The following is a 57,671-nucleotide window of genomic DNA, read 5'->3' as shown; positions in this document are numbered from 1 at the left end:
CGTCGTAACCTGTGTGCTGAAGGTAGTGCTCGGTCTGCTGCTCGGAGCGTTCCTCACGTCCGGGATCATGTTTAAAAGCTATCTTAGATCCGTCATTTTCTTTCCGACCCTCCTTAGTACGATCGCAGTGGGGATCGCCTTCTCCATGATGATGCATCCTTCGCAGGGGATGATCAACACGAGCCTCGCCGCACTCGGCATTGCCGGTCCGGACTGGCTGGGCAACACGAAAATAGCTCTATTGTCGGTTGCTTTCGTCGACGTATGGAAAGGTGTCGGCATTGCGACGGTGATCTACATTGCCGGAATTACGGCCATTCCTCAAGAGTATTATGAAGCGCTTAAGATCGACGGCGGCAGCTCCAGGGATGCCTTCTGGCATATAACGGTGCCTTTAAGCCGGCCGGCCATGAACTCGGTTATCATCCTGGCATTCATCGGCGGGTTGCGTTCCTTCGACCTCATTTGGGCGATGACTAAGGGGGGACCGGGGTTCACAACCGACCTGATTGCTTCGATCATATACAAGCAGTACCAGGCCGGCTTCTACGGTCTCGCGACGGCGGGCAACGTTATTTTGTTCATTTGTGTATCACTGCTCGCTTTTCCGCTGTATAAGTTCCTGACAAGAAGCGAGGTGCACTTATGAGCAAGGGCATGATTGAAGGCTTGAGCAGCGGCATAAGAAAAGAGATAAGCCAAGATTGGAGCGAAGGGATTAGCAAACGGGCGAGACAGTTTGTCATCGGAGCTGTTTCCCTCGTGCTCAGCACTTTGATTTTTTGGGTGCCGTTTTATTTTGTCATTATCAATTCCTTCAAGAATCAAGCGGAATCCGCGGAAATGAGCATGGCCTGGCCGAGCTCCTTTCATATCATCGCCAATTACAAAGCCGTACTCACGGCTTCGGAAAACATGCTGATCCGCGCTTTCTACAACAGCACGCTTCTTACCGTATTGTCGATCGCCATACTCGTTGTCGTCAGCGCGATGTCCGGTTTCGTCCTGCAGCGCAGGGAAGGCGGCAAAGCGTCCTCGACGATCAATTTCCTTATCCTTGCGGGGCTGATGATCCCGCCTGCCATTGTACCGACCATTTGGGTGCTCGATTCAATCGGATTGTTCAAAACAATGACGGGCATTACGCTCGTTGAAGTTGCGCTCCACTTTCCCTTTGCGGCCATCCTTTACAAAGCGTTCGTGGCTACGCTGCCGCGCGAAATCGACGAGAGCGCAATGATTGACGGCTGCGGGGGTACGCGATTGTTTTTCAATATTATTTTCCCGCTGCTGAGGCCCGTTACTTCGACCATCGTAGTCTTGACGTCGATCGCCGTGTTCAACGATTTCGTCAATCCGCTCTATTTCTTTCCAGGCGCGGACAATGCGACGGTTCAGCTTACCTTATACAATTTTATGAGCCGGTTTACGACGTCCTGGAATCTGCTCTTTGCCGATATTGTGCTGATTTCGATTCCGCCGCTGATCCTGTTTATTTTTTTTAACAAAAAAATCGTAGCGGGCATGACGGCCGGGGCGGTTAAGGGATAGACGAATTGCTGCCAGGGGTCGAATTGGTCCCGATCGAAACGGTTATTGTCCCTATCAACCATGAAACCGGCCGGCATGTTGATTATGATGAAATCAGGAAACGTTTCCTATAACGGTATGATCAACATGCAGGCGGAGGGGATCGATGAATAAACCGATTGGTGTAGGGATTCTGGGATTTGCTCATGGACATGTCAATGCTTACTGCGAGGAATGGAAAAAAACGGATCACGGCGTTAAAGTGCTTGCCGGCTGGGATCATGATGCCCAAAGGCTGGAAGCTGCGAGCAGCGCGTTCGGACTGGACGTGTGTGCGAGCACCGAAGAACTGTTGGCCCGTGACGACATTCAGGCTGTTGTGGTGGCGTCGGAGACATCCATGCACGCCGATCTGGTGGAACAGGCGGCCGCTCAAGGGAAAGCGGTAGTGCTGCAAAAGCCGATGGCGCTCACCTTAGCTGAAGCAGATCGGATCGTGGAAGCCGTACATAAGCACGGGATTCCATTCACGATTGCCTGGCAAATGAGGGTCGATCCGCAAAATATTCAAATGAAAGAGTGGCTGGAGAGCGGTGAGCTCGGGCAGGTCTTCATGGTCCGGCGCAGGCATGGGCTTCCAATGGGACTGAATGCCGAGTTTGCCGAGTCGTGGCATGTCAATCCGGTTCACAACCGTGACATCTGGGCGGACGATTCGTCGCATCCGGTCGATTTTCTCCACTTTCTGCTCGGCGTTCCGGAGACGGTAACCGCAGAAATAGAATCGCTTTATAACCCTAAAATCCCAATGAATAATGGAATTGTAATTTACAGGTACACGGGAGGCCCGGTCGCCGAAGTGAACTGCTCCTTTACATGCACGGCGGCGGAGAACACGATGGAGATTATATGCGAACGCGGAACGATCGTTCAAAACTACGGGGATGTGCCCAGCTGTAATGTGCCGCGCCCGGACGGTTCGGCAGGGCTTAAGCGGTTTGACGCTCAGGCGGGCTTCTGGACGGCAAGCGATATCGAAAGCCCAGCGAATCAAGGATTTCGAATTCGCGGGTTGGCAAAACCGCTGGCCGAATTTATGAAGGGCGAACGGGGCCCAATCGCGACGGCGGAGGAAGGGCGAACTTCACTGCGCATGGTTTTGGCCAGCTACGTATCGACACGCGAAGGAAGGCGAGTCCGGCTGGACGATCCTGCCATCGCAGAAGTGTGAGCACAAATCAAACTTAATGGGACGAAAGGTAGGTGAAGTTTCCGGTCTGAACCTACAAGCATGGCCGGGAACGCGCAAATGGCGGTAAAAATCGGAATTGTCGGCATGAACGGGATCGGGAATAACCATGCGGCCTGCTATAAGGAAGATGAGCTCGCCGATGTGGTGGCGGTATGCGACGTCATCAAGGAGCGTGCGGATGCCGCCGCGGAAAAGCACCGCGTGAAAGCGTATTACAGCCTCAAGGATATGATCGAGAGCGAGCCGGACCTGCAGGTCGTCGACGTGACGACAGGGGGGATCGACAACGGAAGCTGGCACTTTGAACCGGCAATGGAGGCATTGAGCTACGGCAAGCACGTGCTGGTGGAAAAACCGCTGTGCAACGATGTCCGGGAGGGCAGAGAGCTCGTAGCTTTCGCTGAGAAACAGAAGGTTTATCTGGGGTGCAACCTGAATCACTATTTTACGCCGCCGGCGGAGAAGGCGAAGCAGTATATGGAAAGCGGCGACATCGGCGAGCTGGTGTATTGTCTTGCGAAGATGGGCTTTAACGGAGGCGAACTGAATTATGGGCTTGCCGGTTCCCCGAAGATCAAGGGACATCCGTATTTTCACATGAGAGCGTTCCTGACCCATCCGTTCAGCGTCATGCGTCATTTCTGCGGAGATATTACGCACATCCAGACCTTCTCCGACCGTCCCGGCTTTCGCCGGAGCGCAGGGGATGTGATGGTATCGATCAACAGCATTCATGTGAAATTCGCCAATGGAGGCGTCGGTTACCTGCTCAGTCAAAGAGGAGATGCGGTATATGGCCTCGGCGGCTGGTGGAGCCTTGAGGTGGCAGGCTCCCGCGGCACGTTCTGCATCGAAAACTGCGTGGAGAAAGTCTCGTTCTGGAAGGCGGAAAAAGGGATTCCGGCGATCAGTGTCCAGCCGGAGCCGGAAGTCACCGATTTCGGAACGAACGATTTTAGCCGGACCTTCAACAACAGGCTTCATGCCTTCCTGGAGGATGTCTCCAATAAGGTATCTCAGGATCAACTGCGCGCAAGCGGCAGGGATGCGCTTGCCGTATTGGAATACGTGCATGCGGTCCAGGAATCGTACGAACGCGGCGGAGAAGTTGTCAGACCGCATCCGCTGCCGCCGCTGCACGGGGATCCGCTGTTCATGAAATGACCGCTGCCTATGTACGGAATATCAAAGTTCCTGGGAGGTTAACCATACATGATAAAGTTAGGTATAAACTCTGTGCTTTTTAAACAATTCGATTTTGCCGCCGCTGCGAAGCAAATCGCGCTGTGCGGATACGACGGCGTTGAAATCGCCGCCATAGAGGGAATGTGCGAGCATTTGGATTTAAGCCGCTGGAAGGAGCAAAAGAACGAGCTGCAAGCCATCGTACAGGAGAATGGACTTGCGTTTCTATCGACGGAAGTCGCTTCCTTGAAGGAGGAACGATTGCTTCCGGCGTTCGAGGCCGCCGCGGAGATCGGAATCCCGATCGTCAATGTCGGACCCGGCGGCAAGCTGGGCGTCGAGGAAGACCTGCGGGCGTCTATTGAGGCATTGGCCCGAATGACGGAGAGGGCTGCTTCGTATGGGGTCACCTTGTGCGTGAAAGCGCATGTGGGCAACGCCATCTATAATATCCCCACGACGCTTACAGCCATGCAGGAAATAACGTCACAAGCATTCGGGATCGACATGGATCCCAGCCATATCCACAGGGCCGGCGAAAATGCGGAGGAAGCGCTCCCGGCCGTACTCAGCCGGGTGAAACACATTCATATCCGCGATTGCAAAGGCAGGGAGCAGGGCCCCGGACCGATTGAACTGCAGGCATGCGGCAGAGGCGATATCGATCTGTTCGGCTATTGCAAAGCGATGGTCGACGGCGGATACGACGGTCCTGTCGTGGTGGAAGTCATCGGCGCTGGACCCGGTCACTCGCTTGCGCAAGTGTCGATCGTGGCCGCCGAATCCTATGGATACTTGAACGCTTGTCTGAAAAAATTGAACGCTCGTTAGGAGGGCAAAGAATATGGCAAACAAAAAGAAGAATGTCATCATTTTTGGAATTGACAGCTTGCGCCGCGATCATATGAGCTCCTATGGATATTCCCGTTTGACCACGCCCCATTTGGATAAGGTTGCAGGCGAAGGCGTCTTGTTCGAGAATCATTTCAGTCCCAGTATTCCGACGACGCCGGCCTATGCGTCGATGCTGACCGGGATGGATGCATTCGGTACCGATGTGGTGGCGCTCAGGCATCAAGGACCGCTTGGCGGTCATCTGCAAACGATGGCGGAGGTGCTGGGCGAGAACGGCTACAATACAACTTGTATCGGATTTACGGGGAATCCTTCCTCACGCGGGTTTCAGACCTATCTGGACTTTGAATCCTGGCTCCCTGATGAAAACGGACGTACGCCGAAGGCGCAGAATTTGAACGAGGTGGCCGTGCCGGAGCTGGAACGTCTTGCAGCCGAGGATAAACCTTTCTTTCTTTTTTTGAGACATATGGATCCGCACTCGCCGTATTTGCCGCCGGAGCCGTACGAACGGATCTTTTACGGAGATGACGAGAAAGATCCGGCAAATGCCTCTATGGAACCGGTCTATGCATTTAAACCTTTTGCGGATTTTCTGAAATCATGGATCCCAGCGGGCGTCACGGATCACGAATACGTGACGGCGCAGTACGACGGCGCGATCGCCTATATGGATGCCTGCATCCAGAGCCTGTTCGCCAAGGTGAACGCGCTAGGACTGGAAGAAGATACGCTGGTCGTTATTACGTCCGACCACGGCGAGACGCTGTACGAACACGAATGCTATTTTGATCATCACGGTTTGTACGACTGTACACTGGTTGTTCCGCTCATCATTAAGTTTCCGGGCAGTGTGCCCGCCGGAAAACGGGTGTCCGACGTTTCGCTTATTTCGGATATCATGCCGACGGTGCTTGAGCTGCTCGAGATCGAAAGCGAAGCGGCATTTGACGGACGAAGCCTGACGCGAATGATCGCCGGTGAAGAAACAAACCGGGTAAACGAGTTTTACATTACCGAATGCACCTGGATGCGCAAACATGGATGGCGAACGCCGGAATGGAAGCTGATTTGCGCACTCGAGCCGGATTTTCACTTCAAGCCGGAAGTGGAGCTGTATAACCTGATCCAGGACCCGGAAGAAAACGTCAATGTGGCGGATAAAGAGCCGAAAGTTGTCGCTTTGCTCAGAAAGCGGATGGAAGACCATATCACCAAACGCGAGCAGCAAGTCAATCGTGAAAATCCGATCTATACCAACCTGAACTGGCATGGGAAAGACAAGACGTTCACGTCTTCCCAAGAGGCGTATGATTCGCTGCACATCGGTTCGATCGTGAACGCGCGCTCCCTTCAGGCTAAAGATAAGGAAAAGGAAAAAGAAGAGGTAAAGGTGACAGAATGAACACTCCCGCCACTTACCTACACTGACGCTTCGGATGAAGCGGGGGTTTCTGGTGTATCAACCTAAAAGCAAAGATCTTTTTTGCGAATTCAGGAAGATCCGATTCACCTCACCACTTTGTAGAAGTGGGAGTCCTCTCGCCTAAATTTGATAGAGGAATGCAGGGTGGCGGGAAGAAAGGAAGGGTCCTAAAATGATCAAAGTCGCGGTTGTCGGCGTTAACAATATCGGAAAAATTCATTGCCGCGCTTACCGGCAGCATCCGGATACGGAGCTTGCGGCCGTGTGCGATCTGATGGCCGAGCGGGCCGAAGCGGCAGGGCGCGAGCATGGTGTGCCGTTCTATACCGATCTTCGGGAACTGCTGGACACGGTGCCGGTCGATGTCATCGTCGTGGCGACGGCGGGCGTGGAGAAAGGCAGCCACCACTACGAACCGTCCATGACCGCGATCGAAGCGGGCAAGGACGTGCTCGTGGAGAAGCCGATTTCGAACCGGATTGAAGAAGCCCGCCGCATGATCGGTTTTGCGAGGGAGAAAGGTGTCCGACTTGCCTGCAATTTGAATCACCGTTTTACGCCGGCGGCTTACAAGGCAAAGGAATTTGTGGAGCAGGGGAAACTCGGCTCCCTTTTATTCCTCAATATGCGGCTGACGATTCAAAACCCGAAGGAGGATACCGAATGGCTGCACATGCGGGCCCTTCATCCCCATTCGATTGATGTCATGCGATATTTCGCGGGGGATGTGAAGCGGGTGCAGTCTTTCATGACGAAGGCGCCGGGCCGGGGGTCGTGGTCGACCGTATCCGTCAATATGGAGTTCGCTTCCGGAGCTGTCGGACATTTGACGGGCAGTTACGATATGTCGATGCGTCACCCGATCGAGTATTGCGAGGTGGCCGGTCATGAAGGGCGGCTCGTCATCGATAACGTATACGAGAGTATGACCTATTACCCCCACCATTCCAATGAGCTCACGGTTCTCCGAAATCCGATGTTCGGCGGGATGCAGGGCTTCGATGACACGTTTGCGCAGCGGATCAACCGTTTCATCGCACAAATCAAGGCGGGTGCGGCACCGGAGGAGATCGAGGCATCGGGTGCCGACGCGCTCGCCGCGCAGGAAGTCATCGAAGCCGCCATCCGTTCACATCAGTCCGGCGGGACTCCTGTGGAAGTGCCGGCCGCCTTATAACGAAGGAGGTTACCGAACATGGACACACAACACGGATCGGTACTATGGTTTATAGGTTTATCCGGCGCCGGAAAAACGACGACCGCACGATTTGTCGCATCGAAACTGCGGGAGCAGGGACGCCGCGTCGAGCTGCTGGATGGCGACGAGCTTCGTGAAACGATTTGCAAAGGACTTGGTTTCAGCAAGGAGGAGCGGTTCGAGAATATGAAACGAATCGCCTACGTATCCAAGCTGCTGGCACGGAACGGTGTGGATGTGCTGGTATCGGCCATAACGCCTTATCATGAAATGAGGGAAATCGCCCGCAGCGAAATCCCGGGTTTTGTTGAGATCTATGTGAAATGTTCGCTGGGTGAATGCGAGCGGCGTGACGTCAAGGGACTATACGCCAAGGCGCGGCGGGGCGAATTGAAGCATTTTACAGGCGTATCCGATCCGTTCGAGGAGCCGGTACATCCCGATATTACGATTTGTACGTCATCATTTTCGGTACAGGATAATTGCGAGGCCATTCTGTCCTGGCTGGACAACAACAAGGCATTATTAATGAAGGCGGTTCCTTAGGAGGATACGAAACAACATGAAAATCATTCTGATTTCACTGGACACGCTTCGCGCCTCCCGGCTAAGCGGATACGGCTATAAAAAACCGACGAGTCCGCATTTGGACCGTATAGCCGGACAAGGCGTATTGTTCGAACGGGCATACGCGGCGGATATTCCTACCGAAGTGGCCCACACCGGGATATTTTCCGGAAAAATCGGCCTCACGACAGGCATCGTATCGCATGGTTCGGAGCTGACGCATTTGCCGAAATCAACCGCATGGCTGCCGACCATGCTGCGCTCCGCGGGGTTCACAACTTCGGCGGTGGACAATTTGTACCAGTTAAAAGAATGGTTTGCCAGAGGTTACCGTTATTATATGAACAGTGTCGGCGGCAACCGCTGGATTGACGGACGTACCGTCAACGACTTGGCGATGCCCTGGATCGAGCAGCATAAAGACGAGTCGTTCTTTCTGTTCCTGCATTATTGGGATGCCCACACGCCCTATCTGCCGCCGCAATCTTACATCCCTGATTTCTACGAAACCGACCGGGACCCTTATGACCCGGCGAACAAAAGCATGGAGCGGGCATACAATCACCCGGCCTATCCTTTCTTTAAGCATCATCATTATGATCTGGTAGGACCGGTTACCGACAGCGGTTATTTCGATTCTCTCTATGATGCGGAAATCCGCTATTTGGACGACAGGCTGCAGGACCTGGACGATCATTTGAAGAAGCTCGGGATTCAGGACGATACGCTCCTCATTCTGTTCGGCGACCATGGTGAAAGTCTTACCGAGCACGACATTTATTGGGATCACTGCGGATTGTACGAACCTACCGTTCATGTTCCCCTGATTATGCGATGGCCCGGACGGATCCCGGCGGGGCGCCGGGTTTCCGGACTTGTTCAGCAGGTCGACCTGCTGCCGACGATTTTGGAAGCCGTCCGAAACGAGTCTCCGTCCGGAATCGACCGGTCGAGGCTTGGCGATCCTGACGGACTTGACGGAAAAAGCCTGTGGCCGGCCATTCAAGGCGAGACGGATGGAACGCACGGGACAGTATACCTTAGTGAATGCGCATGGCAGGCGGCGAGAGGGATACGAACCGCGGACTACAAATTTATCCGCACCTACGATTCGGGACCGTTCAATCGTCCGCCAAGGGAGTTGTACGATTTGGCTGCCGATCCTGCCGAAACGGTCAACCTGGCTGATTTGCAGCCGGAATTGGTCGACCGGTTTGAGCGCCAGTTGGACGGATGGGTTGAACGCAAGCTGAACGGACGGGAAGATCCGATGAACCGCCAGCTTAAGGAGGCCGGTCTGCCGTTCCGGAGGCGAATCGAGCAAATTCTGGCTTCCGCAGGCATGACTTGGGAGGATTGGTGCCGGGAGCCGCAGCGCGAACGTTTCGACATGGCTGTGCAAACGCTAAACACGTACCGGCAGCATTGATTCCATGAATGAAAGGGTGTCGCACATGTACGAGGCAAGAGGAGAAAATCATTGGTTTATTCCGGATGGGTACATACCGGAAATAAGCTCGGGGACACTGGTCAGCCATGAGTCGGTATGCGTTCTGAACTGTTCTTCCGAAGAAGCGTCTGTGCGGTTGACGATTTATTTCGAGGACCGCGATCCGATGGAGGATATTCTGGTGGTCGTTCCGCCAAGGCGAACGAATCATATTCGAACGAGCTCCCTGCTTAAGAATGGTGAGCCAATTCCTGTTGGTGTTCCCTATGCGATCGAAGTGACAAGCGATATTCCGGTCGTCGTGCAGTACAGCAGGCTTGATGCGGCCCAGGCGGAGAACGCGCTGATGTCGGTGATGGCATATCCGATAAGATGATCGATAATGTAAATTCACATTAGAAAAAGGCTGCCTGTCTGGCAGCCTTTTGAGGCAAATCGGGTAATCCTCTACACCTTTCATGGATGTCAAATCTCTGATAAGGATTCGATTCATACGGTCTCGGATGCTGGTGTGGCCGTTTTCGTATAAACAACGGGGAAATGATCGCCGCTGAGAATCTCTCCGGGTTTCACGGTCACGTAATCATGCATCGGATGGTTAGTAGAAGGTTCGTAACGGGTATGGCCCGGCATATAATGAACCGCGATCGCCCTCCGTTTTAATTCCGAACGGTTATGGGGACTGCCGTGCCAGGTAAGACAGTGATGATAACCTACTTGTCCCTTCTTGATCTCGAATGGAACGGCATTCACTACGGCATCTTCAGGCAGTAACTCCGGCTCTCTATGATAGGGCATAAAATCTTTTGTACTGGCCAGGTATTTCTGGTGGTTCCCCCACTTGTGGCTGCCTGGAACCATCCACATGCATCCGTTCTCGATGACCGCATCGTCTAGCGCCACCCAGGCACTGACCAGATCTGCGGGCTGAATGATCGGCCACAGCGGGTGGTCCTGATGCCATCCGGTCGGTCCTCCGGAAACCGGCGGTTTGTACTGTACCTGATCATGCCAAATGCGGACGGTATCCGTTTTGCTCATTTGTGCGATTTCTTCGCATATTCGTTGATTCGCAGCATGATTGAAGAAGGCGTCGCTTGCCATCCAGATGTTAACGATCTGGACGACCCTCTCGTTTACGGTCATTTTCATATTATCGTACAGCGAACCTTCCAGCATGTTGTGACTGAGGACCGGCTTCTTGACCGATTTTCCCTCCATAACGTTGTCAAGCTCCAGGCGAAGCGTCTCTACTTCCTCGTCACTGAGGATGACATCGCCTTTAATAAAACCGTTTCTTTCGAACTCTTCCAATTGGGCTTCAGATAACATCGGTTGCACCTCTCCATCGAACGAATATATTTTTGGTTACGCTTTAAATATAGCAAAGGAACGTTATGGCGTATTTAGAAAAACAACAGTGAGATTTACACTTATTCCATATTTTTGCGAAGTGTAGGAGGAGATACATTCATGCACATGGGGACTTTTTTCGATCTTACCCCTACTGTTAATTTTGCAAGCCGCTCGTACTCCGAGCCGGGTGACCGATGGGGACCGCGCATAATTCCGGACTCGCAATTTTTCTGTGTCATATCGGGGGAAGCACTGCTGCAGCTGGGCCCGGATCGCTACCCTATCCTGCCCGGGGAATGTGTCTTTTACGGATCAAAAACCGCTCACGTCCTCTCGGTGATCCGCCCGACTGAATTTTTCAGTTTACATTTTTCATGGCATGAATCCTCCCCGGAACCGGTTCACCCCGCTTATCTGATCCGGGACGCATCCCCGGATCAGATATGGGAGAAAGCCGAATCTTGTCAGCTGACAGTTTCCGGCTACGGGGATGTTACAATTCCGCATCATTTTTCCATTGCCGGGGTGGAATCATTAATGATGAGAATCGTGAAGGAATATCAAAACGAGTATGTCGGCTACCCGTTTGTATTGAGGGCTCTGCTGATGGAGCTGATTACGGTTGTTGTCAGGCATCTGGGGAATCGGACATCCGGGGAGCTCATCAGCAAGATCGAGCCTGCGCTGGCCGTCATGCGAGAGCAATCGGCAAAATCATGGTCCGTGGCGGAACTGGCTAAGCTATGCGGATACCATCCAAATTATTTTACGTGGCTTTTCTTTCGCGAAGTCGGCAAAAATCCCAAGCAATATCTGATTGACGAGCGAATCAAACAAGCGAAGCAGGCGCTGCTGAAAGGGGATTCGATCGAGTCGATCGCCGAAAGCCTGGGATATGCGAGCATTCATTATTTTAGCAACAACTTCAAAAAAGAAACCGGACTTACACCGAGCGAATTCAGGCAGCTTCCGACAACATTTTCTCCACCATGATCAAAATCTAGAATAAATGCAAATCTATCTACTGTTTTTGTAAATACGCCATGACATTCCTTTTGTATGATGAAAGCGTAACCCTTGTTCGTTCCGATCGAGAGGTGTAGCCGTTTACAGACTTTCACTTCGGTTTGTAAACGCTTACGATACTGGCGGGGCGGGAACCACCAAAAGCTTATGATTCGAGGAGGATGTCTATGAAAAGGAAAATGAAAAAAGGGTTGTCATTGCTTTTCGTCCTGATGCTTGCTTTAACCACGGTTTTAAGCGGATGCCTCAGCGGCGGAGGAGCGGAAATGTCCTCCAATCCCGAGAACGAGGCTGCGAACACGGTGGAAACCGGACCTGCTGCGGCCGATGAAGAACCGGCAGAAGAGGCAGGCGCAGGCGGTACCGGGGACACTGCCGGAGCACCGGCGGTAATTACAGATTTCAAACAGTCTCCCATATTAGATTCCAAGTCGCTTCCGCCGGTCAAAGAAAGGCTGCCGGAAGACTATAAAATCACGAATGAAATACCGGCTTCCCAACTCAAATACGAAATCGGCAAATACGGCGGCACGCTTCGGACCGTAACGTCCGCTGTGGATTGGGATGCGGATGTGTTCGTCATGAACAATGAGCCGCTGCTGAACACCCCTGGTATTTTGGGCGAAGAAATTACTGGGAACGTACTGAAGGACTACGAAATGAGCGAGGACGAGAAGACGTTCACTTTCTTCATGCGCAAAGGCTTGAAGTGGTCGGACGGCAAGCCGGTAACGACGGAAGATGTCCGGTTTACCGTTGAAGACATTTTGTTCAACAAGGAGCTTACTCCGATTTTCCCTGCTTGGCTGAACTCGGGTGGAAACGCTTCCGGAACGCCTATGAAATTTGAACTCGTTGATGAGTATACCTTTAAGATCTCTTATGATCAGCCATATGGCGGATTGCTGATCCGTCTTGCGATCCAAGGCTGGAGGGGTTACTCCGAACTGCTTCGACCGTCGCATTATCTGAAGCAGTTCCACAAGAAATATACCGACTTGGCTGCCTTGGAAGCGGAAATCAAAAAGTCAGGCTTCCAGAAAGGCGAGTGGATAAACCTCTTCAATGATAAAGATATTACGAACTGGGAACTGACCAACTCGAAAGCCGTCGGATTCCCCGTACTGTATCCTTGGATGTTCGTGAAGAAAACGAAAACGAACGCTACGTTCGAACGGAACCCTTATTACTTCAAAGTGGATCCGGCAGGCAATCAGCTTCCTTATATCGACACGATTCAAAGCACGCTCGTGCAGGACATCGAAATGGTCACGCTCAAAACCATTGCCGGTGAAGTCGATTTTTCGCGTGAATCAGCTGCTCTGGTAAAGATGCCTCTGTACAAGGAAAACGAGAAGAACGGATACTCGGCGCTGCTGTCGAACATGCACGTAACGCCAAGCGACATATTCCTCAATTTTTCGCATAAAGACACGAATTGGCAAAAGGTTGTGCAGGACGTTCGTTTCCGCAAAGCTCTGAACATGGCGATTAACCGTGATGAAATTATTGACACCATTTACTTCGGATTTGCGGAGCCTTCCAAATTTGAAGACCCGACTTATAACATTGAAGAAGCCAATAAGTTGTTGGATGAGATGGGAATGAAGAAAGGACCGGACGGTTTTCGCCAAGGCCCGGACGGCAAGAAGTTTACGATTCCTTTTGAAATCGGAGCTCAGGCGCCCGATATCGTACCGCTGACGGAATTGATCGTAGAGATGTGGAAGCAGCTCGGGCTTGATGTTCAGATGAAAACGATCGATCAGACGCTTTGGGGTAAACGCCGCGAAGCTAACGAATTGAAGGCCACGATGATTTGGACCCACACCCCGCTTTGGTATATGGGCGATTGGGGTCAGTCCATATGGGCCCCCGCATGGGAGATGTATCATACGTCGGGAGGCAAAAAAGGCGTAAAGCCGTCGGATGAAGCAAAAGAATTCTACCGTACGATTGATAAAGCGTCTATCAGCAATCCCGAAGACGCGAGAGCGACGTTCGAGGAACTGAAGAAGGTTATGGGCGAGAAGAATTATTATTTCGTTCACATTGAGAATGTGAAGCAGCCGCTGATCGTGAACAGTAAGCTGAAAAACATCCCGAATGATCAAGCATTCGCGATCGCAGCCAACTTCAGCGGCGAACAGTTCTTCTACGCCGAATAGGAAACAAGCCCATAAAGCCCAGATACTGCGAAAGCCGTCAGTCGCCTGGGCTTACCCTCTTCGCAGCCCGATAACCGCCAAAGGAGGAAAACAATGCTCAACTACATAGGCTACCGCGTGCTGCAGTTGATTCCGCTGCTCATCGCGATCAGCATTATTGTCTTTTTCATTATCCAACTTCCGCCTGGAGATTTTCTTGATACCTATATTCAGCAGTTGGAGATGTCAGGTACGGACGTGGATGAAGGCACCATTCTAAATCTGCAGAAACAATACGGGCTGGACCAGCCTTTTATTATGCAGTATCTGATCTGGATGAAAAACATGCTGCTGGAAGGGGACCTGGGCCGGTCTTTCCAATGGAACCAACCCGTGTCCGAAGTGATTGGCGACCGGCTTATGCTGACGATGGTCATTTCAGTCATTTCATTAATTTTCGTTTGGATTGTTGCCATTCCGATCGGGATTTATTCTGCCACCCATCAGTATTCGATATTGGACTATGTGTTCACTTTCATCGGCTTTATCGGACTCGCGGTACCCGGTTTTCTGATTGCCTTGGTTGTCCTTTATGTCGTATTTGTCAATACAGGCGTGTCGATAACAGGACTATTCTCACCGGAATACGTGGATGCCCCTTGGAGCATGGCCAAAGTGCTCGACATGCTTCCCCGACTTGTTCTGCCCGTCGTCGTAATCGGCATGTCCGGTACGGCGGGACTCATCCGGGTCATGCGCGGCATGCTGCTTGACGAACTATCGAAGCAGTATGTCATAACGGCGCGTGCCAAAGGGGTCGAAGAAGGGAGGTTGCTGTATAAGTACCCGGTCCGGATGGCGATTAATCCACTGATCAGCACTATCGGCTGGACGCTGCCCGCACTCATTTCGGGTGAAGCGATCGTATCGATTGTTCTGAACACCCCGACGACGGGGCCAATCCTCTTGCGTGCTTTGATGTTCCAGGATATGTATCTGGCCGGCAGCTTCCTGCTCATCGTCAGTGTATTGACGGTTCTCGGAACGCTGCTGTCCGACATTCTGCTGGCGTGGCTTGACCCGCGGATTCGTTTTGGGGGGGTTGCGGATTGAATACAGTAGTAGAGAAATGGAAATCGTACCGGATTAGATCAAAAACGACTAAGAAACCTGAAAAAACGGAAGCTTTCGAAGTTGCCTCGCAATGGCAGCTGATGTGGTGGAAATTCAAGAAACATAAGATGGCCATGTTTTCGGCGATCGTGCTGATTCTCTTGTATCTGTCCGCCATCTTCTGTGAGTTTTTGTCACCGAAAGTTCCGCTCGAACGGTTTTCCGAATACAAGAATACGCCGCCGCAGGGCATCCACTTTTACAGCAAGGAAACGGGATTCAGCCTCCGTCCCTTCGTATACGACATGAAAATGACGGTGGATCAAAAGACGTTTCGCCGCACTTTCCAGGAAGATAAATCCAAGCCGTATTACATTTATTTTTTCGTAAAAGGCTCGGAATATAAAATGTGGGGTTTATTTAATTCGGACATTCATCTATTCGGGACCAAGGATCCTAATGCCCCGATGTTTCTGGCGGGAACCGACGATCTCGGCCGTGACCTCCTGTCCCGAATGCTTTATGGAGGAAGGATCTCCCTGGCCTTCGGTATCCTTGGAATTGTTTTGACTCTGGTATTGGGATTGCTGCTCGGAGGCCTTTCCGGCTACCTTGGAGGCTTTACGGATACCGTCATACAGCGTACGATCGATCTGCTGATCTGTATTCCCACCATCCCATTATGGATGGCCTTGGCTGCGGCAATGCCGCGAAACTGGTCAGCGCTGGAGATTTATTTCGGCATGATCATCATTTTTTCGATCATCGGATGGACGGGACTTGCCAGGGTCGTAAGGGGTAAAATCTTATCCTTGCGGGAAGAAGACTTTACGATGGCGGCTCGTTTGGCAGGAGCGAGTGACATGCGGATCGTGACCAAACACCTTCTGCCTTCCTTTGCCAGTTATATCATTGTCAGTATAACGTTATCAATCCCGGCTACCATACTCGGTGAAACCGCGCTCAGCTTTCTCGGAATCGGACTGATGCCGCCGGTGGTCAGTTGGGGCGTCCTTCTTCAGGATGCACAGAACCTGGAGACGCTGGCATACCATCCTTGGTTGTTGTGGCCTGCTTCGCTTATTATTTTGACGGTGCTGATGTTCAACTTTCTCGGAGACGGCCTTCGCGATGCAGCCGACCCCTACAAATAAGGAGGGCTATCCATGAGTGTGAATATAAAAAAACAATCCGCCGGCGCCGGCGCTGCAAATGCGGACGTCATTCTGGAGGTCAAAGACTTAAAGGTCCATTTTCATCTTGATGAAGGAAAGCTAAAATCAGTAGACGGCGTGAACCTCACGATTCGAAAAGGGAAGACGCTGGGCATCGTCGGAGAGAGCGGGTGCGGCAAAAGTGTCACTTCCCAGGCGCTGCTCCGCATCGTGCCGCATCCTGGAACAGTGGAGGGTCAGATCCTGTTAAAGCGCGGCAACACCGGCAATTCGGAGACGGTCGACTTGGTTAAGCTCGATGACAAGGGAAAAGAAATCCGAAGTATCCGGGGCGGAGAGATCGCGATGATCTTCCAGGAGCCAATGAAGGCGTTTTCACCTATTCATACGGTCGGCGATCAGATCATGGAGGCCATTCTCCTCCATCGGACAAAAGACGATTCGGAGGCCAGACGCATAGCGCTTGAGACGCTTCAAAGCGTCGGCATGTCCAATCCTGTGCAGCGGATGAATGAATTTCCGCATCAACTGTCCGGCGGGATGAGACAACGGGCGATGATCGCTATGGCCCTGGCGTCCCATCCGAATATACTCATTGCAGACGAACCGACTACGGCACTCGACGTGACCGTTCAGGCTCAGGTGCTGCAACTAATCAACGAGCTGAAGGAAAAAACGGGGACATCCGTTATCTTCATTACCCATGATCTGGGTGTAATCGCAGAAATGTCCGACGATGTCGCTGTTATGTATTTAGGTAAAGTCGTAGAATATACCGATGTGGATACGCTCTTCTACGGCGCGCGGCATCCATATACGAAAGCTTTGTTTCACTCTATTCCTTCCGTTGCCAGCAGGAACAAACGTTTGGAATCCATTGAAGGGACCGTACCTTTTCCGATGAACCTTCCGGAAGGCTGCGGATTTTATTCCCGGTGTCCGAGAGCGGAGGACGGTCTGTGCAATGTGACGGAAATCCCTCTATTCAAGGTGAGCGAAAACCATTACGTGAGATGTCTGTTTGCAGAAGAACAAAACCCCGGGGGTGTCGGCAATGAGCATTAGCGAAGAGATTTTGAATGTCCAATCCCTGAAGAAATATTTTGTGATCAAAAAAGGGTTTCTGCAGCGGACTGCAGGATATGTAAAAGCGGTTGACGACGTAAATTTCTACATTCGGGAAGGTGAAACATTCGGTCTTGTCGGCGAATCGGGATGCGGTAAAACAACGCTTGGACGTTGTGTGCTGCGGGCGATCGAGCCTTCAGAGGGCGTAACGCTGTTTAGGGATCGGGACGGGAAAATGAAGGATTTGAATGGTCTCGATTCCAAAGAGCTTAGGAGGTTTCGCAGGGATATCCAATTGATCTTCCAGGATCCGTATTCGTCTCTGAATCCCCGAATGACGGTGGAGAATATCGTCGGTGAACCGCTCGTCTGCAACGGCATGGCCAGTGGGGAAGCGCTTCGGGAGCGCGTCAAGGAACTTGTGGAGATGGTTGGCTTAAGCAGCAGACACCTGGAAAGATACCCGCACGCATTCAGCGGAGGACAGCGGCAGCGGATTGGTATTGCCCGCGCATTGGCGACTAATCCTCGATTTATCGTCTGCGATGAGGCCGTTAGCGCGCTCGATGTTTCGGTCCAGGCCCAGATTCTGAATCTGCTTCGGGACTTGCAGAAGCGACTAGGCCTCAGTTATTTGTTTATATCCCATGATTTGGGCGTCATTCAGCATATATCGGATCGTGTAGGCGTCATGTATGTCGGACGCATGGTCGAAACTGCGAAAACGGACGATCTGTTTAAACAGCCCAAGCATCCTTACACCGAAGCACTGCTTTCGGCAAAGCCGATTCCGGACCCGCGCAAGAAAGCTGCGCGGATCGTATTGTCCGGCGAAGTCGCTAACCCGGCCAATCCGCCGTCAGGGTGTTACTTCCATCCCCGCTGCCAGTATGCTCAGGATGTATGCAGGAAGAAAAAACCGGAATGGAGAGAGGTCGGACCGGATCATTTTGTCGCCTGTCACCTGGCCGATGAGTTGACGCTCCAGGGAGCAGTGAAATCATGACTCCGTTTGTCGTTGCTATTCTCTTATACTTGATTGCGATGATTGCTTTCATTTTGGGAACCGTATGGATGATTCGGACTTTAGTCAACCACACGGTCGGGCGGAAGCATCGGATCCTCGAGCACATCACAGAAACGGGTAACTTGCCGGAAGAATGGTTGAATGAGGGAAGGGACTCTGTACGTGTTAAGAAGAAATTAAATAAATTAATGGAATATGCTCGTAAAACCAGGTTTGTCGACAGTGAAGAAACCCGTGCTTTGCTGCTGTCCAAGCTGGAGAAAGCGAAAGTACAGGTGGAGGAATAATCGATCATGGATTCAATTATCGAGAAAGAACGGCGTAAAGCGCACGCTATGCTCTTATCTTGTCTCTTAACCATATTGCCGTCTCTGATTGGTCTAGCCCTTTGGCTGTCACTGCGCACACTGGTCGCCCAAATCTTGATCATAAGCGGAATCAGTACCTGGTCGTGGGACGCAATTCAGTCCTTCGCTTTTCTCTCATTCGGCTTGCTATGGCTGACAAGCGTGTTTTTCTTTCAATTCAAGCTATACAAAAGCGGGATTCAAGGACAAATATGGAACATGTTCACGCTGATAAATGCCGTTCTGGTTCTTCTGCTTTTATTTACTCAAGTTGTACTTCTTCTGATCGGTGGACTGCGGTTTTCGACCGCAGAAGCGCTTATTCCTGCCCATAGGTCGGTAACATTAACTATTTTTACTGTATATGACAAAACAACCAACAAGGAAAGGGTTTGATATAATGATCATTGGCAGCGGGGAACACACCTATAAAATTGCAGAGGGTTGGGGCAAGCTGCCCGAAGGAATTCAATACGGATATACCCATGGTATTGTAACGGATTCACAAGACCGAGTATACATATTTAATACAAGCAAAGATTCGGTAATTATCTTATCCGAGGATGGGGAATTTATCAGTTCATGGGGAGAACAATTCAGCGAAGGGGCCCATGGGATGCTTCTTCATGCGGAGGAAGGAAAGGAATTTCTCTACTTGGTCGATACGGCTAGTAGTGAAGTAGTGAAAGCTGCTCTCGATGGAAACATTGTTCTCAAAATGGAAGCGCCATCCCTGCCTGAAGTTTATACCGCAGATAAAAAATACGTCCCGACAGATGTGGCTGTAGCCCCGAACGGTGATATTTATGTGGCAGACGGATATGGACAAAGTTGGATCCATCATTATGATAAAAATGGCGCGTACAAGCGCTCCTGGGGCGGACTTGGTGAGGGAGCCGGTCAATTAAACGGTCCGCACGGAATATCCGTTGACACACGCGGGGATAAACCTCTGATTTATGTGGCAGACCGATCCAACCACAGAATTCAAGTCTTCACACTCGAAGGAGAACACGTCAAATTCGAGTACGATGAGTTAAAGTTTCCATGTTCTTTTTTTCAGTGGGGAGAAAAATTATACATTCCCGATCTGTATAGCAGAATCACCATCCTGGATCGTAACGATAAACTGATTATCCATTTAGGGGAATCAGACCATTACAAGACGGAAGGCTGGCCCAATTTACCTCTGACATCACTGAAACCGACGGAGTTTAGTTCACCGCATGGGATATGTGCGGATTCCAAGGGATGCATTTATGTGGCGGAGTGGATATCGGTGGGGCGCATTACGAAGTTGATTCCGACTTCACGATAAGAAGATCCCGGATTTAGTCATTTCGGGGTATTATCAGGCGGGAGGTGAAGAACGGGTGCAGGAAATTTACGGAAGCAATCGGTATATGAAGGATGAGTTTCCTTTTTGGATTACGCGGACGGAACAAGGATCACTCGCCGAGCATGGCCATGAGTTCGTCGAGCTTGTCTATGTCGTGCGCGGGAAAGGTGTTCATATCTTCCTGGGTACCGAGTATGACATTCACGCGGGAGACGTGTTTATTATCAATCCCGGTGAAACGCATGCTTATTTTGTGGAGCCGGGCGCGAATATGGAGATCATCAACTGCTTGTTTATGCCTTCTTTTATTCCTGATGCCCTGCTGAGTGAACTCGGAATTACGGGATCGATGGACTATTTCTACGTTCACCCGTTCCTAAAGCACGACATTCGTTTCAATCACCACCTTAATTTGCACGGGCAGGATGCGGCTTCCGTCCTTATGCTGCTTGAGAGCATGATCAGGGAAATCGGCTGCTGCGGATTAGGTCATACCACGCTGATCAGACTGCAGATGATCGAGCTGCTCGTACTGCTCTCCCGATATTACGCCTTTATGCAGCATCAACGAAGCTATTCCTCCCCGCGTCAGTTGGACCGTGAAATGACAGCCAAACGGATTTACGGTTATTTGGAACGTAATTTCGATAAGAAGATTACGCTGCAATCCCTCTCCGGGTTGTTCAACGTCAGCACCCGGCAGTTGAACCGTATGATGAGGGAGGAGTTCAACAAGAGTATATTCGACGTGCTGCACGAAATCCGAATCGAACGCGCGAAGCGGCTGCTGCTCGAGTCGGACGAGAAAGTAATCTCCGTGGCAACGATGGTTGGCTACGAAGACCCTTCATTTTTCAGCAGGCTGTTTACGCGGCACGCGGGATGCTCGCCGCGCCAGTACCGTACGGGACATTAGGAAAGGGTGACGCGAAACGGCGATGCGATTGTCGGCAATGAATGGATGCGAAGGCAGCTTTTAAAAGGTGCCAAACACGTATCGGCAGCATTGATTCCATGAATGAAAGGGTGTCGTACATGTACGAGGCAAGAGGAGAAAAGCATTGGTTTATTCCGGACGGGTACATACCGGAAATAAGCTCAGGAGCGCTGGTCAGTCATGAGTCGGTATGCGTGCTGAACTGTTCCTCCGAAGAAGCATCTGTGCGGTTGACGATTTATTTTGAGGACCGTGATCCGTTGGAGGATATTGTGGTTGTCGTTCCGCCAAGGCGAACGAATCATATCCGAACGAATTCTTTGCTTAAGAACGGTGAACCGATTCCGGTCGGTATTCCCTACGCTATTGAAGTGACAAGCGATATTCCGGTCGTCGTACAGTACAGCAGGCTTGATGCGACCCAGGCGGAGAACGCGTTGATGTCGGTGATGGCATATCCGATAAAATAATCAATAGGGTACCGTTCGTTGAAATTCCGGACAGGAGGGATCGGAATGTTGGATACGGCCGTGAACGTAACCAAGGAGCAAATTCGATATTATCGTGACAATGGTTTCGTCCAAATCGACAACATTTTATCTGATGAGGAATTGGAAGAGCTGCGCTGCCACCTCGGAGAAACGATGGGCGTACAAGACGGCAAGTCTTTGCAAACATCCGGGCAAGGAAACGCTTACTATAAGGTGCTTAATCAACGCGTAAATACGTGGCGAGACCACGGCGGGATGGCCAGATTCGTACTCTCCCGCCGGTTTGCCGATGCGGCGAAGCAGCTTACCGGCTTCGATGGAATCCGTTTGTTCCATGACCACGCGCTATTTAAGATGCCTAAGGATTCCAAACCGACGCCTTGGCATCAAGACCACCCTTACTGGCCGATGAACGAGACAGGCGCTTTATCGATCTGGATCGCCCTTGACGATGTGGACGTAAACAACGGTTGTATGATGTTCGTGCCGAAATCCCAGAAGATTATGAACTTAAGGCACGTCGATCTGGTCCAGCCGCATGATATTTTCAACGATGAAGGCGCATCCGGGCTGGATCGCAACACGGCCGCAATCGTGAGGATGAAAGCAGGCAGCTGTACCTTCCACGATGGACTTACTTTCCATTATGCGCATGCCAACCAAACGGATCTTCCCCGCCGGGTGCTGGCCATGATTTACATGGCGGAAGGTACGACATACAGCGGCGCGCCCCATGCATGCACGGACGGTTTGGGTCTGAAGCAGGGAGACTTGCTGCGAGGCGGGACATTCCCGAAATTGGCGTAAAGGAGGGGGGTGAAGCCATTCTCTAGAACCTCAATAGAAGCATTTCAACATCGGCTTGTGGCGTATATCGTCAAGATGATATGAACAAAGTCAGACGTAAAACCTACGTGATTCAATTCAGGGTGCGGCTAGAGAAAGTGGGCAAGTATCGCGAAAAGAGGTTTGTGGAGGTTTAGCAGACGTTAACATCCCATAACAAAACCGGCTCAATGGGAGCCGGTTTTGTATTTTAACGAAAGCAATTATGCTATAATATTGGCAGGATTGCAAACGGGATGGACGGTGAAATCTCATGTTTCGTATTCAAGAATTGCAAAAATTAATCAAGCTTACAGGTGAGCGGGCAATGCTGGATGCCAAAGCAAACGGGACTTACATTGTATATAAGAAAAGTGACGGTCAGATTGTAAAGGAATATCCAGATGGTGAGATAGTACCAGTAAATGATTCAGGGAGCAATGGGATTAAAAGAGAAGGATGCGGTCTATGACCATAATTCATTTTGAAAAGGAAGAGGATACTAAACGATACTTGGATTGGCGAAAACAAAATCCACAAGGTTTTGTCCTGAATATTAACACTTGGAACTCAAAGTCGACGACCACCAAGAACGTCATTCACTCGGCAAATTGGTGTTCTTCATTAGACACTCCTCCAATACTCAACCGCAACAGACCTATTACACCTTAGCATCCTAAGCTGTGTTCCACGAATCTTCGCGAACTGGAAGATGAAATGAATTCCAAGGACTTACCATACAAGCTTTGTGGACTCTGTATTAGGGGTTAATCCATCGGATCGTATTCGCCATAAAAGCGTTTCATTGCAAATCCGGTAACTGCTGAGAAGGCAGCTTGGATAGATACTAACTTTTTTTCATCATTGATTTTATAAACAACAATCACATTTCCTATTTCAGTCCAATGAAACCCGTTAAATTTGAAGTTAGGGTAATTCGCTACACCCATAGAATTTTTGTAAGGTCTTGAGAGAACTGAAATTGAAGCGTCGTAAACCCTTTCGTGGTCTACATTGAAGATTTTTGCTAATCCCTTGGTTGCGGTTCTTCTCCAACCAACAAGATACCCGTTATCGTTATTTGCCATTATTGTGCTTCTCTAATAACTTTCAAAAATTCGTCTTTGCTCATGATCAGATCCTCATCCGATTCCATTTCAGAACCATGCAGTTGCATCAAAATTTCATCGTTAGAGAAGATCGCATCTGTTATTTTATCGTTTTCGCCGTGACGATCTTCAGTTATCAAAATTTTATATTCTTGATTATCTATGCGGAAGATAAAGGTATCCTGATCCATTTGCCTAACATCGAGCATTTTTCCATCGAAACCTTCGATTTTGATTTGCATATGAGTTACCTCCTCGCTTTTGCTTATTATACCACAAACAACGGTGCCTTACGTTGAAATGGGGCATTCGTTTGAGTTCGAGGTGTTGGCGGGCAACCAATATCCGGATAAACGATTTCCAAGGTCAGTAACATTTGGCGCTTTATTAAATGTCGTTGACTACATGGAGGAAGAAGAATCCGCAAGGGCTGCCCGGTTGATCGATCAGATGCTGAAATCATTTGCCTGCCATACCTTCAGAGGCTCCATCATTGCGCCGCAGGCGAGGATATACCGTTCCGTCATTCTGCCGTTTACCCAGTCCGCCCAGTTCTTGATCCATCTGCTAAATGCCGAGACTCCGGTCGGAAACAGCGAATGGATGGTCTTTTTAATGAACAGCAAGTACCGGCTGCCGCATCATTATGCAAGTCTTATGGACGAGCCCTTGGAGATGGAGTATCAGACCGGAAACGCTTGGGTTAAGCTTAAAAAGCAGCAGGATTATATGCTGACCTCGGTACAGTCGCCGAGATACGACGAGAATCCTTCGTTCTGGGAAAATAGCGGCTTTGACGATTCCGCCGACGTTGAATCCAATTCTTATATCAAATCCTTTAACGAGCGATTTCACGGAACATCTCACTTTGAACCGGGGGTGCATAGTTATCAGCAGCATATGTGGTACGCTGCGCTCGATAACGATACGGTAGTGTTTACCAACCATCCGGGGAGATGTTTGACGATTGCGGCATGCGCCCAGGCTATTGGTACGGGAACGGCATCATGCCGGCAATCAAACAACAGGGCAATTTGCTTGGCGCCATTTATGACATTGGGGAAGATCATCCTATTGCATTTACCCATCTGTTTTTTCCGGCCAGCAAATTTGATTCAGTTTTACAGGATGGGCAATGGCTGTTTGGACAAAAGGATGGCGGGTACGCAGCGATATGGTGCAGCGATGTGATGGTGCCGTATAACGACCGCCTGATTGGTTGCGAATATCGGGTATATGGAAGCAGGATGGCGTATATTTGCCAGTGCGGCTCAAAAGAGGAATTTGAATGCTTGGATCATTTTAAAGACTATTGATAACTGCTCTCTCCTGTTTTCGATCATTCAAAACTCAAGCTATCTGCTTCAAATGGGTATGTTCTGTCATCTATCAGGCGCGAAAACAAAACTCAGTACGTATAGGTAAAAGCGAATGACTATAAATAAAATAGAAGGGGAGGACGCTGCAATGGGCAGATTGAACGTATGGGAAAATGCTGAACCGGGCATAAAACGGAAAATATTTACTCCGGGCCAGACGATTATGATGATGGAGGTTCATTTTGAGGAAGGAGCGGAAGGTTATTTGCACAGTCATGTGCATGAGCAGCTTTCTTACTGTTTGGAAGGGAAGCTGGAATTTACGGTCAACGGAGAGAAAGCCGTCATTTCGGCGGGAGAGACGATCTACATTCCGAGCCTTGCCGAGCATGGCTGCCGCGCCCTTCAGAAGAGCAAGCTGCTGGACACTTTCACTCCGCTCAGGCAGGATTTAATCGAATAGCAAGGCAGGACGGATTCATCCCAAGTCAACCAGTTTAAAAAGAGGAGCAGTTAGCCGCGGCAGCTGCTCTTTTTATTTTCTAAACTAAACCAGCTGCTAGCGCACCTTCAAGGTCCGGTTCCTTTATGAGAAAATGAAGGCAACGACTGAAGTGCAGCCGCCCGTACTGGGCCATCCGACCGCCGGCTTCAGGTTACGATGAAGGAGTCTCGGATCATGGATACCAAAACTCAAGGCGTCATCCAAGGATACAATCCCCAGATCGCTGTGGACGAAGACCAAGGTATCATTGTTGGGCTCAAAATGAGCAACAGCAGCAGCGACCAGAAACAGTTTGAAGGTGTCCTTGCCTCCATCAAAGAGAGCACTGGGAGGGGTACGCTATGAGTTTACTTGGGATGGTTTTGATGAAGGCGATCGTAATTGCGGAACTGGATGGATTAAAATGCTGGAAGGCGACAAGGTTGAGGGCGAAATCAACATACACTTTGGGGATCATTCGAAGTTCTGGGTAAGTAAGGCGAAGTAATTGTCGGCTTATCGTTTCGTCCTTGTTGATATTGAATCGTAGAATAGGTGGGAAACTTATGGATGACCAATGGGAACAGCGCATTGCCGGGATTAGAGGAGGCTTTATTGTGAATAAATCCGCGAAAGATGCCGTTTGAACCGAAGCGAAGAAGCGTTGCGGGCTCAGTGAAACCGAGATTCGAATGGCCAAAGAGTTGGGGATGGCGCCAAAGAGTCTGCTAAAAAATATACCAAGCAAATCGCAACAATGGAAAGCGCCGGTACTAGAGTGAGTCAGAGATTTGTACGCCAAAAAGTTCGGAAATCATCTCCCTGAGGCTGCAGGAAAGAGGCCGATAAGCATAAATAGTCTCCGTCCTCTCACTAAGATGGGGACTATGTGACGTTACTATGAACGTAATGCGATTAAATATCGTGCTGCCTCTCGACCTGCTTGGGTAAAAGAAATTGAACAGCGGTTACATTAATGAAGCTAGTTTGTGCTCCTTGTTATGCGTTTGCAATTTCATAACGGAATTGTCCAAATAATCACTTTTGCAGCTAAATAAATATCATGAAAATTCATTTATTATATAGCTATTATCAAATGTTCTTCATCGTTATTCAATATAGCTGAATTAGCTAAGAGGGAGCTCCTGCTTTGATGGATGCGATAAATTCATGGGAGGCTATGATGAAAGAGAAGGTAAGGATTGGAATGATAGGACTAGGTGCCCGCGGCATGGGGCTGTTGAAAGGCATCATTTTGAACATGGAGGATGTAGAGGTTGCGGCAGTATGCGATTTATATGAGAATAGATGTGAAGACGCAGCGGCAATGATTGAACAAGCGCGAGAAATTCGTCCATTCGTTACGAAGCAGTATACGGAGCTTTTGGCTATTGCGGATATTGATGCCGTTGTGATTGGCGCATCTTGGACCGACCATATAGAAATTGCAGTTGCTTCTATGGAGGCAGGAAAATACGTGGCCAGTGAAGTAGGCGGAGCGTATTCTATTCAAGAGTGCTGGAGATTGGTAGAAGCGTATGAAAGAACCAAAGTACCATGCATGATAATGGAAAATTGCTGCTATGGAAGAGATGAGCTTATGGTTCTAAATATGGTGAAGAAAGGCATATTGGGTGAGATCGTGCATGCCTCAGGAGGCTATCATCATGATTTGAGAAAGGAGATTTCTAACGGTAAAGAAAATCGACATTATCGATTAAATAATTATATCCACAGAAATTGCGAGAATTATCCAACCCATGAAATCGGACCTATAGCACGGATTCTCAATATCAATCATGGAAATAGAATGGTATCTCTTGTCTCAATGGCTTCTAAGGCAAAAGGTTTACGCGAATATATAAAGAATGAAAATGGTGAAGCTGACGAATTAGCAAATACGGAGTTTATGCAAGGCGATATTGTTACAACTATTATAAAATGTGCACACGGAGAGACGATTACGATTACACTCGATACGACATTGCCAAGATATTATTCAAGAGGGTTTACGATAAGAGGGACAAAGGGCATGTATTTCGAGGACAATCGTTCTGTTTTTATAGATGGACAGCATGATGATTTTCACGATTCATGGAAAGAGCAATGGGGGAATGTTGAACAATTTAGAGAACAATACGAGCATCCCATTTGGAAAAAATATGTAGAAGAAGGCGTAAAGGGAGGCCATGACGGCATGGATTGGCTTGTATTCTCAGACTTCTTTGAAAGTGTAAAGAAGGGTACGCAAACGCCTATTGATGTATATGACATGGCTTCTTGGATGTGCATTTCTGCTTTGTCTGAAGATTCGATCGCAATGGGCGGACAACCGGTTGCTATACCTGACTTCACGAATGGAAAATGGATTAATCGCTAGCATACAAGGAAGCGGGGATGATCGTACATGAAGACATGGCGTACGGACGGACCAATACAAGCTGATTTACTATTACGCGGACGCCTTAGGAACGTCGGGATCGATCGACGAGCCGAAGACGCCGGAGTGGGAATTGTTCAATTTGAAGAAGGATCCCTATGAAATGATAAACGTTTATGACGACCCTGATTATGAGAACATCGTAAACATCATGGAAAAAGAGCTGTACAGATATACATCCACCCGGACAAGGATGGGGTGTACATGCCTGTTACGGGCTGTGGACAGTTAGGACCCGTCTCACTGGGAAGAAGAGAGGGCGGCAGCTTTAAGGACTTCACATAAAAATAAATAGAGGGAATAAAGCAGCCTTATCTGAAGGCTGCTCTTTCTGTGCATGTTGCTGCACTTATGCGTGATGAATTCTTGGCATAGCAAGCGGCTCTTTGCCGAGCTCCGCCCAAATGTACCTTAAGAAAAGATCCGACTTTAACACCGCGCTGCCAGGATCGTCCCAAAGATTATTCACTTCACCGGGATCCTCCTGAAGATCAAACAGCTCGCCGTACGTTTGATTGTAGTAAACTGTGATTTTATATCGTTCATTCACATACGTTTTCTGATGAATCGTTGTCGGTTCATGACGGAACTCGCATACGGCATGGTCTCTTGCCTCGCTTTTTTGCCCGCGCCATACTTCGCTTTGATCTACACCGGTCATTGCTGACGGAACAGGCAGGCCGGACAAGGAAAGGAAGGTCGGCGCAAGGTCCACCAAGGACTGGATGGCGGAGGATTGAACGCCTGCCGGCACATGTCCCGGATAACGGACGATAAAAGGGAGCTTGATGAGATCCTCATAATGGAAGCCGCCCTTGTACTGCAGGCCGTGCTGACCGAAAAAGTGGCCGTGGTCCGTCGTGAATACAACGATCGTGTTGTCCGCCAGCCCAAGCTCCTCCAGTTTGTCGAGAATCCGGCCGATATATTTGTCCATACAGCTTATCATGCCGTAATAAGTGGCGACCAGCTTCTTTCGTTCACTCTCAGGCAGACCGGTATGCGAATGATACCCATGGATGCCAAAGCCGCTTTCCAGCAAATGAGAAAAATCAGGCTGTTCCATCTGAGTCATAGCGAAATGAGGCGGATTTTTCTCGTGCTCGCCTGGCGTGAGCGTGGGAATAGTAAGCTTCTCGGGATCATACATCGTGTCCCAAGGTTCGGGCACCAGATAAGGAGGGTGAGGGTCAAAGAAGCTTGACCAGAGAAAGAAGTTTTCTCCGCTTTGCTTGTATTGCTCTAAGAGGGCGTTGCTGCGCTCCGAGATCCAGGTGTTATAATGATATTCCTCGGGAATCGGCCACTTATGAAGGGTGGAGCGATCCATGGTACCGGTAGAAGGAAGGTAATAATCCCGCCAATTCGAGCAGCCCTTCTCCTCCATCCACAAAGCATAATGCTGTCCAACATGGGCTTCATTCGTATGGTTGCGCGCCAGCTCTACATGGTCGAAGCCATAAAACGGTCCATGAAAGTCCTTCCAGAACGCCAGATCCTGCAAGAGGGGATAGGCTTCGAGCGAAGGGTATTCGTCGTTCCCGCGAAGCGGCTGAAAATGGGCTTTTCCGACAAGAGCTGTCTGATACCCGCCCTTTGCGAAATCTTCTCCAACCGTATGCCTGTCCTCCAGCAGCTTCGTGCCAAGCGTCCAAGCCCCATGCTGGCTCGGATACATCCCCGTAATGATGGAAGCCCGTGTTGGCGTACACGTCGGATTTGGACAATAGGCTCTAGTAAAGGCAGTGCCCTCGTTAACGAGCCGATCAAGATTTGGGGTATTCAGCTCTTGGTTAAACGCGCCGATCGTATCCCAGTGCTGTTGGTCGCTCGTAATGAGCAAAATGTTTGGTTTTTTCATTCAGATCAATTCCTTCTATAAGTATTTAATCCTCTTTAATAATAAGATTATATTCGTTGCGTTGGAATGCTTGAATGTTGTGTTGTCATTTGTCATTTTGTCGGGTAAGATCGGTGTGTTGACATTGATAATCGGAGGGAGATACGGTTATGAAAGAGCTTCCTATCGAGTATTCGGACTGTTGGTATGCTTTTCCGTCCTCCGTTCAGGCAGCTGGCGGCTGCTGGATCGTTCGAGCCGGACGAAATCGGGCGAAACCGAATTATGTGGTCGGTCCAAAAATGATCGGACAATACGGTCTTCATTTTGTGTTGAACGGGAGAGTCAGAGTGAGCAGCGGCAGTTCTTCCGTAGAATTGGAGGGGGGCGATTTGTTTTGCTTGTTCCCGGGGAAGTTATATACCTATCAAACGGCATCGGGAGACGGTCCGGCTCTGGAAATGATCTGGCTCGCGCTGGATGGAGAGCAAACACCGTTGATTCTTGCGGGGATGGGAATAACGAGGGAGAGCGATTACGCTAAAACACTGTTAAATACGGGGGCTAGAGCCCTCCTAAAGCAGCTATTGTCCCAGCTATTTAAGCAGTCGGCTTACTGCTACCATGCGCAGAGTCTGCTATACCAGCTTTTCTGGAAGCTAAGTGCAAGGGCAAGGGGGGAAACGGATGCTTTACCAGGGTCTCAGGGCGATTGGGCGCATCTGGCGAAGAAGTATATGGAGTTGCATTTTGCAGAAGACATTCATGTATCAGATTTGGCGCATATGGTCGGTATTCATCGCTCCCATTTCAGCTTTGCCTTCACTCGGCAATTCGGATTTTCGCCATCACAGTACTTGCAAAGACTGAGAATGGAGACGGGTGCGCGATTACTTAGAGAGACGGCCCTGAGCGTAACCGAGATTGCTTTAACGACAGGCTATACAGAGCTTTACGCCTTTACAAGAAGCTTCAAGCGTTATTACGGCATCTCACCGAGCGGTTATCGTGCTTGACTGCAATTGGAAGGGGGAATTCGGTGAAAGCAGCTATTATGGCAAAAATCAGCGGGATGAAACTATCTACAATATTACGTCTTTTTTTCATTATTATTGTCATTATTCCGATTATGGTCATCAGCGCGATTGTATTGCGCATGTACAAACAGGACTTGCTCCAACAAGCGACGGAACGTACGATTCAAACCTCCCAGACACTGGCCTATTCAACAAAACAAGAAATAAATAAAATGGTTGGCATATTTGCTTCCGTCGGAATGGACCCTGACGTGCTTTCCACAGTAACGTTAATAGATAAAACTTCTTTAGCCGAGCGCCAGACGAATATTAACGGAATGTACAAAATATTAAGCAAGCATAAATCATCGGTATCAAAAAATGTATTATCCATCAATTTTTTTTCAAGGATGAAGCTTCGTATACTTACTTGAGTAATTTGGAGGAATTTGAAGAGGCTTCCCGTCAATCGGAATGGTTCAAGCAGGCCCAGCTTAAGCAAGACTATGTTCATTTTCTTGGAATGAAAAAAAGTACCGTTTACTGGGAAAACAGCCGCGCCGAAATGGCGCATATTCTGAAGAACCTGTACGATAAAGCGTTTCAATAATAAGCAGAGACAAAAGCGGCTTCCGCTGACGACCCTCGAAGATGAGGGGGCGCCGGCGGGAGCCGCTTTTCTGAATACATATTTGGAACTTTATTTGAAATGCATTCGAAGGAGTTGAATCCTATGGATACGATGGCTATTTATATAAAGTTCCCCGATATGACGAGTACCCTGTACGTACGGGCTTTCACGTAAACGTCATCGAACCCTGATATTGGCAACTACATCTGAAGGATTGATGATGGATATATTTATGTCGATATCCAACTAAACGATAACCTCGAGGCATGAGATATGTTAAGCGTATCCTGGAAACATGTTGTTCCTATCAGCCGCTCTGCCGAACAATATGATCAGCCGTTCTTATCGCAAGAGCGATGGTGGAAAGAGTCGGATTAGCCGCAGCAAGAGTAGGCAGAACACTGTTATCGGCCACATAAAGGCCGGAAACATCGTGAATTTGGCCAAAACGGTCAGTAGAGGAAGTAGCCGGGTCATTGCCCATCCGGGATGTGCAGGATTCATGAAGGTCGCTTCCCGGAGGCAACAAGGTAGGCCCACCATCCAAAGTCACTCCCATAGCTGAGGCAGACTGAATAATTCCCTGACGCATTTGGTTGATTACCGCATTATCCCTCTCATTGTACGAAAAGTTGACTTGGATCATAGGCACCCCATATTCATCCCGTGCGGACGGATCCAAGTAAACCTTGTTCTCGTATCGCGGCTCCACCCTGCCGAAAGCCACTAATACTACGCCCAACTCCTCCTGAAGTACCTTTTCTTCAAATTGCTGGTATGAAATATATTGATCAGGTCCTAAAATTTGAATCTGATACGGAGCTTGCCGCGTTTCCCGCTTCAAAATGGCCAAATTGCCGATATTATCCGAGAACAACCTGCGACTGATTTTGCCCGTTCCCAGAACGAACGAATGATTGGTCAAAAAGCGCCCGATCGCCGGCCCTTGGATGCCAGAATTAAGAAAAAGACGAGGTGTTTCCAACGTGCTGGCTGAAACGACTACATTTTTTGCCCGAATGGTATGAATTTTCTTGTCTGGAGACATCACATTAACGCCAGCGGCCTTTCCATTCTCAAGAAGAACTCGAGTAGTGTAAGCGTTTAAAGCAAGATCGAACGGTCTGTCATTCATGGCATAGGCAAGAAAGTAGACAGAACTGAACCATGCATTGGAGTGAATTTCTCCTTTTCGGGAACCCCTCATATCAATGGCAAGCGGAAAATCAGTTGCTTCAGGAATGTGATTTGCATGAAGCCGATTCATAAGTACTTTCTGCATAGACGAGCCTTGAGCATAAGAAGTTGTGACGTTCATGATCGTCTCCGCGAGTCTGAAATATACATCCATTTCCTCAGAATTGACAGGCCATTGTTGAATTTCGAACTGAGGAGGACGAGGGCATCCCGCGTTCCAGAACAACGTCCTGCCGCCGAGCGCAAACGTCTGTCTGGCACCTGGAAATTGGGGGAGACGCGCCCCCACGTGAGTCGAATTATCGGGCCATAATTGATCGCGCATGCGGCTGACATTCATGGTCGGGATATTTAGTGCATGTGAATGAAATAGCTTATTCCCCTTTTCAAGTATACCGATACGCTTAGCGCCTTGATTCCTCCACAGTTCGCATAATCGGTACAGTGTTGCTCCCCCGCCTGCACCGCTTCCGACGATCAGAACATCATATTTCGTATTGGCCATTTGTTCCAGTGATTTGTCCGGGATCCAATTATTCGGGTAAACCCACATAACAATCACACCCTAAATGAATTTCTTATCTATCTAATATAAGCGGAGAATTGCTTCTTTATGATGCTGAAATCTCTGCCCTAAGTTCGCGGCTTTCATCAAAGACCTTCCTGCAAGACTTCCTTGCTGACCAGATATTCTGGATCACTTCCATCGATCTTTCACAGATGGCATCGTTAATGAAAAATCGCTATTCGCCCAAAGCGACAGGCAAGCGACCTCATGACCAGCAGCAATCGCCTATTCGTCGGCAATGCCGGCGGGTGAGCGATTTTGGTATTTCAAAATCAATTGTTCCTAAGAAAACAACTCCGGTGGAAGCTTTCCGGAATCTTTCAGGCGGCGAAATGCGCTTGGGGACAGGCCGTAGCTTCTCTTAAACAGCTTGGAAAAGTGAAATTCATCATAAAAATGCAGGCCAGATGCGATTTCCTTAACCGACAAGTTTGTCGTCTCGAGAGATGCTTTTGCCGACTCTAGCTTTAGCTTTAACATATAGCTGCTTGGGGACAGCCCGGTAATGGAGCGAAAACGGGTAAAGAAGGACGTGCGGGACAAGCCGCTTTTTTGCACGAGTTCTTCGGCCCGGAACGGCTTGTCAATATTTTTATGCATATAGATAAGGATCTTGTTCAACTCCGTATGACGAAAATTGTCCGCAACCGTCTGTTCCCGCGCGAAGAGGAGCAGTACTTCCTGCAGCAATATGTTGGCGGAATAAGCGTATCCGGTCGGCTGTGCGATCAGGTTGTCGATCATTCGCTCGCATAGTTGAATGGCCTCAGCCAGTTTACCCGTTGAAACGACCTCACAGACGGGAAGCTGGAGAAAACGGGCCATGTCCAGGCTGCTGAAGTCAAGAAAATAAAACTTCCAATCATCATTTTGACATCTATAGGTGGACGGAACAGCCTCCTGAACGAAAAAATATGTACCTGCGTGCAGTTCATGTCGGTCTGTTGATTGAGAAAGGGTTCCTTTTCCTTTATAGGTGATGAACAGGCCTGGGGCATTGAACCCCTCTCCTTTGCTTACTTGGTATGCGTCGTTTGCTTGCACTTTCCAAATGGATATAAATTTGCAAAGGGGGACAACCGACTTTTCTCCTAACCCGTAAGGGATATCCATGTAAGACACCGAACTCCGCCTTCCAAACATTTGATTTGTTATAATATACATCAAAACTTAGGTATTATAAATAATTTTAATTCAAATGATGTACGATTATACATGAAATAAATACGGCCATCCATGGATGAACGCATTGATTTAACCTACACTCAACATATAGACAGCAAGCAAATCGAAAATGGCTTGGTGATAAACTAGCAGAGGAGTGTTTGCGCAATGATGGTCAAAGTAGGCAGTCGTGAATTAGAGATGAATGGTCCGAACTTAACGGAACTAAGAAGTTCAAACGATATATTGCATGATATGGCGGCGCTGCAACAGCGGATGGTGGATGACGGGTACTTGCTGATTCGCGGGTTTCATGACCGGGAACAGGTGCTTCGTGCCAGAATGACTATTTTGGAGAAAATGGACAGGAATGGGAAGATCGCTCGGGATACGCTGCTTGAGGAAGGAGTCATGGCCGATGGCAGCAAAAGTATTTTTATGGGCGGTACGAATGAGGATTTGCCTGAATTGCTTAATGTGTTGAACGGGGAGCATGTGATGCGCTTCTTCGATGACTACCTTCGCGAGCATTCTCTCACTTACCAATATAAATGGCTCAGAGCTGTTGGAAAGGGAGATTTCACAGGGGCTCACTATGACATCGTGTATATGGGGAGGGGCACACAGAACGTTTACACCGTATGGTCTCCTATAGGGGATGTTCCGCTCGAGATGGGCGGACTTGCCATCTGTCTCGGTTCGCACCGGTTTGAAGAATTAAAACGCTCTTACGGCACAAAGGATTCAGACCGGGACGCTATTGGCCATTATACAGATGATCCGCTTGTGATTACGGAAAAATTCGGCGGCAAGTGGGCGACAACGGCGTTTCAAGCTGGAGATGTTCTCATTTTCGGCATGTATTTGCTTCATTGTTCGCTCGAGAATACAACGAACCAGTATCGGATCAGCGTAGATGCGAGATACCAATCGGCAAACGAGAAGGTGGACGAAAGGTGGAGCGGTAAAAAGCCGCGGGGTCACTTTAAATAAGGACAAGGAGAGCCTTGTGGAGTGCTTTTCCTTTGTGTGAACAACGCAGATAAAGAAACATTATACAAGCAAGACGCAGAGAATGATACCACGATGCCAACTTGCTGTGAATAAGCACTTTAAGTCTTTTTGGATGAAGCACCGCCTGAACTGCTGGGATAATCACCTATGCTGTTTGGTTCGAAGCTTTTTTGTTTCCGAAGGCTATTTTAAAGGGAAAATATATAAGCAAACAGTTCAACTTGTATAGTTTCTGGATCTATATCCGGAGCTGCGGCCCGCTTGAGGCCAGTTGAGGGAGATACGGAAATATTAGATCTAGTATCTAGATCTATTTCGGCAAGATTGGTTAGTTTGAGGGAATTAGATCTAGTTTCTAGATCTATATCCGAGATGTCATGATTTATATTGATGATTTCCTTGGTTCAGTATATCGTTCAATATTGAATGCGCGCGAGTTTTTCGGCAAATGGAATTGTGATTATGATCGATTATGTTAGATCTATCAGTAAGGGCCTGTCCCTCAAGGTTATAACCTTATGGGACAACCCCTTCACATTTGTTGCCTTAATGATTTTCGTCAACCTCGTCTAAAAGGAGCGCAACTCTTAATGGATTTCACTCACATGCTCTTCAATATAAGCACGAACCTCTTCAGCCGATCCTAGCTCTAGCGCCGCTTGCGCAATAGCCTTCATATTCTGCTTGGAAAGCTTGGCAAGCAAAGCGCGCGCAGGCAATACGGCGCTGGCGCTCATGCTGAATTCGTCCAACCCAAGGCCGAGCAGAATCGGAAGCGCGTGCTTCTGTCCGGCCATTTCGCCGCACATGCCGACCCATTTGCCATTAGCATGAGCGGCAGCGATGACACGGTCGATGAGCTGCAAAACAGCAGGGTGGAGAGGATCGTTCAAATAACCCAGCTTAGGATTCATGCGATCAGCAGCCATCGTGTACTGGACCAGATCATTTGTTCCGATGCTGAAGAAATCGACTTCCTTCGCGAATTTGTCCGCAAGGATGGCGGCTGCCGGAATTTCGATCATAATGCCGGCTTCGATATTGCGATTCAAGGCTATGCCCGCCTCGGTAAGCTCCTGTTTTGCCTCATCCAGAATCGACTTTGCTTGGCGCCATTCGCCAAGCGTCGCGACCATCGGAAACATCACCTTCAAATTACCAAAGGCGCTTGCCCGTAAAATCGCCCGCAGCTGCGTTTTGAACATATCGGCCCGATCCAGGCAAATACGAATGGCGCGGTAGCCAAGGAAGGGATTGTCCTCCTTCGGCAGGTTCAAATAGGCAAGCTCTTTATCACCGCCGATATCGGATGTGCGAATGACGATAGGCGTCTCGGGACCGAATGCTTCGGCAACCTTCCGGTAGGCGTCAAATTGCATCTCCTCCGAAGGAAGCTCCTCTGCGTCCATGTATAGAAACTCGGTGCGGAACAAGCCGATGCCTTCTGCTCCCGAGGCCGCTGCTTGTTCGGCATCCTTCACGGAACCGATATTGGCAACGAGCTCTACTTGTACGCCATCTGCACTCATTGAGGGCTGGTTCAAATAGGTTTGATATTGTTCTTGCCGCTTGAGCTGTTCTTGCTGCATCTGTCTATAACGGGCAAGAGTTGCTTCATCCGGATCAATGTATACATGACCTTCCGATCCGTCAATGATGACTGTTTGACCGTCTTTCACAGAAATATCCAACGCGGCACCGATACCGACTATTGCGGGTATGCCAATGGAGCGGGCGATGATAGCCGAGTGGGATGTGCGCCCGCCTGCCTTGGTCGCGAAGCCGATGACCTTGCCGGGATCAAGCTGAGCGGTATCCGACGGTGCTAAATCATCGGCAAATAACACGATAGGCTGGCTTGCATCATCAAGTGAAGCCGATGCAACACCCCGAAGCTTATTCAAAACGCGGAGGCTTACGTCGCGAATATCTGCGGCGCGCTCGCGAAGGTAAGGATCGTCAAGCCCGCTGATCAACCCTGCAATATCCTCTGAGGTGGAGTAGAAAGCATATTCCGCATTCAACTGCTCCTCTTTTATAAGCTCTTTCGAACGATCGATAAGCTCTTCATCCTCAAGCAGCATAACATGCGCTTCAAAGATTTCGGCTTCATGCTCTTTATTTTGCGCGACGAGCTTGGAGAGTACGGCTTCAAGCTCGATGCGGGCAGCAGCAACCGCAGCTTCGAATCGGGCAACCTCTTCATCCAGCAGATGGGAGTCCAATTTAATTTTATCTATTTCCAGTGCTTTCGTTGATAACACCTTTGCTCTGCCGATCGCATAACCAGGCGATGCGGCAATACCTTGAAGCATCATCATTATTGCTCCTTTTCCGCATGCTGTTCCACAGCTGTAAGAATCGCTCCGATAGCTGCAATGACGTCTTCCGCCTGCTCGCCATCGGCATTCACCGTAATGCTGTCGCCGAATTTTGCGCCAACCGAGATGACATGAACAAGACTCTTCGCGTTAAAGCTTTTTCCATCCTTTACAAGGGTTACACTTTCCTTGGAGGCTTTAGCAGCCTCTACGATTTTCCGTGCCGGTCTTGCGTGTATACCGAATGGATTTTGTATGACATAGCTGTTTTGCATCGGTTTTTCACTCCTGTTTTCTGTATCGTTACAGTATTTTTTTGATTTCATCCTTTAATTGCTCGGATTGCGTTCCGAAAATAACCTGAACGGCGCCTTTGCCTAATCGAATGATGCCTGCGGCTCCCAATCCCTTAAGCAATGTATCATTAACAACCGTTTCGTCCTTTACGACTAAGCGCAAGCGAGTAATGCATGCGTCAAGCGAAACGATGTTCTGCGACCCGCCAAGCGCCTGAAGCACGTTTTCAACTTTGCCGCTTCCAGCTGAGGAGGCAGACGTTTTTTCATCATTCTCCGCCTCTGCGGTTTCATCCTCGCGGCCTGGCGTTTTGAGATTGAGTTTGACGATGAGAAAGCGAAACAAGAAATAGTAAAACAATGCGAAAGCAAGACCTACCGGAATGATGATCAGCGGGTTCGTCGCCAGCTGATAGTTTACGGCATAATCAATAAAGCCTGCCGAGAAGCCAAAGCCATGCTTGACATCCAGCTCATAAAGAATGAAGCCGGACAATCCTGTCAGCAAAGCATGAATGACGAATAGGAAAGGCGCAACGAACATAAAAGCAAACTCAAGCGGCTCCGTAATACCGGTCAAGAAGGAGGCGAATGCCGTGCCGATGAAGATGGAGGCGACCAGCTTCCGTTTTTCTTTGCGCGCCGTGTGGATGATAGCAAGCGCTCCCGCCGGCAGGGCGAACATCATGATCGGGAAGAAGCCGGTCATGAACATGCCCGCCGTCTTGTCTCCGGCGAAAAACCGTGTCAAATCTCCGTGCACCACTTTTCCTGCGGCATCCGTGTAATCTCCGATTTGGAACCAGGCGATGGAGTTGATTACATGATGCAGACCCGTCGGAATGAGCAGCCGATTCGCCGTTAGGAATACGAAGGAGCTTATGCCTCCGAAGCCGACGACCCAGCGGCCGAACGTATCCAGTGCGCTTTGCACGGGGCCCCAGATAAGCCCGAGCAGCAAAGCAACGATAACCATGACAAGTGAAGTTATAATCGGTACGAACCGCTTGCCGCTGAAGAAGCCAAGCCAATCGGGAAGCTTGATCGTATGATAGCGTTTGTATAGGAAAGCGGAGATAAGTCCGGCAATAATGCCGCCTAGAACGCCCATGTTAAGCACAACGCCTTCGCCGACGATCCCGCTAAAGACGAGGGGCACCTTAAGCTGAACGGTAATAAGCACTTGGTAAGCGATGACGGCGGCAAGCGCCGCAACGGCATCCCCGGCAAGCCCGATAGCTACGCCAACGGCGAAGATAAGAGCCAGGTGGTCAAAAATGGCGGATCCGCCGGCGGCCAGAAACGGTGCGATATATTGATTGATAAATTCACCTGCGCCGCCTAGATGAATATCCTTCACATAATCAATATTGCCAAAACGGAGCAGGATGGAAGCCGCAGGAAGCGCGGCAACCGGAAGCATTAAAGCTTTACCTATTTTTTGCAGGAAGGCTAGCATAATCGATCATCCTCTTTTCTGGTCCATGATAAACCTATGTTAATTATTCATTCATTTCCGCTCGCAGAACGGCTTCGGCGCCTGCGGTGACGCTGCCGCTGGAGACGATATGCTCTAGCTGCTTTACTTCGTCCTCATTCGCAATGACGATCGGCGTGATGGAGGGACAGCCTGCGGCTTCAATGACGGCGCGATCAAATTCAATAAGGATATCGCCCGCTTGAAAGGAATCCCCTGAGCTTACATGAGCTCGGAAGCCGTTCCCGTTTAAAGCTACCGTATTAATTCCGATATGAATAAGCAGCTGTAAGCCTGAATTATGCTCTACGATAATGGCATGATTCGTATGAATGAGATGAGCAACGGTTCCATCGAAGGGCGCGACAATTTTCCCTTCGCTTGGCTCGATGGCGATACCGTCACCCATATGCTTGCCTGCAAAGGCTTCGTCCGGTACAGCGGTTAACGCTAGAACCTCACCAGATAAAGGGGCTAAAATTTCAATCGTTTTTGATTTTGTTTTTCCGAATAGCTTTGACAGCATGCTGCAGTCCTCCTATTGTTGTTCAGCTTGTTTTACGATTTGACCTACCGGTACATTGTGTATGCCGGAGTAGACATGGAAGGCTAAAAAACCGATTTCAGCCTCTGGAATGGCAATATGAAATTGCTCGCTTATCCATTCGGCTAATGTGGCCGCAATTTCATATTCCACGGGAAAGCTCTGTTTCGTTTCGTCTAGAAAGGGATTGACAATATCCATACCTTGACGCAGCCGGTAAACGGCAAATTGGATGTGGCTCGGCAATGCTAAATATAGCTTCGGGTTCACGTCAACGTCCGTCTTTAGCTTGATGTAAGCGGCGATTCGTTCCGTAATCCGAATGACGGAGGGATCGATTTCCTCTAAATAAAAATGATATTTCTTCATTTGCTCGGTATCGTCGAGCCGAAACCGTTTCTCGATGCGCTTGTCCGTACTATCGATGGTTTCGCCTGCCTTGAGCGAGAAGCCGATGCCTTTGCCGAAGATGACATATTCGGTTTCGGTTTGCTGATCGACCGTCAATAGTACGTTATTGCCGATCGTACGTTCTACCCGAAATGCGCGAGCCATACTCGAAATCCCTCCTTTGACATTAAGTTGCCCAATAGGCAAAAAAAGAGCCAAGAAAAGATAACCCTTCTATCAATAAACTTAGAAGGTAATCTTTTCTTGGCTCATGCCTCGTATTCGGAGTAACACGCCAAGCGTATATGGATGATTCTGAACAACTTATAAATGATTTTTAAAATCATTTTTTCGAACATTTACATCATATTAATTTAAAGCGCTTTCGTCAAGAGGTGGTACTCAAGAAAATTTATGAAAAATAGAGGAATGCGACCGGATGGGAAAGCTGAGCAGACTGTTCATACATGACAGTCTGCTCAGGAATTAGTAACCGTCGGTTGAATGTCCAAGCTCCTCGGCAAGCTCCAAACCTTCGTTCGCAGGGTCCGTACCGACGTGGCGGCTTTCCGTATCATGCAGATCGGCTTGCTTTAGTCCATCCGCAATGCGTTTTCCGTAATCGGCATCCGCTTCGGTAAAGTGCTTGATCATAGTATCGCGGATGACGCTGCTGCAGGTGCTAAGCGCGCCTACCAAATTATCGATGAGCTCGTCGCGCTCCCATTGCTCGAATTTGCGGTATGTTTCGCCTGCTTGTTTGAAATTGTTTTGCCGGTCGATCGGCTCGCGTATCAGCTTAGCTGAATAGGCAGGCTCATGCGGCTCGCCGGGACGATCGGCCTCCCTTAAGCCGCCCATCGTAGACGGCTCGTAATTGACATGCGGATTTTGACCCGTTGCAATGTCGATGCGGAATGCCATTTGTCCGTCGCGTTGATTGGTAGCGACCTGCTTCTTAGGCGCGTTAATCGGCAATTGAAGATAATTGGTGCCGACGCGGTAGCGCTGCGTATCTGAATAAGAGAATGTGCGGCCTTGCAGCATTTTATCGTCCGAGAAATCGAGCCCGTCGACCAATACGCCGGTTCCGAAGGCAGCCTGCTCCACTTCGGCGAAGTAGTTTTCCGGATTTTTGTTTAAAACCATCTTGCCAACCGGAAGCATTGGAAACTGTTCAGGATCCCATAGTTTTGTGTCATCGAGCGGGTCGAAATCAAGCTCGTCATGCGCATCGTCGCTCATCCACTGCACTTGAAGCTCCCAGGCGGGATATTCCCCGCGCTCTATCGCTTCGTATAAATCCTGCGTTGCGTGATTGAAGTTTTTGCCTTGAAGCTGCTCGGCTTCGGCTTGCGTTAAGTTGCGAATGCCCTGGAGCGGCTCCCAATGGTATTTCACCAGGACGGCCTTTCCTTCTTTATTCACCCATTTATATGTATTGACGCCTGAGCCTTGCATCTGTCTGTAGTTAGCGGGAATCCCCCATGGCGAGAACAAGAATGTAATCATATGGGTAGCTTCAGGCGACTGGGAAACAAAGTCGAAGAAGCGCTCCATGCTCTGGACGTTAGTGACGGGATCAGGCTTAAAAGCATGGACCATGTCCGGAAATTTCATCGCGTCGCGAATAAAAAATATTTTCAGATTGTTCCCCACTAAATCCCAATTACCGTCCTCCGTATAAAACTTCGTAGCGAAGCCGCGCGGATCGCGAAGCGTTTCCGGTGAATGGCCGCCATGAATAACGCTGGAGAAGCGAACGAATACAGGCGTCTGCTTGCCTGCTTCTTGAAACAGCCGCGCGCGCGTATACTTAGCTATAGGCTCATCACCCAGCTTGCCGTAAGCTTCGAAATATCCGTGTGCTCCTGCTCCTCTGCCATGCACGACTCGTTCGGGAACGCGTTCTCGGTCAAAATGGGATATTTTCTCGATAAAGTGATAATTTTCGAGCGTAGATGGACCGCGGTTACCGATCGTCCGAATATTTTGATTATCGGTGACCGGGTGACCTTGCCGGTTGGTTAGGGTTTGATCAGTCGTTTCATTTGTTGTCACAGCTCAAGTCTCCTCTGTTATCATGTATACAGGCGTGCACGCGACTATTATGATTCTTATTTCCACTTATTATTCAAATCATAGAAACGGAATTATTAGCGATATCTGGTCATCAATCAGATGGTTTATGGTATGATAGAACCATAATAGAGAGAAGGGCAAGATGCGGGACATGCAGCGCAATATTTGGCTAATGGCGATCAGTGTTATCGTCGTACTCATTTTATTAAACAACACAGCTTATTATTTTCTTACGAAAAGTACGCTTGAGAGATCTTTCAATGAAGAGCTTCTTACCCATGCCAAACGGTTGGAAGTATCGCTTGAGCAATCTCGCCAAGGCGCGGCATTATTCCAGGATCAGATTGGGCGGGAGCTGCGTATGGCTTCAATAGCGGCGCAATATGCGCTTGATCCTGACGTGGAGAAGGTAACGAACGAGCAGTTGGTCGAGCTAAGCCAGAAGCTGGGGGTCAGTCATATTACGCTTCTGAAGAAGCTGCCCGATGATATCGTGCTGTATAAATCATCCGATAAATCGCAGCTGGGGGAAAGCACTAAGGGCTGGAAGCCATGGTACGAAGTTTTCAATCAGCTGTTCGAGGAGAAAACCGCATCGGTAGATTGGTTGGGACAAACGCTACCGAATTTTTGGAGCGGCCCGTTCGAGGTTTCCTCCACCAGCCTGGATCAAGTGAATAAATGGGGCTACTATTACGACGGGACGACAAATTACATTACTGACCCTTACGTCGGCTATGAACGTCAAGAGGAATATGAGCGTGCAACGGGCGTACACCGCATGATCGAAAGCTCGGTGCAAAGCAGCGATTCGCTGATGGAAATTGCTTTTATTAATCCGGAGACGTTTCCCGATGGCATCAATACGATTCATCCTAACGGCGACGTGCAAGGACATAAGGTGCAGGAACCGATATTCTACGGCTCCTATACGATTAAGTCCGAGAAGGATACGGAATGGGTGCAGAAGGCCTATTTGACGAAGCAAACCGTTACCGCAAAAGAAAACATTAACGGTAAAGAAATTTTTAAAATGTTCATTCCGGTGTTTACAGACGATAATGGGATTAACATTACGAACAGAGACGGAAAGCCTATGGACAGCTATGTGCTGATGCTGACGTCGGATTATCACATCATTCAAGAAAAATTGGATTCTCAGTTTTTAAACCTTGGCTTAATCATTATTGTTTTGACAAGTTTAAGTCTCTTAATTGCAGTCGCAGCTATGAGATATTACAGGCAATCCCGAGATAAGGCCGTGAAAGTGACGCAGGAAACGTATGTTGAAGAAATAAATCAATTGTTCCAATCCATCAGGGCTCAGCGCCATGATTTCGTCAATCACGTCCAGACGATCCATTCCCTTGCCGAGCTGGAGAAATCCAAGGAACTTGTTGCATACACGAAGGAGCTGACCGGTGACATTCGATTGATGAATGACATCATTAATATCGGCAACCCGGCAATCGCTGCCCTTGTAAGATCGAAGATTTCACAGGCCGAAAGCTATAGAATTCAATTTAGCTGCTCGTTCACAGGCTTAAACATGCAGGAGATGGGAGTAAAGACGCTTGATGTCAATCGCATGCTCGGCAATTTGATCGACAATGCGTTCGACGAGGTGCTCAAATATTCGGAGGATCGACGCCATGTTACGCTTGTCGGCAAGCAAACGGCAGATCATCTTGAATTTACGATCACCAACACATGCGAGCAGGCGGAAGAGACTATATTGAAGCCGATCTTCGAAGCTGGTTATTCGACTAAGGAGCTGGATCATCAAGGCCTGGGCCTTTCGATTGTGAAGTCGATCGTCGAGAAATACAAAGGCGATGTGTACGTTAAAGCTGAACCGAACGGGAAATTAACGTTTATTTTGAAAATTCCGTTATAAGAAAAGAACGCGCCATGCTGAACTGCGAATTCCATTCGTCGGCACGGCGTTTTTTTTGTTATAATAAAAGGAATGCAGATGAACGGAAAGGAAGCGGGTGAATGTCTGAAATGCGCCTCAGTGAAAAGCTGGAAGCGGCTCTCGCGCAGCAGTTGAATGATCATGGATCCATTGCGGTAATGAAGCGCGGCTGGCAGTATTATTTGGATGGTCATGTTAATAGTGCTAATGCTGGAGGCCATGATAATGTATATGGCGTCGTTCAGGGCTCGGATCTTTATGCGGTCATCCTTGATGCGGGACAATTTCGATACAGCTCATGCACTTGCCCGGTTAACGGATTTTGCAAGCATATGGCCGCTGTATATTTTCAATATAGCCAGCAGGAAGTTGGACATGAGCAAGCGGAACGGGCTTATTTTCGATTGCTGGGGCTTAAATCCGCCAGCACGTTGCTTGGGAATCAGCCTGAACGCGAACGGCCGGTTATCGAAACGCTGCACCCGCCGGGAGAGCTGGCGAGCGCCGCGGAGTGGTTGGAATGGATGGAGGCTGAGCATGGCGATGTTTGGCGGAAATGCCGTCATTCCCTTCATGCGCTGCAGCCTGTGCTGTCCTCGCTGAAAGGGTTGTCTAGGGATTGGGAGAAGCCGCTGCAGCGGCTTCATTGGTCAACGGCAATCGTGTTTGTATTAGAACAAGCAGAACATGCCATTACGACGGTCGACTCGTTCAGCAGATATTATCATGAAATGTCCTTTATTCGCATGGCGGAGCCGTGGGTGGAGCATTTGAATACATTAGTGTCGGAGCTGACGCCCGAAGCGATGGAGCCTTCGGAGGCAGCTTGGACCGAAGCGATCGTAGCGCATGTTAAGAGGCGTGCATCGAATGCGGAGCAGCAGCTTTTTGATTGGGGCTATATGTATTTGGCGCTGTGCGAGAAGCTCTCGGAAAGCCGCAGCTGGTATGAAAGCGAGTTAAACTCCTTGCTGAAGCTCGCGGGCAGCGAAGAGGAGGATAGCGCAAATTCCGCATTTCTGCATACCGCAATCGGGATGATGTACTTTCTTGATATGCAGGATATGCTGGCTATAAAGCATTTTGCCATGACGAGCTTTGAACGTTCGCAACGGGTTATGTATCCTTGCGCGGCACAGCGAATGGAAGAAGAAAAATGGGAGCTCGTGGAGCTTTGGATGAGCTTCTTGTTCGAGCGCGTGTATAAGGTGAAAAATGGCCGTACGGTAGGGCCGTTCGTTACCTTATGCCGAAGGGCGGATCTGGATCGTCCCGACTTGACGATATGGACGGATTATATGACGCAGCTGCTGCCGCACTCGTATTCGGAATTGTCCGATCACTGGCTTGACCAGAAGCGCTATGACGAGTGGGCGGATCTTCAGCTCTTGATCGGCTCGCGGCCGGAGGATGTCGGCGCTCCCGCCTTGCGCGAAATTGCCAAGCAAGCACCGAGAGCTTTAATGCCGCTGTACCATCAATCCGTGGAGTCTTGGATACAAACCCGCAACCGCCAGGGCTACCGCATGGCTGTAAAACAGCTGAAGAAGCTGGAACGATTATATAAAACCGACAAGGATGCTCCGAGATGGGAGCAGTATATTGCGGCGCTTGTTCATAAGCATCAGCGCCTAAGGGCGTTCCAGGAAGAGCTGTGGAAAGGGAAAATTGTTACATGAGGACTTACATTGGCGCGCGAAAAATGGTGATAGATGGATTTTGGCATGTGGATGAGAGCGGCGCTTCCGTATTGATAGGCGCAGTCGACCGGAAGGACGCGGCAGAAGGAAGGCTGCGCCCTCTATTATTTGCATGGCATAAGGCCTCCTGGTACGGAGCTGAAATTGAAGAGATCAGCTTGGGTGACCGAAAGCTGCTGAAAGTGCCGCCTTTGCTGGCGGTTGATTATTTATCCTCGCCTATGCATGTACGGCTGCTTCAATTAGAGTGGACCGAGCGTCTCAAGACGCTGATGAAAATGGCCGATCATATCCGCTATGCTTTATTGAACGGTTGGTTTTCTCCTGATTGGAACAGGTGGACGGACGAACGGCGCAGCTGGCGGCTCGCGATCCCGGAGCAGGAGGAGGAACTCCAGCGGCAATGGAAGGAAACGATGCAAGCAGCCATAGAACATGGCGATAAAGGGATTGATGAGTGGCTAAGCGGCGCGATTGAGCAAATGATCGGGGAGCATGAGCCGGCCGGGCAGGCATGGCGCGCGATCGGCCTGGCTTCCGGGGAAGCGGTATTAAGAAGGAAATCGTCCGATGAGGAAGACTGGATGATCGCGATCGGACTTCGCAAAGATACGCTTCCATTCCGCGTTGCCATACAGCTCGTTGAGCCGAATGAATCTGCAGGGTGGCAGCTTCGTCCTGTGCTGCAGCATCGCGAGGGCGGTGCATGGCTTCCGATTCAACGAAAGGCCGGGGAGAATGGCTGGGAGCCGGCTGCTCGGGAGGTGCGGGCAATTCCCGCAGAATGGCTGCCGTATCTCGATGCTAAGCTGGCGAAGGAGCAGCTGAAATGGACGGCTGCCCTGCCCGAGTGGCAAGATCCGGCTGAGGAAGGGATGCTTAGAGAGCAACTGACGGACAACGAAGCCTGGCAATTTCTCGAGGAATCGAGCGTTCGCTTGCTGGAGTCCGGCTGCCCCGTTCTGCTGCCTGGCTGGTGGGAGGCGGTCCGCTCCCGCAAGCTGCGTTTAAAGGCGAAGATGAAATCTTCGGTCGGTTCGGCTGCTCAGCCGATGTTCGGTCTCGATCAGATTGTTCAATTCGATTGGAAGCTTGCACTAGGGAACGTCGATTTATCGGAAGCGGAGTTTCTCCAGCTTGCGGAGCAAAACCGGCGTCTGTTCAACGTTGGAGGCGAATGGGTGCATTTGGACCCGCAGGACGTTACCCAAATCAAGCAATGGCTGAAGCGAATGGGCAAGCGCAAGGGGCTGTCGTTCCGCGATGTGCTGGAGATGCATCTCCGCGGAGGAAGCCCTCTGACAGACGATGGCGGGCTGGTGTCGGATTTGCGGGCTGAAGTGGAGTTGAACGAGCATTTGGCCTCATGGCTTGAGCAGCTGCAGCAAACCTCTCAGATTCCCCTGGCGGAAGTGCCGGAGCAGTTTCTCGGCGAACTGCGCCCCTATCAGCTGCAGGGCGTATCATGGCTGCTGTTTTTAAGAAGATTCGGTCTCGGCGGGGTACTGGCTGATGATATGGGATTAGGCAAAACGATTCAGTTCATGGCCTATTTGGTTTATATAAAGGAGCGCAAGCTTCAGTCTGACGGTCCATCTCTTCTCATATGTCCGACATCCGTCATCGGCAACTGGGAGAAGGAGCTGGAGCGGTTCGCTCCCTCGCTTCGCATCATGCTGCATTACGGGAATCGGAGGGATAAAGGCGAGGCGTTTCGGGAGGCCGTGCAGGAAGCGGATTTAGTCATTACCTCATACGCTTTGGCGCAGCTGGACGAAGAGGAATTGAGCTTGGTCGATTGGGACGCGCTTTGTCTCGATGAGGCCCAGAACATTAAAAATGTGTATACGAAGCAGTCGGCCGCGATCCGCCGCTTACCCGCGAACCATCGTATAGCATTAACGGGAACGCCGATGGAGAATCGTCTGACAGAGCTTTGGTCCATCTATGATTTCATTAATCCCGGCTACTTGGGCCATTTGAATGAATTCCGGCAGGCGATCGTAACTCCGATCGAGAAAACGCGCGATGAGAGCTTGATCGCGGGTCTTCAGCGCTGGGTTAAGCCGTTTATGCTCAGAAGAATAAAGAAGGACCCGTCCATTCAGCTGTCGCTGCCGGATAAATATGAATCGAAAACCTATATGACGTTAACGGCGGAGCAGGGGGCCATGTACGAAAATGTAGTGGCCGATCTGCTCGATAATCTGGATAAGCTCGGTCCCATGCAGCGTAGAGGCCTTATTCTTGCGGCGCTGACAAAGCTGAAACAGCTATGCGATCATCCGTCTCTGTTGGCAGGCGAGGTTAGAGCGGATTTATGGGAAATTGAGCGCTCCAATAAGGTGGAGCGGCTGCTTGAAATGTGCGAAGAAATTGCTGCGGAGGGGGAACGCTGTCTCATCTTCACGCAATATATAGAGATGGGGCATCAACTGCAAAAGCTGCTTGAACAGAAGCTTGGCTTGCCCGTTCCATATCTGCATGGCAGCGTGCCGAAGGCGAAGCGGGATGAGATGATCGACCGGTTTCAGGATACGGAGGAGCCGTGCTGCGCGTTCGTGCTTTCCTTGAAGGCAGGCGGAACGGGACTTAACCTGACTGCCGCGAATCATGTTTTCCATTTCGACCGCTGGTGGAATCCGGCGGTTGAAAACCAGGCGACGGACCGGGCGTTTCGGATCGGCCAGACGAAGAAGGTACAGGTGCATAAATTCATAACGCTGGGCACGCTTGAGGAGAAGATCGATGAAATGATTGATCGGAAGCAATCGTTGAACGATCAGGTCGTCGGACAGTCGGAGCAATGGATAACCGAAATGTCTACGGATGATCTGAGAGAGCTTTTTTCATTAAGGAAAAGCTGGTTAAAGGGATGAGGTGGATAAATGTCAGGAGACAGCCTGCAAGTCAAGCAAGCAAAATGGCAGCCCATGAACGCCGCAAGCAAAGCTTCGCAAGAAAGCCCGGATGATTCAAACGGAAAAGCGGCAGCAAACCGCCAGTTGGACGATGCCAATCAGGAATGGCGGCGGTTTTATGAGATCATTAAAGAAATAACAATGGATATGCGTTATTAATCACGTTAATGTTTATGATACAGCCCGTCGGGAATAATGTCCCGGCGGGCTATAAAAATTTCCCCCTGTCTCCGGAAATAAGAGAATTGTATCCCTAACTCGTCGTATTTTGGACCTCCTTTTGCATAAACGGTGCAGACTATAATTAGGATGCGAGGCAAACAAGCAACATTATAAACAAGGAGGTCTACACACAATGAAAAAAAGTTTCACACTGATCGCTGCTCTTATGGTATCCATCTTGCTCGTCGTTTCGGCTTGCGGCTCGAATAGCTCTGAACCGCCCGGCAGTACGGGCGCCGAAGGCACAGACAAACCTGCAGCGCCTGCCGAGGAAGCAAAAGAGGTTTCGCTGTCTCTTCGCCATACGCAAATTAAAGAAACGAGCAAAACCCGCTTGAAAATTTTAGAGGATGTCGTTGCAAAAACGCAAGAGGAAAACAAAGGCTTGACGTTCAAGCTGGAGGGCATCGACGAGATCGTCAACCGGGATCAAAAGCTGAAGGCTGAAATGGCTGCCGGCAATCCTCCGGATATTTTCGAAGTATTCGGCGGCGCGGATTTAAAGCTATACGTAAAAGCGGGACATATGCTTGACCTGACACCGATCATTGATGAGCTTGGAATCAAAGATAAATTCGCAAGCCTGTCCGAGTTTACGATCGACGGCAAAGTATACGGTTTGCCTTTCGGCGGCTACAGCGAGGCGATTTTCTACAACAAGAAAATATTTTCCGAGCTTGGTTTATCGATTCCTGCAACGTGGGAGCAATTGCTAGACATATCTGAGAAAATCAAAGCTGCCGGCTACACGCCATTCGGCCTTGCCGCCAAAGACGCATGGGTTAACGGCATGATGTGGAACACCGTCATGGAGCGAAACGTTGGCATGGACGCACTTGACAAGGTTGTAACGGGCGAAGCAAAATGGACGGATGAAAACTTCATCAAAGGCTTCACGGCTTATGCCGATCTCGTTAACAAGGATTACTTCACGAAAGGCGCGCTAGGGCTTGCTTACGCAGATCAAGGGGCGCAATTGCTATCCGGCAAAGCGGCCATGGTATTCACAGGCTCATGGGACGCTAACCGCTTTACAAGCGACGAAGCAGGCGAACTGAAGGGACAAATCGGTTACTTCGCATTCCCGTCGATCGCTGGCGGAGCGGGCGACCAATCTTCGATCAACGCTTCTTACTCGAACGGCTTCGGCTTCTCGGCTAATCTAAGCGAGGACCAGCTTGCCGGCGTGAAAAAATTCATCGCCAACTTCTTTAATGAAGAAATTCAAAAACGCACGTTGGTTGAAGACAAATTGCTGCCTTCCATGAAACTGTCTGATTTGTCCGGCGTAGATCCTCTGATCTCTGAGGTTCTGACCGTCATGGCTAACGCTTCGACATCATGGCCTGCATTCGATTCGATCACGCAGCCGGCCGTAACCGCTGAAATCGGCGTCGGCATCCAAGAGCTGATCGGTAAAGTAAGCACACCTGATAAGGTAGCGGCGAAAATTCAAGCGGCTCAAGAAACAGCGAACGCCGCTCAATAAGAGCTGACATTACAATCGATACTGATGGACGAGAGGGTGTCCTTCCTTTCAGAAGGACACCCTCTTTCACCAGAGAAGGAGGGGGAAGCCATGAACAAAGCGCTCAAAAATCCAATCACCTATATCGCGTTCATTATTCCGACGCTTGCTTTATACGCTGTTTTTTTCGTTTATCCGGTTATCGTATCGTTTTATTACGGCTTCTTTCAATGGGATGGCATAACGGACAAGATGTTTATCGGCATCGACAATTTTACTCGTCTGTGGGAGGATGAGGTGTTTCGCAAGGCTTTAGTGAACAACTTCTATTTTATGGCGTTTTCCTTAATCGTGAATATTCCGCTCGTCTTCCTGATTTCGATTATAATCAGCAAGGTTAGACGCATGCGTGACTTTTACAAATCGTCCGTGTTCGTACCGGTCGTCATATCGACTGCGACGGTAGCTATATTGTTCGGCGTGTTATACAACTATGACTCGGGCATGATTAATCAATTTATTCGACTTGTTGCGCCAGAGGCTTGGGCGCGGGAATGGCTGTCCGATCCTAAGCTGGCGATGCTGTCCATCCTGATCGCGAACGCTTGGCAAAATATCGGCTTCTTCATCGTATTGTGCCTGGCCGCTATTCTGAACATTCCGAAGGAAATCGTGGAGGCTTCCAAGATCGACGGCGTAAACGGCTGGCAGGAGACTTGGGCGATTACGCTGCCTCTCGTCAGGCCAGTGTTGTTCGTTATGCTTCTTCTAACCGTTTCTGGAACGATGAAGGTGCTCGATATCGTCCAAATTATGACGAACGGCGGTCCCTTTCAATCGACCGAGGTCATGTCGACCTATATGCTTAAAGTAGGCTTCCGCTCAATGGAGCTGGGCTATGGAAGCGCGATCGGCGTCGCGATGTTTATGATCATCCTTGTTCTTACCGGACTATTGCAGCGCATCACGAAGCGCGAGGAGGTGCAGTACTAATGACAGCGCGTTTACGTAACGGACAGTGGTGGATGCATCTTTTTCTGCTTGGCTATGTCGTCGTATTGCTCTTCCCTCTCGTATGGCTGTTCCTGTCATCCTTCAAGACGAATCGTGAAATTACGGCGAACACCTGGGGGCTGCCAACCAGCTTCAGCTTCGATAACTATATCGCGGCTTGGGAAACCGCTAATATCGGCAAATATGCGCTGAACAGCGCCTATGTGACCATTGCGGCTTGCGTGCTCACCCTGTTGTTCGCAGCTATGACCTCATTTGCCATTTCCCGCATGAAGTTTAAAAGATCGAACAAAGCGGTCTATCAATTCATCTTGCTCGGCCTGATCGTTCCTCCGGGAGCTTTGTTTATTCCATTGTACCGATTGATCCAGGGCATCGAAGTGTTCGGACATCCGCTTTACGATACGCATTGGTCGCTTATTTTGGTATACTGCACTTATGCGTTGCCCATTACCGTATTTATTATTTATGCCTTTATGTTATCCATTCCGAACGAGCTCGAGGAAGCGGGTATTATCGATGGGCTCGGAGCATCCGGCCTTTTCTTCCGCGTCATCGTACCGATCTCGCTGCCGGCGCTTGTTACGGTATTTATATTGAATTTTATCGGAAACTGGAACGAATATATTTTATCCCAGCTTTTCATTACATCCGAGTCTCTCAAAACGCTGCCTACCGGCATGGCGACTTTCAACGACGGCTATCGCACCAACTTCGCGTCGCTGTCCGCCGCTGTCATCATCAGCATTGTTCCCGTGCTGGCCATATACGTTTTCCTTCAGCGGCAAATCATTGAAGGGATGACGGCAGGCAGCGTTAAAGGGTAAGGGCCCGCGCGAGGGCGATTGCCGGGAGACCATACGCCGGAAGGGGATTTATCCTTTGAACTTGAGACCGAAGCTGATGCTCGCCTTTATCCTGCTCATCATCATCCCCATGATTGGGTTAGGCCTATTTTCGTTTCTTCATTCGGAGACGCTGCTTGAAAAAAAATACAGCCAGCAGACCGAAATTTCGCTCAAGGCGATCGGAGGCAATATCCGGTATTTCTTTCGGGAGCTGGATCAGCTCTCGGATGGCAACCTGACGAGTCCCGAAGTCCAGGATACGCTTAAATACAGCACCTATTCTTCTAGCGATGCGAGTACCATAATCAAAATCAATCAAGCGGAAAAGGAAATGAACCGGATCCTGTTCCAGCATCCCTCAGTCAGCTTCGTCGTGCTTTACGCGAAGGACGGAACGATGTTCCGAACCTTCCGCAACGACCCGACAACATTCAAGCCGATCTCCTTTGATCTGCTGCAGCAGCACTCCCTATATAATGACGTGATGAAGCTTGGCGGGCGGCCGCTGTGGATCGGGCCTTATGAGCAAAGGGAGCTGACCGGCGTCGAGCCGCCGCTGTTCACGCAACTCAGGCTGGTAAAGGATATCGAGACCTTTAACGATTTGGGCGTTATGGTCACGCAGTACAAGACGGAAGAGGTATACAGCATGCTGAATGCTTTCCAAAATCCGAAGGCGGACGGCGAGGAAACGCGTTACGTGATCGTAAATAAATCAGGGCTTATTTTATTGGATAGCCGCAAGGAAATTGAAGGGCTGAATATCAATGAATATACCGATTCGCTTCCGCAGGAAACGGTTAGCTACGCCAGCTCGCGCGAGAGATTCAGCGATGTCGACAGCCTCGTTTCCTCCTATCAATTAGATCGCAACGGCTGGGTGCTCATATCGGTGAAATCATGGAACGCGCTCACGAACGAGAACGTCAGATTCGTGCAATGGATCGGGATGATTACGGTACTTGGACTTCTCTCGGCGGTTCTGTTTAACGTATTCTTCGTCAACCGCGTAGCGAAATCGATTATTAAGGTCGTCCGCAAAATGAAGCTGGTCGAGCAAGGGCTGCTGGATATCCGCGTTACCGCCCAGGGCAAGGATGAAACCGTGCTGCTCGCAAACAGCTTCAATAGCATGGTCGAGCGAATCGGCAATCTGCTCAGCGATGTGCGCAGAGAGCAGGCGCGCAAGCAGCATGCGGAGATGATGCTGATGCAGGCGCAGATCAAGCCGCATTTCCTATTTAACACGCTGGAATCGATTAATGCGCTTGCCGCGCAAAACGAAGGCGGAAAAATTATGCTGATGGTACGCAGGTTAAGCAACCTGCTCCGTACAAGCATGCATCATTCCGAAGAAATTAGGATTAGTCAAGAAATCGAGCATGTTCGGAGCTATCTGGAAATTCAAAAGTACCGTTTTGAAGAGCTTTTTTCCTATGAATTGACTGTCCAGGCGGAAGCGCTGGATTATACAATCTTGAAGCTTACGCTTCAGCCTCTCGTGGAAAACAGCATCCAGCATGGCTTTGACGGTTATGCGGATGGAGAAGGGGAAATTTCGATCGATGTAACCGTCGAACCGCAGCAAATTGTCATCATGGTCCGGGATAACGGCAATGGCATGAATGAAGACGTGCTTAGCAGACTTGCGACGGGCTCAAACCCTTCCAGCAAGCACAAGGCGGAGGCGGAGCTTGGAGAACGAAGAGGCCTTGGCCTTCGTAACGTTGCCGACCGGCTTCGCATCCATTACGGCCTCGTATACAGAATGATGATTTGCAGTCAAGAGGGCAGCGGAACGGTTATACGATGTGTCATTCCAAAAAGCAGAGGTGAAGGGTGATGGCCGGCAATGTTCTCCTAGTCGACGATGAAGCGCATATTACGAGAAACCTGGAGAAGGTTATTCCCTGGGAAATGTTAGGACTTACCGTTGCAGGCGTGGCCAAAAACGGCGTTGAAGCGCTTGAGCTTATGGACCAGATCAGCTTTGACCTGTTGCTATGCGATATTCGCATGCCGGTCATGGATGGCTTGGAGCTTGTGCGTCACATTCGGGATAAGGGACTTTCTTGTGATATCATTATGCTTTCGGGCTACCAGGATTTCACGTACACGCGGGCGGCGATTCAATATGGCGTAAAGGATTACGTACTGAAGCCAATTCCTTATGATGAGCTGACCGGCGTCATCGCGCGGATTATGGTTAATCAGCGCAGTAAGCAGAAGCTCCTGCAAGAGGAGAAGCAGAAGCTGGGGCGCATGATTAATTTGGCAAGCGAAAAAATATTGTATGACATTATAATGGACTACACCGAGGTATCCGGCGCTAACTGGCTGCTTACCGGAGATGAACAGCAGCTTAAGGAACAGCAGTTCGTCTTCATTGTACTTGACCTGGACGTCAGCTCCGAGAAAACGAAGGATTGGCGCGACTGGTCGGATAAAGAGCGAAAGCTCTGGAATTTTGCCGTTTGCAACGTACTTCGCGAGAAGCTGATGCAAAATGGTCATCATCATGCCGTTATTCAAATACGTGACGGTGAATGGTGTGTACTCCTTGAAATGGATAAAACGGCAGCCTTCGATATTTTGCTTATTCAGGAATGGACGACATCATTGCTAACCGAGGTCAAAAATCATGTAAAGCTGTCTTTATTCGCCGGCATTTACCGTGAATTCGTTTCGGTCAGCAATTTAGCCGCCGCATACAAACAGGTACAGCAAGGCATGCAGCTGACGCCTGTTCACGATAACATAGCCGTGTATCCATCGGAGCGGCTGAAAACATCTCAAGCAGATCAAGCATTTTGGGATACCGCCGAAAAAATCGTTGGAGCTGTCAAGAACGGCGATACGCTGGCCGTTGACATCGAGCTCCATAGCATCACGAAGCAGCTGCAGCAAATGAATGAACCGTCGCTTAACCGGGTGAAGCCGCTGCTACATTTTTTTGTTTTGCATTTGATGCGGGAAATGAAGGAGATGAGGGCATTCTCCAAGGAACAGGAGGAGATGCTTTGGCGCAGGCTTGACAGCCGCTTCGGCATTAAGGATCTGCTATCCGTTATTCGTCAGGTCACGAATACAGTAGCGGAGAAATCAATGGATAAGAAGAAGCAATCGGAGCGCTCCATGATAGAGGCGAAGGCGTATCTCGATCGAAATCTATATCGGGATCTTAGCGTGGAGGAAACGGCGTCGCATGTGAGCTTAAGCACCTCGTATTTCAGCTTGCTGTTTAAGCAAACGTTCGGAGAAACCTTTATCGAGTATATAACCAGACAGCGGATGGAGCGGGCAAAGGCGATGCTGGCGACTTCTCTGAAGAGCGTTGCTCAAATCGCGAAGGAAGTCGGGTATGCGGAGCGGCGTTATTTTACGAAAGTATTCATGAAGTACACAGGGGATAAGCCAACCGATTACCGCAGCAAATGCCAGCCTCCTTCCTAATCGCAATAGGAAGGAGGCTTTCCTTTTATTAACCGATCAAATTCGAGTAGGTCAAATCATGAAGAATGTAAGCAAGGAAGAAAATGACGCAGGGGTTTTCGTAGCGATGCTGGATTTTGACGAGCTGGTTGTAGTAGGTATCGGCATAATGAGGATTGTTGCGCATTTCAAGGCTGGCTTTAATTAAGGCATCCAGCTTGTCGGCAACATCCACCATTTCTCCTTCGTAATCGCCGGTTTTGCTGTGCACAATAAAATCAGTAAGGTCCTGATGAAAAAAGGCAGGCAGCTTGTCGATCATAAGCTGCGCCGTCTCCCGCTCGTACTGCTCGAAGGCCCGTTTAATATCGGCATTGTTATGCTTGAAGTTGGTTACGACATCGCCGGACAACGCCTCTGGTAAATCGTGAAGAACGGCTCTTGCCAGCAGCTTATATAAATCGATGCTCTTGTTGCCGAAGCGTTCGATCTCAAGCAAGCCATTGAACAAAGCGAGCGAGGCGACCCGGAAGGAATGCGTCGCATCATTATCGGGAACCAGATTGTAGTTGCCATTCCACCGCTTTACTGTATCCAGATTCATGATGTATTGTATAAATTCATAAAACCCTTCTTGCTTGTCGTATTCCTTCAGGAACCAGCCGATCGCCGGCAGCTCTGCGTTCAGCAATTGCTGTTTAAGCTCCTGATGCTTGGTATGGAAGAACGGGTTAGTATCGCAAAGAGACTCTCTATGGCAATAGAGGAATGCATCCAGCGTATCAATGGCGTCAACCAATCGCCCTACCGGAGTATGATCCTGAGCATTCACGATGTAATCGTAAACGTGGGGCTGCAGCGATTTTGAGAGATACGATACGATTTCCTTGCTCAGCTCCGTCTCATAGTCGCGTATATGATCCATAACGAGCGATTCTTTTTTGGTCACATGTTTAATCGAGCCTGTTCCCGTATTTTTCAGGTCGGCCCAGAGGCATCTGGCCAGCAGAGATAACTTGTCAACCGGCTGCTTGAACGCCTTTTCCTCGATGATCCCGATCAATATGGACAGCGCCGCGCATCTGAAGCTGTGACTTGCGGCATTATCCTCGAAGCGGGGAGCATATTCGCTCCACCGGGGCACATATTGCATGCGGATGATCGTGCTGGTAAATTTCCCGTTTTTCATCGTTTCACTCCCTGTCTATGTCATTATAAGGCTTAATTACTATACTGGACAGTGAGAAGTTTTTGTAGAAAAATAACCCAAAGGAATTATGAAGCAGCGAAAGCGCAGCCGTATAACCGATTTTATCAACACTAGCGAGAAGACCTCTTCCTCAAAAACGAAGTCGTTTTAGGGAGAGGATAAATCGTTTTCTCTAGAAATAGAACGTATGTTCTTGTACAATGAGCGCATACTCTTTTTTTGCAAGGAGGCGTCCTAAGTGGTCAATGTGCATAAAGCTTATCGCTATCGTCTATATCCTACTTAATGAACAAGCCACGCTTATTCGTAAAACGATCGGGTGCGCGAGATATGTGTTCAACCATTTCCTACAAATGCGTGAACGGTAACATTGCGGTGGGAGAGAGGCATATCAAGCTGCCAAAGCTGGGCCTTGTTCGCTATGCGAACAGCCGCGAGCTTAAGGGGCGAATCATAAATGCTGTCGTGCGGATGTCGCCGAGCAGAAAATACTACATAAGCATTCTCTGTGAGGCAGAAGTCACGCCGCTGCCGCCAATCGATCGTGCGGTAGGCGTCGATCTTGGCATCAAGACGTTTGCCGTGCTCTCTGACGGCCCCGCAATCGCGAACCCCAAGTGGCTGCACAAGCGCGAGAAGCAGCTTGCCCGCTTGCAGCGAATCATAACCCGCCGTCAAAAGGGCAGTCGGCGGCGTTAAGCATGTTGACAAAATAGCGTCACTCCTTCGAGC

Annotated in this window: 54 protein-coding genes and 2 pseudogenes (1 of these 56 running past the window's edge); 43 read left to right on the top strand and 13 right to left on the bottom strand. The window is 49.5% G+C overall.

From position 1 onward, the window contains the following. The 10 genes from L1N85_RS08835 to L1N85_RS08790 form a co-directional block, all read left to right on the top strand. Positions 1 to 649, top strand: partial view of a carbohydrate ABC transporter permease gene (locus L1N85_RS08835; RefSeq protein WP_235237186.1) — the 3' portion only. 218 nt of this gene lie to the left of the window's left edge; only the last 649 of its 867 coding nucleotides appear in the window; its start codon lies off the left edge, out of view; its stop codon occupies positions 647 to 649. A gap of 68 nt (positions 650 to 717) precedes the next feature. Continuing rightward, positions 718 to 1,551 (top strand): carbohydrate ABC transporter permease, encoded by an 834-nt coding sequence (locus L1N85_RS08830; protein ID WP_407946353.1) that lies wholly within the window; start codon positions 718 to 720, stop codon positions 1,549 to 1,551. 145 nt (positions 1,552 to 1,696) lie between these two features. Next, positions 1,697 to 2,761: a Gfo/Idh/MocA family protein gene (locus tag L1N85_RS08825; RefSeq protein ID WP_235237184.1), complete on the top strand. Its 1,065-nt coding sequence runs from the start codon at positions 1,697 to 1,699 to the stop codon at positions 2,759 to 2,761. Between the two features lie 78 nt (positions 2,762 to 2,839). After that, positions 2,840 to 3,946: a Gfo/Idh/MocA family protein gene (locus tag L1N85_RS08820; RefSeq protein ID WP_235237183.1), complete on the top strand. Its 1,107-nt coding sequence runs from the start codon at positions 2,840 to 2,842 to the stop codon at positions 3,944 to 3,946. A gap of 48 nt (positions 3,947 to 3,994) precedes the next feature. After that, positions 3,995 to 4,798: a sugar phosphate isomerase/epimerase family protein gene (locus L1N85_RS08815; RefSeq protein ID WP_235237182.1), complete on the top strand. Its 804-nt coding sequence runs from the start codon at positions 3,995 to 3,997 to the stop codon at positions 4,796 to 4,798. A 13-nt stretch (positions 4,799 to 4,811) separates the two neighbouring features. Further along, the gene (locus tag L1N85_RS08810) at positions 4,812 to 6,227 is read left to right on the top strand and encodes a sulfatase family protein (RefSeq protein ID WP_235237181.1); all 1,416 of its coding nucleotides are present in this window, start codon (positions 4,812 to 4,814) and stop codon (positions 6,225 to 6,227) included. Positions 6,228 to 6,420: 193 nt separating this feature from the next. Next, positions 6,421 to 7,425, top strand: coding sequence for a Gfo/Idh/MocA family protein (locus tag L1N85_RS08805; protein ID WP_235237180.1), 1,005 nt, complete (start codon positions 6,421 to 6,423; stop codon positions 7,423 to 7,425). 18 nt (positions 7,426 to 7,443) lie between these two features. Next, positions 7,444 to 7,992 (top strand): adenylyl-sulfate kinase, encoded by a 549-nt coding sequence (cysC, locus tag L1N85_RS08800; protein ID WP_235237179.1) that lies wholly within the window; start codon positions 7,444 to 7,446, stop codon positions 7,990 to 7,992. Between the two features lie 16 nt (positions 7,993 to 8,008). After that, positions 8,009 to 9,442, top strand: coding sequence for a sulfatase family protein (locus L1N85_RS08795; protein WP_235237178.1), 1,434 nt, complete (start codon positions 8,009 to 8,011; stop codon positions 9,440 to 9,442). A 25-nt stretch (positions 9,443 to 9,467) separates the two neighbouring features. Further along, positions 9,468 to 9,839, top strand: coding sequence for a sensory rhodopsin transducer (locus L1N85_RS08790; protein ID WP_235237177.1), 372 nt, complete (start codon positions 9,468 to 9,470; stop codon positions 9,837 to 9,839). 113 nt (positions 9,840 to 9,952) lie between these two features. Here L1N85_RS08790 and L1N85_RS08785 read toward each other — a convergent pair whose 3' ends face one another. Then, complete coding sequence (locus L1N85_RS08785; RefSeq protein WP_235237176.1) at positions 9,953 to 10,795, bottom strand: phytanoyl-CoA dioxygenase family protein; 843 nt, start codon at positions 10,793 to 10,795, stop codon at positions 9,953 to 9,955. Positions 10,796 to 10,936: 141 nt separating this feature from the next. Here L1N85_RS08785 and L1N85_RS08780 point away from each other — a divergent pair, with 141 nt between their 5' ends. The 13 genes from L1N85_RS08780 (at position 10,937) to L1N85_RS08720 (ending at position 22,786) form a co-directional block, all read left to right on the top strand. Next, complete coding sequence (locus tag L1N85_RS08780; protein WP_235237175.1) at positions 10,937 to 11,812, top strand: helix-turn-helix transcriptional regulator; 876 nt, start codon at positions 10,937 to 10,939, stop codon at positions 11,810 to 11,812. Positions 11,813 to 12,012: 200 nt separating this feature from the next. Continuing rightward, positions 12,013 to 14,013 (top strand): ABC transporter substrate-binding protein, encoded by a 2,001-nt coding sequence (locus tag L1N85_RS08775; protein ID WP_235237174.1) that lies wholly within the window; start codon positions 12,013 to 12,015, stop codon positions 14,011 to 14,013. Between the two features lie 93 nt (positions 14,014 to 14,106). Beyond that, entirely contained in the window at positions 14,107 to 15,105 is a 999-nt protein-coding gene (locus tag L1N85_RS08770) for an ABC transporter permease (RefSeq protein ID WP_235237173.1), read from the top strand. Continuing rightward, a complete protein-coding gene (locus L1N85_RS08765; protein ID WP_235237172.1) occupies positions 15,102 to 16,259 on the top strand; it encodes an ABC transporter permease in 1,158 nt (385 codons plus the stop codon). The genes L1N85_RS08770 and L1N85_RS08765 overlap by 4 nt, the downstream gene beginning before the upstream one ends. 12 nt (positions 16,260 to 16,271) lie before the next feature. After that, positions 16,272 to 17,345 (top strand): ABC transporter ATP-binding protein, encoded by a 1,074-nt coding sequence (locus L1N85_RS08760; protein WP_235237171.1) that lies wholly within the window; start codon positions 16,272 to 16,274, stop codon positions 17,343 to 17,345. Continuing rightward, a complete protein-coding gene (locus L1N85_RS08755) occupies positions 17,341 to 18,354 on the top strand; it encodes an ABC transporter ATP-binding protein (RefSeq protein WP_235237227.1) in 1,014 nt (337 codons plus the stop codon). Before L1N85_RS08760 ends, L1N85_RS08755 begins: the two co-directional genes overlap by 5 nt. Next, positions 18,351 to 18,662 carry a hypothetical protein gene (locus L1N85_RS08750; protein WP_235237170.1) on the top strand — a complete coding sequence of 104 codons (312 nt, stop codon included), beginning with the start codon at positions 18,351 to 18,353 and terminating at the stop codon, positions 18,660 to 18,662. The genes L1N85_RS08755 and L1N85_RS08750 overlap by 4 nt, the downstream gene beginning before the upstream one ends. 6 nt (positions 18,663 to 18,668) lie before the next feature. Then, complete coding sequence (locus L1N85_RS08745) at positions 18,669 to 19,118, top strand: hypothetical protein (RefSeq protein ID WP_235237169.1); 450 nt, start codon at positions 18,669 to 18,671, stop codon at positions 19,116 to 19,118. 4 nt (positions 19,119 to 19,122) lie between these two features. Next, positions 19,123 to 20,040, top strand: a complete 918-nt coding sequence (locus L1N85_RS08740) for an NHL repeat-containing protein (protein WP_235237168.1) — start codon at positions 19,123 to 19,125, stop codon at positions 20,038 to 20,040. Positions 20,041 to 20,095: 55 nt separating this feature from the next. Then, positions 20,096 to 20,977, top strand: a complete 882-nt coding sequence (locus L1N85_RS08735; protein ID WP_235237167.1) for a helix-turn-helix domain-containing protein — start codon at positions 20,096 to 20,098, stop codon at positions 20,975 to 20,977. A 119-nt stretch (positions 20,978 to 21,096) separates the two neighbouring features. After that, positions 21,097 to 21,468: a sensory rhodopsin transducer gene (locus tag L1N85_RS08730; protein ID WP_235237166.1), complete on the top strand. Its 372-nt coding sequence runs from the start codon at positions 21,097 to 21,099 to the stop codon at positions 21,466 to 21,468. Positions 21,469 to 21,513: 45 nt separating this feature from the next. Continuing rightward, entirely contained in the window at positions 21,514 to 22,296 is a 783-nt protein-coding gene (locus L1N85_RS08725) for a phytanoyl-CoA dioxygenase family protein (protein WP_235237165.1), read from the top strand. Positions 22,297 to 22,588: 292 nt separating this feature from the next. Then, positions 22,589 to 22,786: a hypothetical protein gene (locus L1N85_RS08720; protein WP_235237164.1), complete on the top strand. Its 198-nt coding sequence runs from the start codon at positions 22,589 to 22,591 to the stop codon at positions 22,784 to 22,786. 295 nt (positions 22,787 to 23,081) lie between these two features. On the opposite strand, the gene L1N85_RS08715 is transcribed toward L1N85_RS08720, so the two are convergent. Together L1N85_RS08715 and L1N85_RS08710 are read right to left on the bottom strand one after the other, a co-directional pair. Beyond that, positions 23,082 to 23,402: a hypothetical protein gene (locus L1N85_RS08715; RefSeq protein ID WP_235237163.1), complete on the bottom strand. Its 321-nt coding sequence runs from the start codon at positions 23,400 to 23,402 to the stop codon at positions 23,082 to 23,084. Next, positions 23,402 to 23,665, bottom strand: a complete 264-nt coding sequence (locus tag L1N85_RS08710; protein ID WP_235237162.1) for a hypothetical protein — start codon at positions 23,663 to 23,665, stop codon at positions 23,402 to 23,404. The genes L1N85_RS08715 and L1N85_RS08710 overlap by 1 nt, the downstream gene beginning before the upstream one ends. Positions 23,666 to 23,723: 58 nt before the next feature. Here L1N85_RS08710 and L1N85_RS08705 point away from each other — a divergent pair, with 58 nt between their 5' ends. The 5 genes and pseudogenes from L1N85_RS08705 to L1N85_RS08685 all read left to right on the top strand — a co-directional run. After that, on the top strand, positions 23,724 to 24,614 hold the full coding sequence (locus tag L1N85_RS08705; RefSeq protein WP_235237161.1) for a hypothetical protein: 891 nt from the start codon (positions 23,724 to 23,726) through the stop codon (positions 24,612 to 24,614). 276 nt (positions 24,615 to 24,890) lie between these two features. Continuing rightward, positions 24,891 to 25,205, top strand: a complete 315-nt coding sequence (locus L1N85_RS08700) for a cupin domain-containing protein (RefSeq protein ID WP_235237160.1) — start codon at positions 24,891 to 24,893, stop codon at positions 25,203 to 25,205. A gap of 216 nt (positions 25,206 to 25,421) precedes the next feature. After that, positions 25,422 to 25,592 carry a hypothetical protein gene (locus L1N85_RS08695; protein WP_235237159.1) on the top strand — a complete coding sequence of 57 codons (171 nt, stop codon included), beginning with the start codon at positions 25,422 to 25,424 and terminating at the stop codon, positions 25,590 to 25,592. 787 nt (positions 25,593 to 26,379) lie between these two features. Then, the gene (locus tag L1N85_RS08690; RefSeq protein ID WP_235237226.1) at positions 26,380 to 27,606 is read left to right on the top strand and encodes a Gfo/Idh/MocA family protein; all 1,227 of its coding nucleotides are present in this window, start codon (positions 26,380 to 26,382) and stop codon (positions 27,604 to 27,606) included. A gap of 46 nt (positions 27,607 to 27,652) precedes the next feature. Further along, positions 27,653 to 27,898, top strand: a pseudogene (locus L1N85_RS08685) (sulfatase/phosphatase domain-containing protein); the annotation flags it as partial. Between the two features lie 117 nt (positions 27,899 to 28,015). Here L1N85_RS08685 and L1N85_RS08680 read toward each other — a convergent pair. After that, complete coding sequence (locus tag L1N85_RS08680; RefSeq protein ID WP_235237158.1) at positions 28,016 to 29,527, bottom strand: sulfatase family protein; 1,512 nt, start codon at positions 29,525 to 29,527, stop codon at positions 28,016 to 28,018. Between the two features lie 149 nt (positions 29,528 to 29,676). On the opposite strand from L1N85_RS08680, the gene L1N85_RS08675 reads away from it, so the two are divergent. Genes L1N85_RS08675 through L1N85_RS08665 form a run of 3 tightly spaced genes read left to right on the top strand, consistent with a single transcriptional unit; the run spans position 29,677 to position 31,132 of the window. Then, a complete protein-coding gene (locus tag L1N85_RS08675) occupies positions 29,677 to 30,522 on the top strand; it encodes a helix-turn-helix transcriptional regulator (RefSeq protein ID WP_235237157.1) in 846 nt (281 codons plus the stop codon). A 23-nt stretch (positions 30,523 to 30,545) separates the two neighbouring features. Then, the gene (locus L1N85_RS08670) at positions 30,546 to 30,956 is read left to right on the top strand and encodes a hypothetical protein (RefSeq protein ID WP_235237156.1); all 411 of its coding nucleotides are present in this window, start codon (positions 30,546 to 30,548) and stop codon (positions 30,954 to 30,956) included. Then, entirely contained in the window at positions 30,953 to 31,132 is a 180-nt protein-coding gene (locus L1N85_RS08665; RefSeq protein WP_235237155.1) for a hypothetical protein, read from the top strand. The genes L1N85_RS08670 and L1N85_RS08665 overlap by 4 nt, the downstream gene beginning before the upstream one ends. A 328-nt stretch (positions 31,133 to 31,460) precedes the next feature. Here L1N85_RS08665 and L1N85_RS08660 read toward each other — a convergent pair whose 3' ends face one another. Beyond that, on the bottom strand, positions 31,461 to 32,903 hold the full coding sequence (locus tag L1N85_RS08660; RefSeq protein ID WP_235237154.1) for a GMC oxidoreductase: 1,443 nt from the start codon (positions 32,901 to 32,903) through the stop codon (positions 31,461 to 31,463). A 297-nt stretch (positions 32,904 to 33,200) separates the two neighbouring features. Further along, positions 33,201 to 34,031 carry an AraC family transcriptional regulator gene (locus L1N85_RS08655; RefSeq protein ID WP_235237224.1) on the bottom strand — a complete coding sequence of 277 codons (831 nt, stop codon included), beginning with the start codon at positions 34,029 to 34,031 and terminating at the stop codon, positions 33,201 to 33,203. 219 nt (positions 34,032 to 34,250) lie between these two features. Between L1N85_RS08655 and L1N85_RS08650 the strand changes: the two genes are divergently transcribed. Next, the gene (locus L1N85_RS08650) at positions 34,251 to 35,075 is read left to right on the top strand and encodes a phytanoyl-CoA dioxygenase family protein (protein ID WP_235237153.1); all 825 of its coding nucleotides are present in this window, start codon (positions 34,251 to 34,253) and stop codon (positions 35,073 to 35,075) included. 608 nt (positions 35,076 to 35,683) lie between these two features. Here the strand turns inward: L1N85_RS08650 and ptsP are convergent. The 6 genes from ptsP to L1N85_RS08620 all read right to left on the bottom strand — a co-directional run bounded on the left by ptsP (position 35,684) and on the right by L1N85_RS08620 (position 42,185). Further along, positions 35,684 to 37,414 (bottom strand): phosphoenolpyruvate--protein phosphotransferase, encoded by a 1,731-nt coding sequence (gene ptsP, locus L1N85_RS08645; RefSeq protein ID WP_235237223.1) that lies wholly within the window; start codon positions 37,412 to 37,414, stop codon positions 35,684 to 35,686. Positions 37,415 to 37,416: 2 nt separating this feature from the next. Then, positions 37,417 to 37,692, bottom strand: coding sequence for an HPr family phosphocarrier protein (locus L1N85_RS08640; protein ID WP_235237152.1), 276 nt, complete (start codon positions 37,690 to 37,692; stop codon positions 37,417 to 37,419). 28 nt (positions 37,693 to 37,720) lie between these two features. Then, on the bottom strand, positions 37,721 to 39,172 hold the full coding sequence (gene nagE, locus L1N85_RS08635) for an N-acetylglucosamine-specific PTS transporter subunit IIBC (protein ID WP_235237151.1): 1,452 nt from the start codon (positions 39,170 to 39,172) through the stop codon (positions 37,721 to 37,723). 43 nt (positions 39,173 to 39,215) lie between these two features. Then, positions 39,216 to 39,716 (bottom strand): PTS sugar transporter subunit IIA, encoded by a 501-nt coding sequence (locus tag L1N85_RS08630; protein WP_235237150.1) that lies wholly within the window; start codon positions 39,714 to 39,716, stop codon positions 39,216 to 39,218. A gap of 12 nt (positions 39,717 to 39,728) precedes the next feature. Continuing rightward, positions 39,729 to 40,289 carry a PRD domain-containing protein gene (locus L1N85_RS08625; protein WP_235237149.1) on the bottom strand — a complete coding sequence of 187 codons (561 nt, stop codon included), beginning with the start codon at positions 40,287 to 40,289 and terminating at the stop codon, positions 39,729 to 39,731. A 321-nt stretch (positions 40,290 to 40,610) separates the two neighbouring features. After that, positions 40,611 to 42,185, bottom strand: coding sequence for a catalase (locus L1N85_RS08620; protein ID WP_235237148.1), 1,575 nt, complete (start codon positions 42,183 to 42,185; stop codon positions 40,611 to 40,613). Between the two features lie 163 nt (positions 42,186 to 42,348). Here L1N85_RS08620 and L1N85_RS08615 point away from each other — a divergent pair, with 163 nt between their 5' ends. From L1N85_RS08615 to L1N85_RS08575, 9 genes are all read left to right on the top strand, one after another. Then, positions 42,349 to 44,103 carry a sensor histidine kinase gene (locus L1N85_RS08615; RefSeq protein WP_235237147.1) on the top strand — a complete coding sequence of 585 codons (1,755 nt, stop codon included), beginning with the start codon at positions 42,349 to 42,351 and terminating at the stop codon, positions 44,101 to 44,103. 101 nt (positions 44,104 to 44,204) lie between these two features. Continuing rightward, on the top strand, positions 44,205 to 45,803 hold the full coding sequence (locus L1N85_RS08610; RefSeq protein WP_235237146.1) for an SWIM zinc finger family protein: 1,599 nt from the start codon (positions 44,205 to 44,207) through the stop codon (positions 45,801 to 45,803). Continuing rightward, positions 45,800 to 48,703 carry a DEAD/DEAH box helicase gene (locus L1N85_RS08605; RefSeq protein WP_235237145.1) on the top strand — a complete coding sequence of 968 codons (2,904 nt, stop codon included), beginning with the start codon at positions 45,800 to 45,802 and terminating at the stop codon, positions 48,701 to 48,703. Before L1N85_RS08610 ends, L1N85_RS08605 begins: the two co-directional genes overlap by 4 nt. 9 nt (positions 48,704 to 48,712) lie before the next feature. Next, complete coding sequence (locus tag L1N85_RS08600) at positions 48,713 to 48,904, top strand: hypothetical protein (protein WP_235237144.1); 192 nt, start codon at positions 48,713 to 48,715, stop codon at positions 48,902 to 48,904. 196 nt (positions 48,905 to 49,100) lie between these two features. Further along, the gene (locus tag L1N85_RS08595; protein WP_235237143.1) at positions 49,101 to 50,456 is read left to right on the top strand and encodes an extracellular solute-binding protein; all 1,356 of its coding nucleotides are present in this window, start codon (positions 49,101 to 49,103) and stop codon (positions 50,454 to 50,456) included. A gap of 90 nt (positions 50,457 to 50,546) precedes the next feature. Further along, positions 50,547 to 51,428, top strand: a complete 882-nt coding sequence (locus tag L1N85_RS08590; protein ID WP_235237142.1) for a carbohydrate ABC transporter permease — start codon at positions 50,547 to 50,549, stop codon at positions 51,426 to 51,428. Beyond that, complete coding sequence (locus tag L1N85_RS08585; protein ID WP_235237141.1) at positions 51,428 to 52,276, top strand: carbohydrate ABC transporter permease; 849 nt, start codon at positions 51,428 to 51,430, stop codon at positions 52,274 to 52,276. The genes L1N85_RS08590 and L1N85_RS08585 overlap by 1 nt, the downstream gene beginning before the upstream one ends. Positions 52,277 to 52,331: 55 nt before the next feature. Next, a complete protein-coding gene (locus L1N85_RS08580; protein WP_235237140.1) occupies positions 52,332 to 54,140 on the top strand; it encodes a cache domain-containing sensor histidine kinase in 1,809 nt (602 codons plus the stop codon). Next, positions 54,140 to 55,750 (top strand): response regulator transcription factor, encoded by a 1,611-nt coding sequence (locus tag L1N85_RS08575; RefSeq protein WP_235237222.1) that lies wholly within the window; start codon positions 54,140 to 54,142, stop codon positions 55,748 to 55,750. Before L1N85_RS08580 ends, L1N85_RS08575 begins: the two co-directional genes overlap by 1 nt. A 28-nt stretch (positions 55,751 to 55,778) precedes the next feature. Here the strand turns inward: L1N85_RS08575 and L1N85_RS08570 are convergent, their stop codons facing one another. Then, a complete protein-coding gene (locus tag L1N85_RS08570) occupies positions 55,779 to 56,918 on the bottom strand; it encodes a YfbR-like 5'-deoxynucleotidase (protein ID WP_235237139.1) in 1,140 nt (379 codons plus the stop codon). A gap of 268 nt (positions 56,919 to 57,186) precedes the next feature. On the opposite strand from L1N85_RS08570, the pseudogene L1N85_RS28155 reads away from it, so the two are divergent. Further along, positions 57,187 to 57,295 (top strand): annotated as a pseudogene (locus L1N85_RS28155) (helix-turn-helix domain-containing protein); the annotation flags it as partial. After that, on the top strand, positions 57,270 to 57,638 hold the full coding sequence (locus L1N85_RS08560; protein ID WP_235237137.1) for an RNA-guided endonuclease InsQ/TnpB family protein: 369 nt from the start codon (positions 57,270 to 57,272) through the stop codon (positions 57,636 to 57,638). The pseudogene L1N85_RS28155 and the gene L1N85_RS08560, both read left to right, overlap by 26 nt. Positions 57,639 to 57,671 lie beyond the last annotated feature (33 nt).

It is taken from the genome of Paenibacillus alkaliterrae (assembly GCF_021532375.1).
GTDB lineage: Bacteria > Bacillota > Bacilli > Paenibacillales > Paenibacillaceae > Pristimantibacillus > Pristimantibacillus alkaliterrae.
Note: the sequence above shows the minus strand (reverse complement) of the source record. Positions and strands in the feature narration are given on the sequence as shown.

What these genes read in the sequence shown, in the direction of transcription:
- L1N85_RS08825 (WP_235237184.1), top strand. Translation starts at nt 1,697, where the DNA reads ATGAATAAACCGATTGGTGTAGGGATTCTGGGATTTGCTCATGGACAT.
- L1N85_RS08820 (WP_235237183.1), top strand. Translation starts at nt 2,840, where the DNA reads ATGGCGGTAAAAATCGGAATTGTCGGCATGAACGGGATCGGGAATAAC.
- L1N85_RS08815 (WP_235237182.1), top strand. Translation starts at nt 3,995, where the DNA reads ATGATAAAGTTAGGTATAAACTCTGTGCTTTTTAAACAATTCGATTTT.
- L1N85_RS08810 (WP_235237181.1), top strand. Translation starts at nt 4,812, where the DNA reads ATGGCAAACAAAAAGAAGAATGTCATCATTTTTGGAATTGACAGCTTG.
- L1N85_RS08805 (WP_235237180.1), top strand. Translation starts at nt 6,421, where the DNA reads ATGATCAAAGTCGCGGTTGTCGGCGTTAACAATATCGGAAAAATTCAT.
- cysC (WP_235237179.1), top strand. Translation starts at nt 7,444, where the DNA reads ATGGACACACAACACGGATCGGTACTATGGTTTATAGGTTTATCCGGC.
- L1N85_RS08795 (WP_235237178.1), top strand. Translation starts at nt 8,009, where the DNA reads ATGAAAATCATTCTGATTTCACTGGACACGCTTCGCGCCTCCCGGCTA.
- L1N85_RS08790 (WP_235237177.1), top strand. Translation starts at nt 9,468, where the DNA reads ATGTACGAGGCAAGAGGAGAAAATCATTGGTTTATTCCGGATGGGTAC.
- L1N85_RS08785 (WP_235237176.1), bottom strand. Translation starts at nt 10,795, where the DNA reads ATGTTATCTGAAGCCCAATTGGAAGAGTTCGAAAGAAACGGTTTTATT.
- L1N85_RS08780 (WP_235237175.1), top strand. Translation starts at nt 10,937, where the DNA reads ATGCACATGGGGACTTTTTTCGATCTTACCCCTACTGTTAATTTTGCA.
- L1N85_RS08775 (WP_235237174.1), top strand. Translation starts at nt 12,013, where the DNA reads ATGAAAAGGAAAATGAAAAAAGGGTTGTCATTGCTTTTCGTCCTGATG.
- L1N85_RS08770 (WP_235237173.1), top strand. Translation starts at nt 14,107, where the DNA reads ATGCTCAACTACATAGGCTACCGCGTGCTGCAGTTGATTCCGCTGCTC.
- L1N85_RS08760 (WP_235237171.1), top strand. Translation starts at nt 16,272, where the DNA reads ATGAGTGTGAATATAAAAAAACAATCCGCCGGCGCCGGCGCTGCAAAT.
- L1N85_RS08750 (WP_235237170.1), top strand. Translation starts at nt 18,351, where the DNA reads ATGACTCCGTTTGTCGTTGCTATTCTCTTATACTTGATTGCGATGATT.
- L1N85_RS08745 (WP_235237169.1), top strand. Translation starts at nt 18,669, where the DNA reads ATGGATTCAATTATCGAGAAAGAACGGCGTAAAGCGCACGCTATGCTC.
- L1N85_RS08740 (WP_235237168.1), top strand. Translation starts at nt 19,123, where the DNA reads ATGATCATTGGCAGCGGGGAACACACCTATAAAATTGCAGAGGGTTGG.
- L1N85_RS08730 (WP_235237166.1), top strand. Translation starts at nt 21,097, where the DNA reads ATGTACGAGGCAAGAGGAGAAAAGCATTGGTTTATTCCGGACGGGTAC.
- L1N85_RS08725 (WP_235237165.1), top strand. Translation starts at nt 21,514, where the DNA reads ATGTTGGATACGGCCGTGAACGTAACCAAGGAGCAAATTCGATATTAT.
- L1N85_RS08720 (WP_235237164.1), top strand. Translation starts at nt 22,589, where the DNA reads ATGTTTCGTATTCAAGAATTGCAAAAATTAATCAAGCTTACAGGTGAG.
- L1N85_RS08715 (WP_235237163.1), bottom strand. Translation starts at nt 23,402, where the DNA reads ATGGCAAATAACGATAACGGGTATCTTGTTGGTTGGAGAAGAACCGCA.
- L1N85_RS08710 (WP_235237162.1), bottom strand. Translation starts at nt 23,665, where the DNA reads ATGCAAATCAAAATCGAAGGTTTCGATGGAAAAATGCTCGATGTTAGG.
- L1N85_RS08705 (WP_235237161.1), top strand. Translation starts at nt 23,724, where the DNA reads ATGGGGCATTCGTTTGAGTTCGAGGTGTTGGCGGGCAACCAATATCCG.
- L1N85_RS08700 (WP_235237160.1), top strand. Translation starts at nt 24,891, where the DNA reads ATGGGCAGATTGAACGTATGGGAAAATGCTGAACCGGGCATAAAACGG.
- L1N85_RS08695 (WP_235237159.1), top strand. Translation starts at nt 25,422, where the DNA reads ATGGATACCAAAACTCAAGGCGTCATCCAAGGATACAATCCCCAGATC.
- L1N85_RS08690 (WP_235237226.1), top strand. Translation starts at nt 26,380, where the DNA reads ATGGATGCGATAAATTCATGGGAGGCTATGATGAAAGAGAAGGTAAGG.
- L1N85_RS08680 (WP_235237158.1), bottom strand. Translation starts at nt 29,527, where the DNA reads ATGAAAAAACCAAACATTTTGCTCATTACGAGCGACCAACAGCACTGG.
- L1N85_RS08675 (WP_235237157.1), top strand. Translation starts at nt 29,677, where the DNA reads ATGAAAGAGCTTCCTATCGAGTATTCGGACTGTTGGTATGCTTTTCCG.
- L1N85_RS08660 (WP_235237154.1), bottom strand. Translation starts at nt 32,903, where the DNA reads ATGTGGGTTTACCCGAATAATTGGATCCCGGACAAATCACTGGAACAA.
- L1N85_RS08655 (WP_235237224.1), bottom strand. Translation starts at nt 34,031, where the DNA reads ATGGATATCCCTTACGGGTTAGGAGAAAAGTCGGTTGTCCCCCTTTGC.
- L1N85_RS08650 (WP_235237153.1), top strand. Translation starts at nt 34,251, where the DNA reads ATGATGGTCAAAGTAGGCAGTCGTGAATTAGAGATGAATGGTCCGAAC.
- ptsP (WP_235237223.1), bottom strand. Translation starts at nt 37,414, where the DNA reads ATGATGCTTCAAGGTATTGCCGCATCGCCTGGTTATGCGATCGGCAGA.
- L1N85_RS08640 (WP_235237152.1), bottom strand. Translation starts at nt 37,692, where the DNA reads ATGCAAAACAGCTATGTCATACAAAATCCATTCGGTATACACGCAAGA.
- nagE (WP_235237151.1), bottom strand. Translation starts at nt 39,172, where the DNA reads ATGCTAGCCTTCCTGCAAAAAATAGGTAAAGCTTTAATGCTTCCGGTT.
- L1N85_RS08630 (WP_235237150.1), bottom strand. Translation starts at nt 39,716, where the DNA reads ATGCTGTCAAAGCTATTCGGAAAAACAAAATCAAAAACGATTGAAATT.
- L1N85_RS08625 (WP_235237149.1), bottom strand. Translation starts at nt 40,289, where the DNA reads ATGGCTCGCGCATTTCGGGTAGAACGTACGATCGGCAATAACGTACTA.
- L1N85_RS08615 (WP_235237147.1), top strand. Translation starts at nt 42,349, where the DNA reads ATGCGGGACATGCAGCGCAATATTTGGCTAATGGCGATCAGTGTTATC.
- L1N85_RS08610 (WP_235237146.1), top strand. Translation starts at nt 44,205, where the DNA reads ATGTCTGAAATGCGCCTCAGTGAAAAGCTGGAAGCGGCTCTCGCGCAG.
- L1N85_RS08605 (WP_235237145.1), top strand. Translation starts at nt 45,800, where the DNA reads ATGAGGACTTACATTGGCGCGCGAAAAATGGTGATAGATGGATTTTGG.
- L1N85_RS08600 (WP_235237144.1), top strand. Translation starts at nt 48,713, where the DNA reads ATGTCAGGAGACAGCCTGCAAGTCAAGCAAGCAAAATGGCAGCCCATG.
- L1N85_RS08595 (WP_235237143.1), top strand. Translation starts at nt 49,101, where the DNA reads ATGAAAAAAAGTTTCACACTGATCGCTGCTCTTATGGTATCCATCTTG.
- L1N85_RS08590 (WP_235237142.1), top strand. Translation starts at nt 50,547, where the DNA reads ATGAACAAAGCGCTCAAAAATCCAATCACCTATATCGCGTTCATTATT.
- L1N85_RS08585 (WP_235237141.1), top strand. Translation starts at nt 51,428, where the DNA reads ATGACAGCGCGTTTACGTAACGGACAGTGGTGGATGCATCTTTTTCTG.
- L1N85_RS08575 (WP_235237222.1), top strand. Translation starts at nt 54,140, where the DNA reads ATGGCCGGCAATGTTCTCCTAGTCGACGATGAAGCGCATATTACGAGA.
- L1N85_RS08570 (WP_235237139.1), bottom strand. Translation starts at nt 56,918, where the DNA reads ATGAAAAACGGGAAATTTACCAGCACGATCATCCGCATGCAATATGTG.
- L1N85_RS08560 (WP_235237137.1), top strand. Translation starts at nt 57,270, where the DNA reads ATGTGTTCAACCATTTCCTACAAATGCGTGAACGGTAACATTGCGGTG.